The following is a 57671-nucleotide window of genomic DNA, read 5'->3' as shown; positions in this document are numbered from 1 at the left end:
ATAGTTCCCAGCGGCGCAGGATATCGGCATAATCGCTGGGCGGAGTGCCCACGGCCCAGCGCTTGATGTCCTGATTGATCGGCACGTTCCCGAAGCGGGTCACCAGGAACGAGATGAATGTCAGGGCCGAGGCGGTCGCCGCGACCCATCGCGGCCAACCCTTCGACCGCACCGCCAGGACCAGCGTGCTCAGCACGGCCAGACCCATCAGTGACTGCATCACCGGGCCGTTGACCCGCATGAGCGCGGTATGGAAGGTGAACCGAACATCAAGGGGCACTTCGCGAAACGCGTACAGCACGTTCACCGCGCCGTATCCGAAGGCCCCGGCCAGCAGACCGGGGAACAGCAGTGCCGCGGCCCGGACGGATTTCGACAACATAGGAACTCCCCTCACAATATCGCAACACCGAGTTGCGATAGACTCAGTGTGCCCGCCCGCCGTCAATATCGCAACAAGGAGTTGCAATGAGTGCTGCCGCGCCCCTCGGACGAGGACCGAAAGTCCGCGCCGCCGTACTCGCCGCCGCCGTCGACGAATTGAGCGAGCACGGATACGCCGCGTTCACCGTCGACAACGTGGCCCAGCGCACCGGAGTGCACAAGACCACCATCTATCGGCGCTGGTCCGATCGGGACGCCCTGATCGCCGACGCACTGGCCGACAGCGTCGCCGCGGAAATCCCCGTCCCCGATACCGGTTCGATCGACGACGATCTGAATACGTTGGCGCGCAGCCTGGTTGCCTGGATCAGCAGCCCATCGGGCCGCGCGGTCCTCTCGGTCATGGTGGCCGACACCGCGGGGCAGCCGTCACCACCTGTCTCGGCCCGGCATGTCTTCCGCGACCGCATCCGCACAGCGCTGCCGGTGGTGACACGTGCGATCGAGCGCGGTGAACTCCCCCCGGGTACCGACCCCGCCGAGTTGATCAAAACGCTGGTGGCGCCCATCTATTTCCGGGTGCTGATCACCGGCGAGACAGTGGACGATCGCACCGCCGCGGCCGCGGCGGCCGTCGCCGTCACAGCGGCACGCGCCGGTCTGTTCACCTGAGCGCGCAAACGACAAGGGCCGGTATCGCGGAATTCGCGATACCGGCCCCGCCCGGATCAACCGTGATTACGCCCCGCCCGGATCAACCGTGATTACTTGGCGGTCTCCCGCTTGGGCAGCTTCCAGCCCGGGCGCGGGAAGTGGCAGGTATAGCCCTCGGGGTAGCGCAGCAGGTAGTCCTGATGCTCGGGCTCGGCCTCCCAGAAGGTGCTGGCCGGGGTCACCTCGGTGACCACCTTGCCGGGCCACAGGCCCGAGGCGTCGACGTCGGCGATGGTGTCCAGTGCGACCTGCTTCTGCTCGTCGTCGAGGTAGAAGATGGCGGAGCGGTAGCTGTCGCCGATGTCATTGCCCTGGCGGTTCTTGGTGGTCGGGTCGTGGATCTGGAAGAGGAATTCCAGCAGGGCGCGGTAGTCGGTCCGCTCGGGGTCGTAGACGATCTCCACGGCCTCCGCATGTCCGGGATGGTTGCGGTAGGTGGGGTTGTCGTTGCGGCCGCCGGTGTAGCCGACGCGGGTGGAGAGCACTCCGGGTTGCCTGCGGATCAGATCCTCCATGCCCCAGAAGCATCCGCCCGCCAGAATCGCCTTGCGCGTGTCGGTCACGCCTCCTCCTTCGTGAAGAGAGTCTTGTACTGCCCGTACCCTTCGGCCTCGAGATCATCGAGGTGGATGAAGCGCAGGGCCGCCGAGTTGATGCAGTATCGCAGTCCGCCCCGATCGCGCGGTCCGTCGGTGAATACATGTCCGAGATGGCTGTCACCGTGGGCGGAGCGCACCTCTGTGCGAATCATCAGATGACTGATATCGCGCTTCTCGAACACATTCGACTTCTCGATCGGCTTGGTGAAACTGGGCCACCCCGATCCGGACTCGAACTTGTCCGTCGAGGCGAACAGCGGCTCACCCGAGACGACATCGACGTAGATTCCGGGCTCGTGGTTGTCCCAGTACTCGCCGGTGAACGCCCGCTCAGTCCCGTTCTCCTGCGTGACGTGGTACTGCTCGGGTGAGAGCGCCGCCACCGCCGCCGGATTCCGGTTGTATTCCTGTGTCACATGACCTCCTCAGTTCGGCCACACGTACAACCGGTGGCCCGGGCCGGAAGTTCCCACCCCCGGCCGGGCGTCACACTTCGTTCATAAAACGCCGCGTTCATAAAATGCCGCGTTCATAAAATGCCGCGTTCATTATTCGCCGTGCGGGCGGCGAGTGGCTACCTCCGCTGGTGGCGGCGGAGCTGGGTGGCGGCGATCGAGGCGATCAGCGACACCGCGGCGATGGTCGCGAAGGCGAATTGATATCCGGAGACCGGCGACCACGCGGATGCCGTTGCGCGGGAGAGGATTACGGCTACCGCCGCCACGCCCACCGCGCCGCCGACGCGTTGCAGGATATTGACGAAGGCGGCGGCGTCGGCGAGTTGGTCCGGGCGCACCGCGGCGTAGGCGGCCGAGACCAAGGGCATTCCCGCCAGCGCGGTGGCGACACCGGCCGCGAACAGGAGTAGCTGTACCAGAACGGGATTCGCGTCGGCCGCGAGGAAGGCGAACGGTAGCAGGGTCAGGGCCACGGCCAGGTTGCCGAAGATGGCGATCAGACCACCGCCGAAGCGATCGGCCAGGCGGCCACCCAGCGGGAGGGTGATGACACCGCCCGCACCGAAGGCGATCAGGCGCACGCCGGTCTCGACCAGGCCCGCACCATGCAGGACCTGGAAGTACAGCGGCAGCAGGACCATGACGCCGAACATCGATGCTCCGGCGAAGAAGCTGGCGGTGTTGGCGGCGGCGAAGACCCTATTGGTGAACATGCGCACGTCCAGGAGTGGCCGGGTGCTCGAGACGGTTCGGGCGACGAAGCCGACCAGGGCTACCAGGCCGAGGACCACCGGAAGCCAGACGGAAAGAGAAGTGGCGGAGCCGGTTTCGCCGATCTCGGACAGGCCGTAGACGACCGCGGAGACGCCGCCGCCCGCCAGGATCAGGCCGAGGAAGTCCAGCGATTGGGTTGGCGCACCGGGCTTCAGCGGCAGGTAGCGCAGACCGAGGGCAAAACCTATGAGGCCCAACGGGATATTGATCAGGAACAGCCACTGCCAGCTCCAATGCGCCAGCATGAGACCGCCGATGGTCGGGCCGATGGCGGGTGCGCCGACCACGGCGATACCGACCACGCCCATGACCCGACCCATGCGCTTCGGTCCGGCGGCCTGGCCGAGGATGGTTTGACCGGCGGGAATCATGACTCCGGCGGCCAGGCCCTGTAGCACGCGCAGGGCGATGAGCCAGCCCGCGGATCCGGCCAGGGCGCAGAGGCCCGAGGTGATGGTGAAGGCGAGCATGGCGCCGAGCCATAGTCGTCCGACACCGAGCCTGCGGCCGAGCCAGCCGCAGACGGTGAGCGAAACACCAAGGGCCAGCAGGTATCCGCTGGCCACCCATTGAATGGTGGCGAGCGAGGCGTGCAGGTCCGCGCCGATGGTGTGCAGCCCGATATTCACCAGTGAGGTGTCGAGCATGCCCATGATCGCGCCGAAGACGACGACACCGGCGGTGCGCCAGACATGCGCGGGGATCTTGTCCGAATCAGGGGTATCGGGCGGGCGAGAGGTTGTGGGGGCGGTGATATCCGGGCGCGTCTGCGGCATCGGACGACTCCTTCGAATGTGCTTGAGCTTCCCAATTGCAGACTTTAACAATGATTGAGCAACTCAACAATAGATATAATCCACGGGTGACCGAGAGCCGCGAGTACCACCCCAAGGGCCTGCTCCGCTATCCGACCTACGCGCTCGGCAAGCTGCACAAGGCCATGCACGCCGAACTGGGGACCTCGCTACGCGAGCACTGGGTGCTCACCTACCTCTCGGAGTTCAGCGAGATCACCCAGCAGGAGATGGCCGACGCGCTGGGCATCGATCGCAGTGAAGTGGTGCGGCTGGTCGACAGCCTGGAGAAAGCGGGCCTGGTCACCCGCACCCGCGATCCCGAGGACCGGCGCAAATACCGCTTGGCCATCACCAACGCGGGCCGCAAACTGCGCGATGAGACCAACGCCCAGATCGCCGTCGCCACCGATGCCCTGCTGTTCCGGCTCACCCCGGCCGAACGCGCTACGCTGCACCGGCTTTCACTCAAGGCGCTCGGTTACGACGTGAACGAGCTCTGAGCTCGCGCCCACGACCTGCCCGCATGCGCGCCCGATGGTTCCCCCGGGCGACTACCGTGGGCAGGTGCCTTCTCGACCACGACTACCGCGACTACCGCAGCTCACGCCTCCCCTGGACGCGCATCGCGGCTATTCGCAGCACGAGATTCTCGCCGAGCTGCGCCGGCTGATCCTGGAGGGCAATCTGCCGCCGGGCACCGGCATGCCGCTGGGTGAACTGGCGCGGCAGTTCGACGTGAGCGCCATCCCGGTGCGCGAATCCCTGCAAACCCTGATCGGTGAGGGTCTGGTCGAGCATCGGCCGAATCTCGGCTATCAGGTGACGCTGCTGACCGCCGAGGAGCTGCGCGAGCTGTATGTGGTCCGCGAGAGTCTGGAGGCGGCCGCGCTGGCCGCGGCCGTCCCGCGCGCGACCGCAGCGGATCATGGGCTGGCGCGCGAGACCCATGCCCGGCTCGAGCGCGCCATTCTCACCGAGAACGCGCTCGCCTATCACCGCGAGACCCGCAATTTCCATCTCGCCCTGGTGCGCCCGTCGGGGATGCCGCGCGTGGTGCACATGCTCGAGTACGCCTGGAATATCACCGAACCGGTGCAGCCGATGGTGCACGCCAGCACCGCCGATCGCGTGGTGCTGCACGCCGATCACAGCAAGCAGCTCGCGGCCTTCCTGGCTCGCGACGCGGACGCACTGTTACTGGCCACCGGAGCGCACCATGAGCGCTTGAACGGAGTACTGTCACGACTGCCCACCGATACCGGACTTTTTGCCGAATCAGCAGGTCAGAAAGATATATAGTTCCGGCAATATCCGGGCAACACCGGCTCGATAGCGTCGCGCACACCCTTGTTCCCGAAGGTCGGGACCCGATGAGATCGGATGTGCGACATGCCCGAAACCGTTGCGCCGCCGTCCACGAGTGCGCCCACCGACGCGCCGCACTCGGCAGCGACCAACGAGCCGCACGCGGCAGCGACCGACAAGCCGCACGCGGCAGCGACCGACGCGCCGGACTACGACCCCCGGCTGGTCAATGAAGACCTCGCCCCGCTGAAGAAGCAGACCTGGGGCACGTACAACATCTTCGCGTTCTGGATGTCCGATGTGCACAGCGTCGGCGGCTATGTCACCGCGGGCAGCCTCTTCGCGCTCGGTCTGCACAGCTGGCAGGTGCTGATCGCGCTGGTCGTCGGCATCACCATCGTGTACGGGCTGTGCAATCTGGTGGCCAAGCCCAGTCAGGTGACGGGCGTGCCGTATCCGGTCATGTGCCGCAGCGCCTTCGGCGTGCTGGGCGCGAATGTGCCCGCCATTATTCGCGGTCTGATCGCGGTGGCCTGGTACGGGATTCAGACCTTCCTGGCCTCGGCGGCCCTGGATGTGGTGCTGATCAAGCTGTTTCCGGGCCTCGCGCCGTACGCGGTGGTCGGTGACTACGGGTTCCTGGGCCTGTCCGCGCTGGGCTGGGCGTCCTATCTGATCCTGTGGGTGCTGCAAGCCTGCGTGTTCTGGCGCGGTATGGAGTCGATTCGCAAGTTCATCGACTTCTGCGGCCCGGCCGTCTACGTGGTCATGTTCGTGCTGTGCGGTTATCTGATCTGGAAAGCCGGTTGGAGCGGTATCGACCTGAACCTGGGTAGGCAGACGCTGTCCGGCTGGTCGTCGGTGCCGGTCATGCTCGGCGCGATCGCGCTCGTGGTCTCCTACTTCTCCGGTCCGATGCTGAACTTCGGTGACTTCTCCCGCTACGGCAAATCCTTCGCCGCGGTGCAGAAGGGCAATCTGCTCGGGCTGCCGGTGAACTTCCTGGTCTTCTCGCTGCTGGTCGTGGTGACCGCATCGCTGACCATTCCGGTGTACGGCGAGCTGATCACCGATCCGGTGGCGACCGTGGCGCGGATCGACAACACCTTCGCCATCGTGCTGGGTGCGCTGACCTTCACCATCGCCACCATCGGCATCAATATCGTCGCCAACTTCATCTCCCCCGCCTTCGACTTCTCGAATGTGAATCCGCAGAAGATCAGCTGGCGGATGGGCGGCATGATCGCGGCGGTCGGCTCGATCGTCATCACGCCGTGGAATCTGTACAACAATCCCGATGTCATCCACTACACGCTGGAGACCCTGGGCGCGTTCATCGGCCCGCTGTTCGGTGTGCTGATCGCCGACTACTACCTGGTGCGCAAGCAGCGGGTCGTCGTGGATGATCTGTTCACCATGTCCGAGCGTGGAACCTATTGGTACCGAAGGGGATACAACCCCGCGGCCATCATCGCCACCATCCTCGGCGCGGTCTTCGCGGTAATCCCGGTGCTGACCTCCGGCAAGATCACCGGTATGTACACCGCCGCGCAGTACAGCTGGTTCATCGGCTGCGGTCTCGCCTTGGCCGGCTACTACCTGCTGGCCACCCGCGGACCGCTGCGCCTACCCGCCCCCGTATTCGAAACTCGGTGAAATCCATGCGAATTCGAGTAATCAATCCCAATACCACGGCCGCCATGACGGAGTTGGCGGCCGAGGCCGCGCGCGCGGTCGCCGCGCCCGGGACCATTATCGAGGGCATCACCCCGGCCATGGGCCCGGCCTCGATCGAAAGTCATTACGACGAGGCGCTTTCCATTCCGGGGCTGCTCGCGGAGATCGTGCGCGGTGAGGCCGAGGGCGTGGACGGATACGTCATCGCCTGTTTCGGCGATCCCGGCCTGGACGCCGCGCGCGAGCTGGCGCGCGGTCCGGTGATCGGTATCGCCGAGGCCGCCATGCAGGCCGCCAGCCATCTGGGGCGCGGCTTCAGCGTGGTCACCACGCTGGCCCGCACCGGTGGCCGGGCCGCCGAATTGGCCGAGCGCTACGGTATGGAACGGTTCTGCGCGGGCATCCACGCCTGTGAGATTCCGGTGCTCGAACTCGAGGATCCCAAGGCGCGCACCGTCATCGCCGATGCCTGCCGGGAGGCCGTGCACACCGACAACTCCGATGCCATTGTGCTCGGCTGCGCGGGTATGGCGGATCTGTGCGAATACCTGACCCGCGAGGTCGGAGTGCCGGTGGTCGACGGTGTCGCCGCCGCCACCCTCACCGTGCAGTCCCTGGTCACCATGGGGCTGCGCAAATCCGGTCGCGGTGAGTACGCCGCACCGCTGCCCAAGCAGTACACCGGCCTGCTGGCCGGATTCTCCCTCGATAGTCAGGAGGCGCGTAAGTGACCCTGCCCTCGTACGTACTGGGCGATATCGAAGGCCGCTTGCGGTCGGTCGATTCGGAACTGGCGCAACGATATCCGGGTGATCGGGCGGGTCAGCCCATTCACACCGTGTATGTGAGCGCGGCCGATGCCACGCCGGAACTGCCGAAGGAGTGGGGCGCGAACGCCATCGAATTGGCCGGGAAGCACAGCGATGTGCTCACCGAGCTGGCCGGCGAGGAGGCGCTGACGCGGACGCTGAACGCCTTGCGCTGGCGGCCCGTTCAGGATCTGCGCCTGGATTTCGAGGACGGTTACGGCACCCGCGGTGACGAGGTGGAGGATCGCGACGCACTGCACGCGGGTGCGGTACTGGCGGCGCTGCCCGCCGAGGTGGTCTCGCGCGGCATTCGCATGAAGGGGCTCACCACCCTCGAATGGGAGCGCGCGGTAAGGACTTTGGAGAAGGTGCTGGAAGGCGCGAGCGGCGTGCCGGACGGTTTCGTCTTCACGATTCCCAAGATCCGCTCGGCCGATCAGGCCGAAGCGGCCGTACTGCTTTGCCAGGCAATCGAATCCGCGCACGGGCTACCCGAGGGTGCGCTGAAGTTCGAGCTCCAGATCGAGAGCCCGCAGGCCGTGATCGCCGCCGACGGCACCGCCACCGTCGCGCAGGCCATTCACCGCTCTGCCGGGCGCTGCACCGGATTGCACTACGGCACTTACGATTACAGCGCCGCCTGTGGAATCGCCCCGCAGTTCCAGTCCCTGGAGCATCCGGTCGCCGATCACGCCAAGGCCGTGATGCAGGCCGCCGCCGCCCAGACCGGCGTCTGGGTCTGCGACGGCTCCACCCAGGTGCTGCCCATCGGCACCGATGCCGAGGTGCGCACCGCCCTGGCCCGCCACTACCGCCTGGTCACCCGCTCGCTCGAGCGCGGCTACTACCAGGGCTGGGATATGGGCGCGGGCCATCTGGCCACCCGCTGGCTGGCCACCTTCGCCTTCTACCGCACCGCTCTCGGGGTGGCCGCGCCGCGCATCGGCCGCTACCTGGATCGACAGGGTGGCGCGGTGGTCGACGAACCCGCCACCGCTCAAGCTCTTGCGACCGTCGTGCTACGCGGATTGGATTGCGGCGCTTTCGGTCCCGACGAGGTGACGGCCCTGGTCCCGGCCGCGACCGTCACCGTGCTTCATCAGTTGCGAGAAAGGAAGATGCCGTCCCTATGACCGCTGATACGACTGATTTCACGCTGCTTCCCGATCTGGCCGTGCGCTCGCTGGGAGGGGCGGTGATCTGGGCCAATGACGAATCCTTCGCGGAGCGGGAGAATCTCATCCGACCGGAGGAGTCCACCTACCGGCCCGCCACTTTCGGGCATAAGGGCCAGGTGTACGACGGGTGGGAGACCCGGCGACGGCGCGGGGATATCGGGGCCGCACCCGAAAGTGATGACTGCGATACCGCGATCGTCCGGCTCGGTGTACCCGGGGTGATCCACGGCGTCGTGGTGGACACCGCCTGGTTCAAGGGCAACTATCCGCCCGAGGTTTCAGTGGAAGCCATTGCGGTGCAGGGATATCCGTCTGCCGAGGAGATCGCCGAGCGGGATGGCTGGACCACCATTGTGGCGCGGGCCGCGGTGAACGGGGACAGCCGCAATCCGTTCCCGGTGGACTCCAAGCGCCGGTTCACCCATGTGCGACTGCGCATGTTCCCGGACGGCGGCGTGGCGCGTTTGCGCGTGCACGGTATCGCCAAACCCGAACTGCGCTGGCTGGATTCGGGTCCGTTCGATCTGGCCGCACTGGAGAACGGCGGTCTGGTGGCGGATTGCTCGAACCGCTTCTACTCCCATCCCGAACAGATCCTGCTGCCCGGCCGGGCGCGCTCCATGGGCGACGGCTGGGAGACCGCGCGTCGGCGCGATAAGGACAATGACTGGGTCCTGGTGCAATTGGCGGGTGAGGGCGTGCTCGCCATGGCCGAGATCGACACCTCGTACTTCCTGTTCAACAGTCCGGGCGCGACCGCGCTGACCGGTATTCGCGCGGACGGCTCCGAGGTGGAGTTGTTGCCGCGCACGGTGATTCGTCCCGATACCCGGCATCGCTTCGCCATCGACTCGAATGAGGCGGTGGTGCGGGTGCGCCTGGACGCCTTCCCCGATGGTGGCCTGGCACGGCTGCGCCTGTTCGGCACGCTCACCGAGGCAGCCCGGGCGGAGATGGCCGCCGAACGGGAAGGTGAACTCGCATGAGCGATTTCGATCTGAACTACCCCCGGGACATGGTCGGCTACGGCCCCAATCCCCCGCATCCGCAGTGGCCGGGTCGGGCCAATATCGCGGTGAACTTCGTCCTCAATTACGAGGAGGGCGGGGAGAACACTGTGCTGGACGGAGATGCGGGGTCGGAGACGTTCCTGTCGGATATCGTTCCGGCGCAGTCGTTCCCGGACCGGCACCTGTCCATGGAGACCATCTACGAGTACGGCTCACGCGCCGGACTCTGGCGGGTGCTGCGGCTGTTCGAACAGCGCGATATCCCGCTGACCATCTTCGGTGTGGCGCGCGCCCTGGAGCGCAATCCGGAGGCCGTCGCGGCCTTCAAGCGCCTGGGCCACGAAATCGCCTGTCACGGTCTGCGCTGGATCTCCTACCAGGAGGTCGATGCGAAGATCGAGCGTGAACACATGGAAGAGGCGGTAAACATCATTACCCGCCTCTTCGGCGAACCGCCGCGTGGCTGGTACACCGGGCGGGACTCACCCCGAACCCGCGAACTTGTCGTCGAACACGGCGGATTCGCGTACGACTCGGACTCCTACGCCGATGACCTGCCGTACTGGGTGAAGGTGGGCGAGCATGACCAGCTGGTCGTGCCGTACACCCTGGAGACCAATGACATGCGGTTCTCCTCCCCCGCCGGTTTCGCCAACGGTGAGGAGTTCTTCTCGTACCTGCGCGACGCCTTCGACATCCTCTACGCCGAGGGTGAGGCCGGAGCCCCGAAGATGCTGTCGGTGGGCCTGCACTGCCGCATTGTCGGAAAGCCCGCCCGCGCGAAGTCGCTGGAGCGATTCCTGGACTATGTGCAGTCGCATGAGAAGGTGTGGCTGACCCGTCGCATCGATATCGCGGACCACTGGCGCAAGGTCCATCCGCCGCGGTAGGCCGAAGTGCAGCCGCCGCAGTAGCCCCTGCCGCCTTCCGTCATCCCGAGCCCGGCACCTCGCCCGTCATCCCGGCATGCTTTTGGCCGGGATCCACCTGACAGTTGTGGATCCCGGCCAAAAGGCGCGCCGGGATGACGGGGCGGGCAGCGGCCGACGGGTCAGGGCTGCTGAGCGGTGCGCTCCCCGCGCTCCAATTCCACTGCCCGGCGCATGACTTCGCGCGCACGGGTCCTATCACCGGCGTAGTCGTAGGCGCGCGCGGCGCGATAGTTGGTGCGCCAGTTGTCCGGATCGGCTTCCCACTCCGTCTTCACCCGCTCGAAGAGCTGATCGGCCGCTGCGCGTTCCAGGCGTCCGGACGGACGGCGCGGCAGATCCGAGGTGTCCAACTCCAACCCCTCGGCGTGAATCCGCTTGGCCAGATGCTGATGCGCGAAGGCCGCGCGAACACTGGAGGCGACCACCCAGACGCCGAGCAACGGGAGCACCAGCACGCCGACGCCGAGGATCGCGGCCGGAATCGAACCCGAGGCGATCAGGCTGACCGCGATACGCCCCAGCAGCAGGAAGTAGAAACCGAGCACCAGCACCAGGGCCGCGATGAACGCGACCCGCTTGCCGACCTCCCGGCTGTTGTTCTCCGGCGCGGTCACAGGTCCAGCAGGGCGTCGATGCCCACGGTCAGACCGGGGCGATGCGGGGTCTTACGGGTACCGAGCAGCACGCCGGGCACGAACGAGGTCCGGTCCATGGAGTCGTGCCGAATGGTGAGGGTCTCGCCCTGAGTGCCGAACAGCACCTCCTGATGCGCGACCAGTCCGGCCAGGCGCACCGAGTGCACGCGCACGCCGTCCACATCCGCGCCGCGCGCGCCCTCGAGCTCCTGCGAGGTGGCGTCCGGGCTGCGGCCCACGCCCGCCTTCTCCCGCGCGGCGGCGATCATGCTCGCCGTGCGGAACGCGGTGCCGGACGGCGCGTCGGCCTTGTTCGGGTGGTGCAATTCGATGACCTCGACCGAATCGAACCAGCGCGCGGCCTGTTCGGCGAAGCGCATGCTCAGCACCGCGCCGATGGCGAAGTTGGGTGCGATGAGAACGCCGACCTCGGGCTCGGCGGCCAGCCAGCCGCGCACCCGGTCGAGCCGCTCGGCATCGAAGCCGGTGGTGCCGACCACGGCGTGAATGCCATTGGCCACCAGCCACTCCAGATTCGGCATCACCACATCGGGGTGGGTGAAGTCGATGACGACCTCGGTGCCCGCGGCGGTGAAGGTCTCCAGCGCGTCATCCTTGTCGACCTGGGCGACGAGCTCCAGATCGGCGGCTGCCTCGACCCCGGCGCAGATCGCCTGTCCGACCTTGCCGCGCGCTCCGAGCACACCCACCCGGATCCGGTTCGTGGTCACCACGTCTCCTCACATGCCTCGCCTGCTCACAAAAAGTCCGGCTTGAGCCTATCGGGTCGCCGATCAGACCTGTGGAACCCCCGTTACGGTGCAGCGATGGCAACTGTTCAGTTCACGGTCAACTGGTGGTTGTATCGAGTCGGTAGGCATCGCCTGTGAGAATTCGCCGTAGTACCCCCAGCGCGCTCGTCGCCGTCGCCGTCTGCGCTGCGACCCTGGCCGCCTGCTCGTCCTCCGACGCCGGTGCCGACTTCACCGCGACCAAGGACCAGCCACTGGTCATCTCCCTCGACGACTTCCTGGCCAAGACCGGCGGGACGGCGGCGGTGGGCATCGCGGACCCGCAGCACGGCACCATCACCCGCCGCGTCGACGGTTCGGTGGTCTACACGCCCGCCGCGGGCTACACCGGTTCGGACAGCATCACCGTCACCACCACCGATGCGGTGAAGTTGTACACCACCGATATCAAGCCGCTGGGCGACTTCGGTGGAGTCACGGTGCAGGGCAGCGGATTCGGTTCGGCCTTCGCGCCGGTGCCCGGCTCCAAGGACGAGTTCTACGGGCTCACCGACCGCGGCCCGAATGTGGACGGTAAGGGTAAGAACGAGAAGATCGTCGCGGTACCGGATTTCACGCCTTCCATCGCCAAGTTCAAGATGGTCGGCACCCGCGCGGTGGTGGAATCCACCATCCCGCTGAAGAATCCGGTGGGCCAGCCGTTCAACGGCCTGGTCGACACCTCGGCCACCACCGGTGAGACCATCAAGGATCTCGCGGGAAAGGTGCTGCCGCCCACCGATCACGGTATCGACAGTGAGGGTCTGGTCGCCCTGCCCGACGGCAGCTTCTGGGTCTCCGACGAATACGGCCCGTTCCTGGTGCATTTCGATGCCAAGGGCAATGAGCTGGAGCGGCTGGCGCCGGGACGCGGTCTGCCCAAGGAGCTTTCACTGCGCACCGCCAATCAGGGTATGGAGGGGCTGACCGTCACCCCCGACGGCAACACCCTGGTCGGCATCGTGCAGTCCGCGTTGAAGGAGCCCGGAGTCGCCTCCGCGCGTGAGGTTCCCATGACGCGCATCGTCACCGTGGACCTGAAGACGCGGGCGGTCAAGGAGTTCATCTACCCCCTGGAGAACCCGAAGAAGAAGCTCGCGGTCTCCGAGATCACCGCGCTGAGCGCCACCACCTTCGTGGTCGACGAACGCGATGGCAACAAGGCTCCCAAGGCCGATAAGAAGCTGTGGACCATCGATATCGGCAATGCCACCGATGTCGGGCCGCGGTCCGAAGTCGCCGGTGCGCAGTACGACCCGGACCGGGGCCTGCTGATCGACGGTAAGCCGATCGAGGTCTATGTCGGCACCGTGAGCACCGCCGACGGCGTGGCCGCGTTGCGGAAGGCGGGTATCACCGCCGTCGCCAAGAAGTCGAGCCTGGACCTCGGCGGGCTGGTCGACGGCCTGAACGCCGACGGAAAGTTCTTCGGCCACGACAAGATCGAAGGTGTGGCCACCACCGACGGCGGTAAGACGCTCTACATCTCCAATGACAGCGACTTCGGTCTCGATGGCTCCACCGGCGACGCGCCGCCGTTCGGGCTCGCGGCCAAGACCCTGCCGAATGGTGTGCAGGACAGCGGTGAGGTGCTGATGGTGGACACCACCAAGCTGCCCGCGAAGACGCAGACCAAGACGATCAACCTGACCGTCAAGTAGGCACCGCCGTTTCGAAAGACCGCGCCCGCCACGGAAATCCGGGGCGGGCGCGTTGGTCTCGAACCGAGATACGGTGCGGCTCAGTCGAAGACGACCACCTGACGCAGCGCATGCCCCGCGGCGAGCTCATCCATTCCGGAATTGATGTCCTCGAGCTTGATATGCGAGGAGACCAATCGCTCGACCGGCAGCTTGCCCTCGCGCCACAGGCGCACGAACTCCGGAATATCCCGGGACGGCACGGCCGATCCGAGATAGCTGCCGATGATGGAGCGGCCCTGCGCGACCAGCCCCAAAGGCGAGACGCTGGCCATGGCATCGGGTGCGGGCAGGCCGACCGTCACCGTGGTGCCGCCGACCGCGGTCGCGGCCACCGCGGTCTCGAAGGCGCGCACGTTGCCCGCGGCCTCGATCACCACTTCGGCCTGAATACCCTGCTCGGCCAACTCCGCCGGGGTGTAGGACGCGGTCGCGCCCAACTCCATGGCGGCCTGCAACTTCTCCGGCACGGTGTCGACGGCGATCACATCGCGGCCGGTGCCCTCGCGCAGCGCCGCCGCCACCAGTACCGCGGCCATACCGACCCCGCCGAGCCCGACCACCATAATGCGATCGGCCGGTCCGGGCTTCGCCGAATTCAACAGTGCCCCACCGCCGGTCAGCACCGCGCAGCCGAGTACGGCCGCCACCTCCGGCGGCACATCGTCATCCACCGGAACCACCGAATGCCGATCCACCACCGCGTGCGTGGCGAACGCGGAGACGCCCAGGTGATGGTGCACCGGCTCACCGTCGCGCAGCAGTCGCCGTCCGCCGTTCATGAGTTCACCGGAGTTGTTCGCCATACTGCCCGGCAGACAGGGGGTGCGGCCCTCGGTCGCGCAGCCCGCGCATTCACCGCAGCGCGGCAGGAAGGTCATGACCACGCGCTGTCCGACCGCGAGATCGCTCTCCCCCGGGCCGATGGCCTCCACTCGTCCGGCGGCCTCATGCCCGAGCAGCATGGGTACCGGTCGCACCCGATTCCCGTCCACCACCGACAGATCCGAGTGGCACAGGCCGGCCGCCTCGATCTTCACCAGTAGTTCGCCGGGGCCGGGTTCACCCAGGTCGAGTTCGCTCACCACGATGGGTTTCGACTCGGCGAAGGGCGGCTGCGCCCCGATTCGTTCCAGTACAGCTCCACGAATCCTCATGCGCCCGACGCTACTCCAACACCCCGTAACGGACCGACTTACCACCTTCCCAGACAGTTGGAAATCTGGTTCGATGAAGAGCGGATAGGAGCACATATGCCAAGCACCGCAATGACCACAGGCAACCGCGCGCTCAACCAACTGGTGACCGGATTCTTCGGAAACGTCGCCCGGGCCTATGACACCAAGGCCCTGCAGCAGGCCGTGTACCGTCCGCCGCAGGATCAGGTGGTGGCCGAGCTGCGCGCCGCCGGATCCCGCCGCATCGCCGATATCGGCTGCGGCACCGGCATTCTCACCACCCGGATCGCCGAGGAGCTGCGGCCCGAGGTGGTGTACGGGGTGGACGCCTCCACCGGCATGCTGGCCCAGGCCCGCGCCCGCTGCGCGGATGTGCACTGGCGGCACTCGGCCGCCGAACATCTGCCGCTCGGCGACGGCGAATTGGATGCGGTGGTCTCCACCAGCGCCTTCCACTTCTTCGACCATCCGGTGGCGCTGCGCGAATTTCATCGCGTCCTGGTCCCCGGTGGTCTGGTCGCCATCGCCACCATGCACCCGTCGGCCCCCACCGCCCGCCCTATTCAGCGCCTGACCCGCAGCCCGCTCTTCCCCGCGCACGCACCGTCGCCGCGCGAGACCCGAAAGCTACTGGAGGATGCCGGTTTCAAGGTGATGGACCAGCGCAAGATCGCCCGGCCCATCCCCGCCTGGCTGGTTCCGGACGTCATTACCGTCGGCCGCCGCGGGTAATCCGGACGTATGTCATGGCGCGGGCGGCACCCCGCGTTCGGTCTGCGCCACTACCCGCGTACTCAGGTGCCGGGTTTGTCGCTGCCACGGAAGCAGACCGTCATCTGACGCTTGTCCCAGACGACCCAGACCGCGCCCTGGCCGTCACGAGGGCAGGCCGAGCCGTCGGTGGAGTTCTCGAAGACCGCGGTGGCCTTGACTATGTGATCGCCGGGGGTATCGCAGTCGACCTTGGCCGGTTCGTCCATATGGGCGGTGTCGTAGCAGAATCCGACGCGCCAATCGAAGGCCAGGCACAGGTGGTAGAGCTGCTTGCCCGCGTGATCCTTGCGGGTGGTCTCGAGTTTGTAGAGCGGGCCGGTGCAGGGATCCGGACTGTTCTGCAGCACACGGTAATTCGCGTCGACGGTATTGCAGTCGGCGGGGGCGGGGCTGCCGGGTTTCCAGGTCGGACTGCCGTCCGGATCGGTGGCGGCCTCCATCGGAACCTCCACGCAGTCACCGGGTTTGAGCTGCTGCATCGGATCGGGGACGGCGGGTTTCGGATTGGCGGTGCTGGTCGGAATGCCCGCGTCGACCAGGCCCGGTGAGGTGGGTTGGGCGCTGCCGATGATGGTGTCGCCCGCGATGGCCGAGGTGAGCGGGATGGCCGCCGAAGCCATTGCGAGCCAGCCGAAGAGGCCGAGGGTCACCGTCAGGACTGTCAGCCAGCGTTTGCCGCGGGCGGTCGGGTCCCAGGAGCGCTTCGCCTCGCGTTCGAAGGCTATTGCGAAGAAGCCGGTTACGGCTGCTGCCAGCAGCAATGCCGCGGCTCGGCCCCCATCTGCCCAGTCAACGCCCAGCGTCCCCACCACAATCCCCTAGATCGGTACCGCCGCAAACTATCGCACGCCAGGATACGAGGGCAATCCGACAAATCGGTGAATGAGGCGGAGGGTGGATCCCGGCCGAAACACGCCGGGATGACGGAGGGGCTCCGGCCAGGGTGGACGGCGGATGTCAGGTGGTGGGTTCGGCCGGGGTTTCCGCGGGGATCGGGGGCCATTGTTCGGGGCGGATATTCGCGGGTTTGGCGGCCGAGCTGCCCTGCCAGTCGAAGTGGACGCCGACCCAGGCTTTGGGGCGTTCGAAGGAGATTTCGCGGGCGTCGAAGGCCACCCGGCGGAAGTTGATGTCGCCGAAGAAGTCTCCGCCGTTGAAGGTGATCAGGCGACCGCCGAGAACCGCGTCGGCGAAGGAGACCTTGCCGTGGTACTCGGCGCGGGCGAAGGTGACCTCCTCGGTGCGGCCGGAGCGCCAGCGGGTGGCGGTGCCGAGCTGCGCGCAGTCGAACGCCGTCATCTCGGCGTAGAACCGAGCGGCGGTGAAAACCACTCGCGCACCCGAGAATTCGGCTCCGGTGAAGGTCACCCGAGCACCGTCGAAGACCGTGCGCTCGAAGGCGGTGAGCTCGGCGGTGAATTTCGCATTGGCGAAGCCGCTGCGCTCACCGGCGAAGGTGGTGCGGCTGAACTCGGTTCGCGCACCACCGAATACGGCATTGTCGAAGTTCACCGGTCCACCGAAGGTGGCGTCGGCGAAGGTGGTTCCGGAGGTGTCGCGCTCATAGCGCGCCGCTCGGGTGTGCGTGAACCGCACATGTTCGAAGGAGGTGCTGCCGCCCCGGAACATGGCCCCGCGGAAGGTGACTCGCTTGCCGAGGAAGGACGCGCCCTCGAAGGTGGTGTCCCGGCCGCCGGTGAACGAGGCATTGGTGAAGCGGGTACTGCGGCCCGCGAAGATCGCGTACCGGAAGTCGGCATTCTCGAAGACGGCGTCGGAGAAGTCGAAATCGCAAGCGGACCAGGAGACTTCGGCCGAGCGCCGGAGCCGCTCGGTGATCACCCGGACGATGGTCTCGCGCACCTGCCGGTCATTCTGCCGATAGTGGTAGACGCGCTCCACCCCGGTCCCGGCATCCTCTATGCGCTGGGACTTCGACACCAGATGACTGGCGCCCTCATCAGGCGCGTACGGCAGTCGCAGATATCCGCAGAGCACATCCACGCACTGTTGCCGTCGCCCGCGCGCGGAGAACTCATCGGCCACCCCGGCCATGGCGTACACACCCGCGATGCGCACCGCCACATCGGAATTGCCGAGCTGCGAGGCCGCCGCACCGAATACCTCCGCGAACCGCCCGCGCTCGGAGTCACGTTGCCGCCGATACGCCACCACCAGCGCCACCGCCGCACCGACTCCGGCGGTAATACCGAGTGCGATCTTGGTCAGATCCAGCTGATTCGGCGTCTCCGCCCGCGCGCCCAGCGCCAGCCACAACATCCACCAGGTGAACGCGCCGACGGCCACGCCGCCGACCACCGCGATCAACACCGACAGCAACAGTGCCGATCGATGAACTGTCCGGTTCAGCATCCCGCCGAACCTCCCCCACCGTCGCATAGCGGAAGGATAACGATCACACCCGGCCGACGCGCGGGGTGTGCGGATTCCCACTCCCCGCCAAGGGGTTTCAGCCGATACCAAGGCCCGCCCGACTACCCGCCGGACGGGCCCCGAAGTGCTTTTTCACGAGTGCGAATCAGGACGCCCGACGCCGCAGGCCCAGCCCGGCGGCGGTGAGGCAGGCCAGCGATACCGCGACCACGAACCACGGGAAGACGGTGGTCAGGCCCCAGGTGGTGGCGGCCCATCCGGCGACCACGGTCGGCAGTGCCATAGCGGTGTAGGCGAGCAGGTAGTAGGCCGACATGGTTTCGCCGCGCTTATGTTGCGGCACAACCTGGGACAGGTGGCGCAGCGAACCGCCGAAGCCGAGTCCGAAGGTCGCGCCGAGCACGAAACCGGCCGCCAGCACCAGGGCCCAATTGTGGGTGGCCAGCGCCGGAATGGTCAGCAGCAGGGCGATCGCCATCCCGATATCGCCGATGATCGCCGCGCGCCGAGCCGGAATCTCGGTGGCGAAGTACTGCGCGCCCGCACCGGCCAGAGCGGTCGAGGCCACCACCGCGCCACCGAACACCAGATTGTGGATACCGGTCTTGGCCGAGGCCAGCGACGGGTACAGCGACAGCAGCACGCCCAACACCGACCAGGCCGCCATCACACCGAGTGCGGAGAACCAGAAATCACTCCGAATCTCCTGCGGCACAGCGGGCCTGGTGATGGTGATCCGCCCCGCGGTGCGCGCGGTGTGCGGTTCGTTCAGCGCGATGACGCCCGCGCCGATGGCGAGGCAGGCCAGCGTGATCACCACGTACGGGGTGCGCAGCGGATGCGGTGCGTACTGCGCCAGTAGCGCGGAACCCAGAATCGCCACGGCCATACCGACATTGAAGGCGACACCGGACAGCTGCCCGGAGCGCGCGCCGTCCTTGGGTCGCATATCCAGCAGCGCCGCCGCACCGGCCACCACGGTCGCGCCGACGGCGATACCGTGCAGCGCCCGCGCCAGCAGCAGCATGGCCACATTGTCGGCGAAGAGGAACACCACCAGGCCCAGGATCATGATGCCGAAAGCGCCCAGCAGCACCGGCTTTCGTCCCACCACATCGGAGATGCGGCCCGAGACCAGTACCGCGACCAGAGCCGCGACCGCGTAGACGGCGAAGACGAAGGTGGTCGTCAGCGGCGAGAAGTGCCACGCCTGCTGATACATGCCGTACAGCGGGGCGGGTGCCCCCGAGACTCCGAGCGCTACACCGCTGGCGGCGAGCACGAGCGCGTATGCCCACTTCTGGCTGCCCTGCTCGGCTCGAGTCGCAACCGTCACTGTCGCCGCCATCGAACCCTCCATCAGGTAAGTTTGATAATTATCGAACCTGACGCTACTCCAGGTTCGATAATCGTCAAACCACTTATCGAGTGAGGTAGCTCATGACCGACACCGACACGCCGCTCCCCGCCGTGCTGCCCGTGGCCCCGCTGGCCACCGTCCTCGGCGCGCTCCAGGACCCGGTCCGCCTGGAGATGCTGCGCCGACTCGGCAATGCCGGAACACCGCTGCGCTGCAGCGCGCTCTACGACGTGATCAGCAAGTCGACCGCCGCGCATCACTTCAAGATCCTGCGCGAGGCCGGGCTGACCGAACGCCTCACCGTGGAGGGCCAGACCTGTCAGCGACTGCGCAGCGAAGAGGTGGATTCCGCCCTGCCCGGACTGCTGGACGCGGTCCTCGGCGCGGCGAATCGGGTAACCGAGTGACCGGGGCCCGCACGGTGCGATAACGTCGATCAATGCGCATTCGTGCGGCCACGACCGACGACCTCCCGACCATGCAAGACATCGAGGATGCCACCGGGGAACCCTTCCGGACCATCGGCATGATCGAGATCGCCGATGACGAAGCCCCCTCACTGGAACAATTGGACGAACATCGGCGCGCCGGGCGGGCATGGGTCGCCGTCGACGACAGCGACACCCCGATCGCCTACCTCATCAGCGAGGAGGTCGACGGCACCGAGCACATCGAGCAGGTCTCGGTGCATCCGAACGCCGGCCGGCGGGGCATCGGACGCCAGCTCATCGAGACCGCGGCCGAACACGCACGCCGACAAGGGCTCTCGGCGCTGACACTCACCACGTTCACCGAAGTACCGTGGAACGCACCGTATTACGCCCGCATCGGCTTCCATGTCGTCGACGACGATGAGCTCACCCCGGGACTGCGCAAGATCCGGGCGCGCGAGGCCGAACACGGGCTGGACCGCTGGCCCCGCACCGTCATGCGGCGCGAACTCTAGCGACTACCAGCAGGCTTGCACCCGGGCCAGCTCCCGCAGCTCACCGAGCATGCGCGGATCGTCACCGGTGGCGTCCGCGCACGCGTCGATGGCGGCCACCCGCACTCGAATATCGGGGTGCTCGTACAGAATCCGGCGGACCCGGTCCAGGCGCGTGCCCCGCGAAACCCAGACCAGCAGCTCCGCCGCCCGCGCTTGCAGGACGCCGAACGGCTCGGGCTGCCGAGTCGATCCGCCGGATTCTCCCTCCCGCACCTCCGGCGACGGGAGGGACGCGGCCTCCAGCCACACGAAGCGTTCCAAGGCCGCACGCAGGAGCTCCGCGATTCTCTCGCGCTCCGCCGGGCCGCTCGATCGGGACATGGTGTCTCCTTTCGAACCGAATCACCTTGTCCTTGCAGCCTGCCCGCGGACCGACAGCACGGCACGAGTAGTGCACCACTCGGATTCCGCCGACCGGATCAGCACCCACTCCCCCGCGCCTACGTAGCCGCCACCATGCAATTACCTTCCACCCCAGCGAGGTTCGGAAGACCACGATCTTTCGGAGTGCGAACCTCGTCTACCCACCGCAGGACACAATCCAGAAGCGGGAGTGGCCGCATGGAACCGCGCACCTCTCGATCGAGCTATCACACCCCGCCTCGTTGCCGCACACCCCGTATACGGGGTGTGCGGGTATCACAAGGGGTGCGATAGCTTCGGAGCCCGGGGTTCTCGCCGGGCTCAGCGCAGGATGCCGGCCCTGGTCGCTTCGTTGATCCAGGAAGGGAATTCGGTGAGGATGCGGTCGTAGAGCTCCGGGTCGGTGATCTGGTCTATATCGTCCACGGCGAAGAAGCCGACATTGTCCACGCGGCGGCCGGACATGGTGTCCAGGCGCTCCAGCACGCCGTAGCCGGAGCGGGTGCCCAGGCCCACGAATTGCCAGAAGATGGGTTCCTCCACGGCGGCTCGGAGCTCCTGTTCGATTTCGCGGTTCTTGTAGACGCCGCCGTCGGAGAAGAACAGGACCAGGGTGGGCATGGCCTGGGGCTCGGCGCGCACGTAGTTGCGTACCTCGGCTATGACCTTCTGCTCCTCGTTCTGAATGCCGACCGCGCGCATATCGACCTGACCCGGTTGCCGCGCGTCGCGGGCGCGTCTGCGACCGCCGAAGAGGGAGAGTTGACCGCAGCGCACATGCAGTGAAATCCACTGCGGCATATCGGCAACGGTGAGATCGGGCAGGCGCGCGGGATTGGTGGCGAAGGTCCACGCCTGCATCGCGCCATTGTCGTCCAGCTGCGCAGCGACCGCGGCCATCCGCTCCACCACGCGGTGCACCAGCTGTTTCGCGTACAGCGGGGTCATCGATCCCGAGGCGTCCAGCACCAGGATCACGCGCGCGTTCAAATGCGACACACCATGTTTGGCCAGACTGACCGCGACCTGCTCCTTGCGCAGCGACAACCGCTTGCGCATATCGATCGGCAACTGCTCCTCCCCCTTGGTCAGCCGAATCGCAGGCTGGCTGGCCGGTTGCACAGGCTGACGCGGCACGGGCGGAGGTGTATGCGAGGCGGGTTGCGGCGCAGGCGGATACGCGGGGGCTTGCGAAGCGGGTTGCGGTGCGTAAGGCGCGGCCGCGGGCTGGGCGGGCGCGTCATCCACGGTGATACCGAAATCCGTTGCCAATCCGGCCAATCCACTCGACCAGCCCTGTCCCACCGCGCGGAACTTCCAGGCTCCGGCGCGGCGGTACAGTTCCCCGCACAGCATGGCCGTCTCGGGTCCGGCGGCGATATCGAAGCGCGCGATCTCGATATCGGTCGCGGCATCCACCACCCGCAGATGCAGCCCGGGCACCTGCCCGAATGTCCCGCCATCGGCCGAGGCGCATATCGCGATCCGCTCGATATCCGCCTGCACCCCGGCCAAATTCACCTCCAGCGTGTCGAAATCCCCGCGTTTCCCGAGGTGCCGCACCGCCCCGCTGGGATGCCCGGGCTGGTTGTAGAAGACGAAATCCACATCGGAGCGCACCCGCCCCGCCACGGTCAGCAAAAGCGCGGAGGCATCGACCGCGGGCACCCCGGGTCCGCCCGTCCAGGCGAGTACGGCACGCACGGCATTGGCGGCAACGGGCACATTGGCCCCTTTACTGAGATTCGTCACCCCAGCCAGTCTGCCGCAATTCCGCGATCGCGACACCGGCTCGCAGCGTCTACGCTTTCTAGATGACAATCGCCGGCAACTCCGTTGCCAGCACCCGCGATCGGATAGTGGTCGCCGCCTACGGTCTCATCACTCGCCGCGGCGTGCGCGGGTTGAGTCTGGGCGACATCGCCACCGCCGCGGGCACCACCGAATCCGAGCTGCGGCAACACTTCCCCACCATCGACCCGCTGGTGCTCGCGGTGCTCGAACGCCGTGAGCGCGTCTGGACCTTCGGGCTCATCGAGGAGCAATCCCGCTGCCGCGGAACCACCCCCGAAGAACAACTGCTCGCCATCTTCGACGTCTTCGAAGAATGGTTCACCGCACCTGATTTCGATGCCTGCACCTTCATCAATGTGCTACTGGAGATGGGGGCCGAGCACCCGCTGGGCCGCGCGGGCATCGAACATCTGCAGCGCATCCGCAATATCGTCCGAGTCCGCGCCGAGCGGGCCGGACTCTCCGACGCCGAGGATTTCGCCCGCTCCCTGCACATACTCATGAAGGGTTCCGTAATCGCCGCCGCCGAAGGCGACTCGAACGCCGCCCGCCGCGCCAAACGCATGGCCGAAGCCCTGATCGAAGCCCACCGCGAGCGGCCGGACGACAACCGCTGACCGCACGCGGACGGGTCCGAAGGCTCAGTCGACGAGGCGGCGAACCACCGCGGGAAGGTCCCGGGTGCGGCGGTACGGGCCCGCTACCGAGACGGCGGTGGGGCGGGACAGCAGCTGGGTGGCGATGCGGGAGACCTCGTCGGTGGTGACTTCGTCTATGCGGGCGAGGGTTTCGGAGACGCTGCGGTGATTGCCGTAGCTGAGTTCGCTGCGGCCGATGCGGTTCATGCGGGAGCCGGAGTCCTCCAGTCCGAGCACGAGGCCGCCGCGCAGCGAACCCTTTGCGCGCGCACATTCGGCGTCGGTGATGCCGTCCGCCGCAACCTCTTCCAGCACACCGCGCGCCAGACTCGCCACCTTGCCGAGGTTTTCGGGCTGGCAGCCGATATAGACCGAGAAGGCTCCGGTGTCGGCGAAGGTGTCGACGCTGGAGTAGACCGAGTAGGCCAGGCCGCGTTCCTCCCGAATGCGCTGGAACAGACGGGAACTCAGGCCGCCACCCAGCACGGTATTGAGTACCGAGAGCGGCCAGCGCTTCTCGCCCTCGTGGCGCCCGAAGGCACGGGTGCCGAAGACCAGATGCGCCTGCTCGCTCTCGCGGAACATGCGGACCAGTTCGGGCTCACTGCGCGGACGGAACTTGCCCTCGCGACGCGGTGCGGGTTCGCGAATCGGATCGAGGCGATTGGCGAAGGCGCGATGCACCAGTTCGACGGTGTGCTCATGCTCGATATTGCCCGCGACGGCCACGACCATCCGGTCCGGGCGGTAGCGCCGCTGATGGAACGAGCGCAGCTTGGACGCACCCATGGTCTCGATGCTCTCGACACTGCCGATCACCGGACGGCCGATCGGATGATCACCGAACAGCGCGGTCAGGAAGGCGTCACCGACCATATCCTCGGGATCGTCATCGCGCATGTAGATCTCCTCGAGCACGACCTGACGCTCGATATCGACATCCTCGGCGCGGCACAGACCGTTCAGCACCACATCCGAGACCAGGTCCACCGCCATGGGCAGATCCTCGTCGAGCACATGCGCGTAGTAGCAGGTCTGCTCCTTGGCGGTGAACGCGTTCAGTTCGCCGCCGACGGCATCCATGGCCTGCGCGATATCCAGGGCGGAGCGGGTCGGCGTGGCCTTGAAGAGCAGATGCTCCAGGAAGTGCGCGGCGCCCGCGACCGAGGAGCTCTCATCGCGTGAGCCGACGCCGACCCATACGCCGATGGAGGCGGAGCGGACCCCGGGCACATGTTCGGTGACCACGCGTAGCCCGCCGGGCAGCACGGTCTTGCGCACGCCGGTATCGGCATATGGCGCTTCGGATGTGGAGAGAACCAGTGCAGAACTCTTAGCCGACAGTGGAGTGTCCTTCTTCCGACCCATGCTTCCCAACCCGCAGCGCGATAAAACAGGAAAAACCGATGGCCCCCAGCTCCGTTATCGGAGCAAGGGGGCCACCGCACTTTACGTCAGACGTACGACAATCACTCGGCCGCGACGGTCTCGGCGACCGCTGCGTCCGCGTTGTCCGAATCCTCGTCGACCGGGACAAGGGAGATCTTGCCGCGGTTGTCGATATCGGCGATCTCGACGCGGATCTTGTCGCCGACGTTCACCACGTCCTCGACCTTCGCCACGCGCTTGCCATTGCCCAGCTTGGAGATGTGCACCAGGCCGTCACGGCCCGGCAGCAGCGAGACGAACGCGCCGAAGGCGGTGGTCTTGACGACCGTGCCCAGGAAGCGCTCGCCGACCTTCGGCAGCTGCGGGTTCGCGATGGCGTTGATCTGATCGATCGCCGCCTGCGCCGCGGGGCCATTGGTCGCACCGACGTAGACGGTGCCGTCATCTTCGATCGAGATGTTGGCGCCGGTCTCCTCGGTGATCTGGTTGATCACCTTGCCCTTGGGTCCGATGACCTCGCCGATCTTGTCGACCGGGATCTTGATGGCGGTGACGCGCGGGGCGTACGGGCTCATCTCGTCCGGGATGTTGATGGCCTCGGCCATGACATCCAGGATGGTCATACGGGCATCGCGAGCCTGGTTCAGCGCACCGGCCAGGACCTGCGACGGGATACCGTCGAGCTTGGTGTCCAGCTGCAGCGCGGTCACGAACTCGGGGGTACCGGCGACCTTGAAGTCCATATCGCCGAAGGCATCCTCGGCGCCCAGGATGTCGGTCAGCGCGACGTAGCGGACCTCGTCCTCACCCTTGTCGTTCTTGATGGTGTCGGACACCAGGCCCATGGCGATACCGGCGACGGGGGCCTTGAGCGGCACACCGGCGTTCAGCAGCGACAGGGTCGAGGCGCAGACCGAGCCCATCGAGGTGGAACCGTTGGAGCCCAACGCTTCCGAGACCTGACGGATGGCGTACGGGAACTCTTCCTGCGACGGCAGCACCGGCATCAGCGCGCGCTCGGCGAGGGCGCCGTGGCCGATCTCGCGACGCTTGGGCGAGCCCACGCGACCGGTCTCACCGGTGGAGTACGGCGGGAAGTTGTAGTGGTGCATGTAGCGCTTGGAGGTCTCCGGGCCGAGCGAGTCGACCTGCTGCGCCATCTTCACCATATCGAGGGTGGTGACACCCATGATCTGGGTCTCGCCGCGCTCGAACAGCGCCGAACCGTGGGCGCGCGGGACGACCGCGACCTCGGCCGAAAGGGCGCGGATATCGGCCAGACCGCGACCGTCGATCCGGAAGCCGTCGGACAGAATGCGCTGGCGCACAAGCTTCTTGGTGACCGAGCGGAAGGCCGCGCCGATCTCCTTCTCGCGACCCTCGAAGGTCTCGGCCAGGCTGGAGAGCACGGCGAGCTTGATCTCGTCGGTGCGCTCCTCGCGCTCCTGCTTGCCCGCGATGGAGAGCGCCTCGTTCAGCTCCTCCTTGGCGGTGCCGAGCACGGCCTCGAACACATCGGACTGGTACGGCAGGAAGACCGGGAACTCGGCGGTCTCCTTGGCGGACAGCGCGGCGAGGTCGGCCTGTGCCTTGCAGAGGCGGGCGATGAACGGCTTGGCGGCCTCGAGGCCCTGTGCCACAACGGTTTCGGTGGGCGCGGTGCCACCGTCGGCGATGAGCGCGAGCACATTGTCGGTGGCCTCGGCCTCGACCATCATGATCGCGACGTCACCCTCGACCACACGGCCCGCGACGACCATGTCGAACACGGCGCCCTCGAGCTGCTCGACGGTCGGGAACGCGACCCACTGGTCACCGATCAGGGCGACGCGCACGCCGCCGACCGGACCCGAGAAGGGCAGGCCCGCAAGCTGAGTCGAGGCCGAAGCGGCATTGATGGCCACCACGTCGTACAGATCCTTGGGATCGAGCGACATGACGGTCACGACGACCTGGATCTCATTGCGCAGACCGTCGACGAAGGACGGGCGCAGCGGCCGGTCGATCAGACGGCAGGTCAGGATCGCGTCGGTGGAGGGGCGACCCTCGCGACGGAAGAACGAGCCGGGGATACGACCCGCGGCGTACATACGCTCTTCGACATCGACCGTCAGCGGGAAGAAGTCGAACTGGTCCTTGGGGTGCTTACCGGCGGTGGTCGCCGACAGCAGCATGGTCTCGTCGTCCAGGTAGGCGACGACCGACCCGGCGGCCTGCTTGGCCAGACGCCCGGTCTCGAAACGGATGGTGCGGGTGCCGTAGGCGCCGTTGTCGATCAGCGCGACGGACTCGAATACGCCGGGCTCGACCTCGGCGGCGGAACTGCTCACGGTTTGGGTCATTCTCTTCTCTCAACCTCTCGTCTTCGCCGGATACCAGCGCCGCGGATGGGCACCGCTACGCGATCCGGCTGTGTTGTCCCCTTGGCAGGGGTGAGCCGTACCCGGCACGGGCGCTCGCGGACCCTCCTGGCCCGCACGCGCACACCCGGCCATCTCCCCTTGGAGGCGGCGACGCGGAGGCGGTCATCGATCGAAGCCCTCCGGCAGCGCGATACTTCTACCTCTTGCTGCGCCCCGAAAAGCCACTACCGAAGACCGACGCCACGCGACGGATGCATACGGCTCATGTTGGCGTGCGTACGGCATCGTTCACCGGATGCACGAAAGGCCAACGAGGAGATTCTATGCCTCCCCGCTGGCCGGTTCGTCAACTACCCAGGCAGCTGTGTTGTGTCGCGAAAATTAGCGACGCAGGCCCAGACGCTCGATCAGCGAACGGTAACGCTCGATGTCGTTGGCCTGGAGGTACTTCGACAGACGGCGACGACGGCCGATCAGCGCAAGCAGACCGTGGCGCGTGTGGTGGTCGTGCTTGTGCACCTTCAGGTGCTCGGTCAGATCGGAAATCCGCTTGGACAGCATCGCGATCTGAGCCTCCGGAGAACCGGTGTCAGTCGGGTGCAGGCCGTACTCGGCCAGAATGGCCTTCTTCTGCTCGGTGGTCAGCGCCACAGAATCACTCCTGAGTTTCCAGTCCGCGCGAAGAGTCCCGGGCGAACCCGGTCGGGCGCTACCGCGGACCGCAGCAAACCCAGCGACCCAGGGTACCGGACCGCTGACCTGGACCGTTAATCGGCCCTATTCGACGGACTGGGAGTCGAGCGTCTGCGCGGTGAGCACCTTGCGGGCCTGATCCACATCGCGGCCGATGGCCTCGATCAGTTCCTCGATCGACTCGAATTTGCGCATACCGCGCAGCTGTTCGACGAAGTCCACGGCCACATGCTTGTCGTAGAGATCGCCGTCGAAATCGAGGATATGCGGCTCGACCGTGCGGGAGCGCCCATCCTCGAAGGTCGGATTGGTGCCGACCGAGATGGCGGCCATCCGCCGAGTCCGCGCCGGATCGTCCAGAACGGTGAACCATCCGGCGTACACGCCGTCGGCGGGGATCGCGCCGCGCGGCACCGGTGCCACATTCGCGGTCGGGAAGCCGAGTCCGCGACCACGGCCGTCACCGTGCACGACCACGCCCTCGACCCGATGCGGGCGGCCCAGCGCCTCGGCGGCCGCGGCCACATCACCCGAGGCGAGGCAGGCGCGCACGAAGGTCGAGGAGAAGGTCACCGCATGTTCGCCGAGCAGCTGCACGCCGTCGACATCGAAGCCGAAGCGCAGGCCCAGTTCCCGCATGGTGTCCACGGTGCCCGCGGCCTGCTTGCCGAAGGTGAAGTTGTCGCCGACCACGACCTCGGAGACGTGCAGTTTGTGCACCAGCAGCTCTTCGACGTACTGCTCGGGGGTCAGCTTCATGAAGTCCTTGGTGAACGGCATGACGAGGAAGACGTCGATGCCGAGCTCCTCGGCCAGCTCCGCGCGGCGGTGCAGGGTGGACAGCTGCGCCGGATGCGAACCGGGGCGCACCACCTCGAGGGGGTGCGGGTCGAAGGTCATGAGTACCGACGGAACACCCCGCACCGCAGCGGATTTCACCGCACGGCTGATGAGCTGGGCGTGACCGCGGTGCACGCCGTCGAACACCCCGATCGTGAGCACACACCGGCCCCACTCTGCGGGCATCTCATCGAGACTTCGCCATCTCTGCACACCGGAAGCCTACGCAAAGCGCGTCACAGACAATATTCGGCCGTACCGATCTCGCACGGACGAAGCATGCTCGTCATCGCCCGTTCACCGGTTCGGCACCGGCCCCGACCACGCCCGTTCGTGTCGTGTTCGTCGTGGTCTACCAGCAGGCGCGCCGATGTGTGAAACCGTCGCGGCTGTGCCTAAGCTCGGTTACGTGCCCGGAAAACGAGACATCGCCACGCGCCGCGAGCTGGCCGATCCGTCCGAACCCACCGGTACCTCCACCGCCGTCGCGACCAGTGTCGCCCCGGTGCTGTCCTCGGTCGCGCAGGACTATCTGAAGGTGATCTGGACCGCGCAGGAATGGTCGCAGGAGAAGGTGTCGACCAAACTGCTCGCCGAACGAATCGGGGTATCCGCGTCGACGGTCTCCGAAGCGGTTCGCAAACTCGCCGATCAGGGTTTGGTGGAGCATGCCCGGTACGGGGCCATCACCCTCACCGAGGATGGTCGCCGCGCCGCGATCGCCATGGTGCGACGGCATCGACTCATCGAAACCTTCCTCGTCAATGAGCTCGGCTACGGCTGGGACGAGGTGCACGATGAGGCCGAGGTGCTCGAGCACGCGGTCTCCGAAACGCTCATGGAGCGGATAGACGCCAAACTCGGCCACCCGGACCGGGATCCGCACGGTGATCCGATTCCCTCGGTCGACGGTGCGGTGCCCACCCCGCCGGCCCGGCAGCTGAGCGATTTCGGCGATGGAGAGCTCGGGCGCGTCGCACGTATCTCCGATTCGGATCCGGCGATGCTGCGCTACTTCGATTCGCTCGGCATCGCCCTCGATACCCCCATCGCGGTGGTGGAGCGGCGGGACTTCGCCGGAACCATCGCGGTGCGCGTGGATGAGCGGACCATCGACCTCGGCAGTATTGCGGCCGAGGCCATTTGGCTCACCCACGAAAACAGTTGAGCACCACACCACCTCGTCATCCCGGCGCGTTTTTGACCGGGATCCACCGAATCAGCCGGACCACCTCGAGTGTGGATCCCGGCCAAGCATGCCGGGATGACGGGGCCGCGTCACACCAGCCGGTGACCGCCGTCGACGTGCAACACCGTCCCGGTGACGAAGGGGTTGCGCAGTAGCGAAAGTGCCGCCTGCGCAATGTCTTCCGGCAAGCCGAGGTGACCGACCGGTAGCCGCTCGGCCATGGCCCGGAGGCGCTCATCCTTGTCGTCCCAGGTCATTCGGTCCCAAATGCCGGTGCGCACCCAACCGGGTGAGACGACATTGACCCGGGTCGGGCCGAGTTCCACCGCGAGGGCGCGGGCCAAGCCCTCGAGTGCGGCGTTCACCGTGGCCACCATCGCTCCGCCGACCGCGGGGCGATAGGCGGCGATGCCCGAGGTGAAGGTGAGCGAACCGCCGGGAGTGATGTTCGCGTGCTTGGCCAGCAGCATGGAGCCGATCAGCTTGGTCTCGATGAAGCCGCGACCGTTGGGGAAGTCGAAATCCTTTATGGGGCCGTAGGTTCCGGTGGTGTCACCGGCGGTGGTCAGCACATGGTCGACCGTGCCGACGGTGTCGAAGACGCGGCGGACCTGTTCCTCGTCGCCGATATCGGCGGCGATGGCGTTCAGTTTGCCGTCGCCGAGTTCGCGGACCGCGTCGGCGAGACGCTCGGATGAGCGGCCCACGATGGTGACCTCGGCTCCGGCCGCCAGCAGTGCGTCCGCGATGGCCAGGCCCATTCCGGAGCCGCCGCCCACCACCACTGCCCGGCCGATCTCCTGTTCGAATCCCTTGTGTGTCATGCCTTTCAGCAAACCGGCGGCCCGAGTGAGCGTCCATGTCGCAGCCCTGAATCCGACTTAGCGGCGGGCTAACACCGCCGGTTACGGCACGAATCTGATTCCGCTGGAGAGTGCTTCGGCGACGGTGTGCAGGGCCGAATTGCGGGCGGCGGGACGCCAGGCGGCCACATAGGTGACCACCACGGGGCGCGGTTGCAGTGGCCGCCATACCAATCCGGGGGCGGAGGCGGTGCGCGCCGAGCCCACGCCGATGGCAGCGGGGCGCATCGGCAGTAGCGAGAGCATCTGCGCGTGACTCATGGCGCTGTCACTGAGGGCAACGGCCGCACCGCGTTCGCGCAATTGCGCGAGGACCGAATCGTGTAACTCGGGCGCGGCATCGCGGGCGAACATGATCAATTCCTGATCGCGCAACTGCGCCGGTTCGATGGTGTCGTGCGCGGCCAGGGGATGCTCGCGGGACATGACAATGCCCAACTCCTCCTCCGCGATGGCGGTGCTGGTGAGATGGTCCGGCAGCCGAATCGGCATGCGCAGCACCGCGAGATCGACATCCTCGCGATCGAGCAGGCGGACCTGATCGGCGCTGGGGCCACCGGTCAGCACCACGCGCGCGCCGGGCTGACGCGCCTTCAACAGCGCTTCAATGCGTGCGGGTAGCCAGGTCGGCGCGCCGTTCACCACGCCGAGCCGGAAGACCGAGCGCTCGGGATTGGCGACCATACGCGTCTCCCGGAGCGCGACCTCCGCGGCCTCCAGCACCCCGCGCGCGGTCTTGAGCAAAACCTCACCGGCAGCGGTCAATTCGACGCCCTGTGAGCCGCGGAGCAGCAGCGGGCCGCCGACCTCGCGTTCGATGGCGCGAATCTGCTGACTCAGGGTGGGGGTGGAGATGAACAAACGCTCCGCGGCCCGGCGGAAGTGCAATTCTTCCGCTACCGCCACGAAGTACCGCAACTGCCGCAATTCCACCACCAGTGCACTGTAGGCCGCTCAGGTGTCGGTCAGGGTGGCACCGGATTTCCGGTGGGCTGAACAGTCCCGAACGATCGAACCGTATTGCCGCCGCGCTCGAGTCGCGCCGGCAGGTCCGACCGGAGCTCAGTTCGCGCCCAGCGGGGCAGTCTCGGTAGCGCGGGTGCGCTGGTCCTGTATCGCGGCGAGCCAGAAGTACACCGGCGGGAGCACGACTTCGATGGCGGTCAGCACCAGTTGGAACCAGTGCGGCCAGCCGTACACCGCGATGGATATGAATCGGCCGACCGCGCCGAGCGCGAAGATTCCAGCCAGCCAGCGCACAGCGGTCGTATCGACGGGGTCGCGCCGCGCGGCCCACAGCCAGACCAGGCCGTAGCCCAGGAAGATCGCGCCGAAGAACCGACTCTGGCTGTCCGCGGTGGCTCCCGCCGAGCCCATATCCGGAATGCCGTCGATACCGAGCGCCATATGGAATACGCCGATCGCGACGCAGGCGTAGCCCATCAGCAGACTCAGCCATTTGAGTGCTGCGGTCATTCGTTCCTCCCGAGTGGAGTTGAGTCGCAAAGGTTCCCGCTTAGTTGACGCGCGTCTACTAAGCCAGGCTAGAACGCTAGTAGACATGCGTCAACTAAGCTGATTCGGTGACCCGCCGCCGCCTGCCCCCCGACGAACGCCGGAGCCAGCTCATCGACACCGCCGCGCAACTGTTCGCCACGCACGACTATCCCGCCGTGCACATGGAGGACGTCGCCGCGGCGGCCGGAGTCTCACGCGCCCTGCTCTACCGGCACTTCCCCGGTAAGCCCGAACTCTTCGCCGCCGTCTATCGGCAGGCCGCCGAACAACTGCTGGTCGATACCCATTTCGACCCCGAGCAGCCCTTCGCGGACCAGATCGCCGCGGGGCTCGACGTGCATTTCGATTATTTCGAGGCCAATGCCAAGACGGTGGTGGTGGCGAATCGGCTGCTGTCGGCCGATCCCACCATCCAGGGCATCATCACCGGAGAACTCTCGGCCCTGCGCGAACGCGTACTCGACACTCTCGGACTCGAAGGCCGACAGCGCCAACTCTTCTCGACCGTCCTGATGAGCTGGCTGACCTTCGTGCGAGTGCTGGTCGTCGATTGGCTCGAAAACCCGGCCTGTCCGCGGCCGGTACTGCGGGAGGTGTGCGTGGGAGCGCTGACGGGCGCGCTCGCCCCGCTGCAATCCGCTACGGCCGGTTAGAGATTCGCGGGGCGGACGACCAGCACCGAGGAGGCGCGCTTACCGCTCTCCTTCAGCAGGGCGATGGCCCGGCCGGTGGAATCGACCGCGGCATAGACGCCTTGGATACCGGCGGGGTCCAGCCAGCGGCCGTTGCGGAGGTCGTCGGCCTCTTTGTCGGTGATATCGCGGATGGCGAAGGCGGTGCGGACGGCCTCATCGATATCGAGGCTCAGCAGCGGGTCACCGGCCTCCGCCGAGACGGCGAGGGTTTCCAGGGTGCGGGCGTGTTCGAGGGTGAAGGGGCCGACGCGGGTACGGCGCAGAGCGGTGAGATGGCCTCCCACACCGAGCTTTTCGCCGAGATCGCGCGCCAGAGCGCGAATATAGGTGCCGGACGAGCATTCGACCTCCACGTCCAGGTCGACGAATTGCGCTGTGCCGGTGTCGATATCGCGGCGGGCCAGGATATCGAAGCGGCTGACGGTGACGGGGCGGGCGGCCAGCTGCACATCCTCACCCGCGCGAGCCCGGGCGTAGGCGCGCTCACCGTTGATCTTGATAGCGCTGACCGTGGCGGGAACCTGCTGGATATCGCCGGTCAATTCCGCTACGCCGGAGGCGATTTCGGCATCGGTGACATGCGCGGCGGAGGTGGTGGCGGTGACCTCACCCTCGGCGTCATCGGTGATGGTGGACTGCCCGAGGCGAATGGTGGCCGTATACGCCTTGGTGGTCAGGATGAGCTGGCCGAGCAGTTTGGTGGCCCGCTCGACACCCAGCACGAGCACGCCGGTCGCCATCGGGTCCAGGGTGCCCGCGTGACCGACCTTCTTGGTACGCAACAGACCCCGACTCTTTGCGACCACATCGTGACTGGTCCAGCCCTGGCCCTTGTCGACGATCAGCAGCCCGCCGAGGGCACCGACCACGGGTGTGCGCTTCTCGCCCATCAGCCCTCCACAATCGCGGTCAGAATGAGTCCGTCGGAGATCAGCCAGCGGCCGTCGAAGCTCGTCAGCGCGGCGCCGCCGTCGGTGGTGTGGCCCGGAATCAGCAGTTCGGTATGGAAGGTGCCCGCACCGGTCCCGGCCGACTCCTCGTCGACGGTGAAGGTGATATGCGCGTCCTCGAAGCCGAGCCAGCGGCCGGTGAGCGGCCGCCAGGTCTTGTAGGTAGCCTCCTTGGCGCAGAACAGCAGTCGATCCAGGTGCAGTGCGGTGCCCGGGAGAACCGTTGTGAGCCACTGCCTTTCGGGTGCGAGGCTGACTGAATCGAGCACGCCATCGGGAAGCGCGGCATGCGGCTCGGCATCGATACCGATGGACCGGAAGCGCAGCTTATGCCCGAGTACCGCGGCCTTGTAGCCGTCGCAGTGGGTGAGGCTGCCGACAATCCCGCGCGGCCAGACCGGCCCGCCGTCCTCGGCCTTACCGATCGCGACGGCGGGTTCGCCGAGCTGCTCCAGCGCCTGTCGGGCGCAGTAGCGCGCGCCGATGAAATCGCGGCGGCGCTTCTCCACCGCCCGAGTGATCAGGTGTTCCTCACCGGGATGCGGCTTCAGTCCCTCCGGATACGCCACCATTTCGGCGGCGGCGACCCCGGGGGGAAGGATTCTGCCGAGAATGCGCGCCGACTCCGTCGCCGCGACTGCCCGCTCTTCGATGACCGCCTCCTGATCGCACCACCACTTGCAGTGATCGAGCCTACCGGCCGAGATGAGAGGACCTCGATCGCGGCGGGGTGGATCCCGGCCACGAACATGCCGGGATGACGAAGGGAACCGATGCCGGGATGCGGGAAGTCCACGCCGGATCACGAGGGCGGCCGCACCAGGATCACGAGGGTGGCCGCGCACCAGAATCACGAGGCCAGCCACGCACCAGAATCACGAGGGTGGCCACGCACCAGAATCACGAGGGTGGCCACGCACCAGAATCACGAGGGTGGCCACGCACCAGAATCACGAGGGTGGCCGCGCACGGGGATGACGAGGGTGGCACGGGCGGGCGGTTTACTCGAATCGGACGGTGGCGATCATGGCGCGGGCCAGGGTCTCGGGATCGGACCCGGGGTTCAGCGGTGACTGTTCGAGTGCGCCCTCGCGCCAGAGCACCGCGAAGCCGTGCACCAGCGACCAGGCGGCGAGTTGGGTTGCGTGCCGGTCCTTTTCGCTCGCGTCGGGTCGGGTCGCCGCGACGCCGGAACGCAGGGCCGCGCCGGATCGACTGCGCGCCTGGACAAGTCGCGAATCGTCGGGATTGATCAGATCGCGCCGGTACATCACATCGAAGTGGCCCGGGTGATTCAGCGCGAAACGGATGTAAGCGATTGCGGCGGCGTGGAAGTCGCCCGCGGCGGCGTCCATCTCCGCGGCGAGCAGGTCGAAGCCCTCGATCGCGAGGGCGGTGAGCAGCCCGGCGCGGTCACCGAAGTGGTGCGCGGGGGCCGCGTGTGAGACCTCGGCGCGGCGGGCCAGGCCGCGCAGGGAGATCGCGTCGACGCCGTCCGCGGCGATCTGTTCGGCCGCGGCAGCGAGGATGGTGGCCCGCAGATCGCCGTGGTGGTAGCTGCTCTTCGCCATGGGCCAATCATGGCCTGCAATCTAGCCATTGACAAGTTTCCCGGTCAGCCCTAATCTTTCCACTGTCAAGATTGAACGAACGCAGGAGAACGCCATGGCCCCGCTGATCGCACTCGCCGTTGTCACCGGACTCACCCGCCTCATCGGCTGGCTCGTCGGCCCGGACTGGCTCGACTCCTGGCCGCACACCACGGCCCTCGGCTTGGCCGTCATGTTCGCTCTCACCGCCGGGGCGCATTTCATACAGCCCAAGCGCGGCGAACTCATCGCCATGGTGCCGCCCGCTTTCCCCAACGCGGCGGCCATGGTCACCCTCACCGGCGTCCTGGAAACGGCGGGCGCACTGGGACTGTTGATCCCGCCCTTCCCCCGGGCGGCGGCGATCTGCCTGTTCCTGCTGCTGCTCATCATGTTTCCGGCGAATGTGCGTGCCGCCAAACAGGACATCGGCGTGCAGACCATGCCGCTGCCGCTGCGCACGGTCGTGCAGGTGATCTTCCTCGGCGCGTGCGCCGTGGTCGCCTTCGGCTGAATCAGCCTGCGGCAGTGCGGATCCGGGCCAGAGGTAGATCCGATGTCAGTGGTGAATCGGGCCGTCCGTCTCCTCGAGCGGGCGGCCCGAACCGCGTCCGGCCTCGGCGATCACCTGCGCCGCAATGGAAACCGCGGTCTCATCCGGGGTCGAGGCGTTCAGATCCAAGCCGAGCGGACTGCGCAGTCGCCGCAGCTGTTCCGAGCCGACACCGGCGGCGACGAGGCGCTCCAGGCGCTCCGCGTGCGTGCGGCGCGAACCCATCGCTCCGACGAAACCGATCTTCTCGATACTCAACGCCTCGGCGAGCATGGGCACATCGAATTTGCTGTCATGGGTGAGTACGCATACCACCGTGCGATTGTCGACCCGGCCGCCCGCGTGCTCGGCACGCAGATAGCGATGCGGCCAATCCACCACCACCTCGTGCGCGGCGGGGAATCGCAGTGCGGTGGCGAAGGTTTCGCGCGCGTCGACCACCGTGACGCGATAGCCGAGCTGTGCGCCGAGTCGACTCAGCGCACGCACGAAATCATTGGCTCCGGCGAGGATCATGCGCGCGGGCGAGCCGAAACTCTGGACGAACGATCGCGCCGGGAATGCGCTGTCCGCGCATTCGTCGGACCCGATGGTCCCGGTGCGCCCCGCGCGAGCCATAGTCAGCGCGTCCCGGCTGACGACCGCAGACCGGCCGAGCCTGCCACCGCGCTGGGCAGCGCTCCCGCCCTCGGCATCGACGGCCCGCGCATCGGGCCCCGCGCCCGGCCGAACAATCTGCCATCGCGGCTGGCCGTCCAGAGTCGTCACCAGTGAGACCGACCGCCCGGCGCGAATCTCCCGATCCAATATCTCCAGCTCCGCGAGACGGCTCGAATCGATCCGCTCGATCTGGATTTCCATCTCGCCACCACACGTCAGGCCGATGGCGACACCGTCCGGATCTACGATGCCGAATCGCTCCAGCACCGCCTCACCATCGGCAAGCACCGCGGCCGCCGATTCCACCACCGCGCTTTCCACGCAACCGCCGGACAGCGATCCGATGACCTCACCCGACCCGGTCACCACCATGGCCGCCCCGATCTCACGCGGCCCGGCCCCGGTCACCGCGACCACCCGGGCCAGCGCCACCGGGCCCTCCCGGACCCGGTCGATCAGCTGAGGCAGGACATCGCGCATACCTCCATCATCGCCGTATCGGCCCCGGCGCGCATACGTGCGTACGCGATGGCAACCTCAGCGCAACATGCGCGCCGCAGGACGAACCCGACAGCCAACGGACACGGCACAGCGGTCCGGACGGGCTAGGCCAATCCGCGACGGCGCTGGGCTTCCTCGCGCATCTTCAGCGCAGCCGCCTGCATCTCGGGCGTGATCTTGAAGTGCCCACCCCACTCGTTCAGCGTGTCGCCGTAGTCCGGCGTCGGCAGGATCTGCCGCAGCAGCTGTTCGGGCAATCCGCGGCGCTGCCACTCCCTCGGGTAACCGAGTGAAACCTCTTCGAAGCGGACACCGTCGTGGTAGGTGGTGCGCGGAATGTGCAAGTGCCCGTAGACCGAGCAGACCACGTTGTAGGTGGTGTGCCAGTCTGCGGTGAGATCGGTACCGCACCACAGCGCGAACTCCGGATACCAGAGCATGTCGGTGATCTCGCGCAGCAGCGGGAAGTGGTTGATCAGCACCACAGGGGTGTCGGCGGGCAACGCGTCGAGCCGGCGCTGGGTGTACTGCACGCGGGCGTGACACCAGGCATCGCGGGTCACGTACGGCTCGGCGGAGAGCAGGAACTCGTCGGTGGCGACCACATTGCGCTCGCGCGCCAACGCCAGTCCGGCCGCCTTGGTGGTGGTCCCCGCGGGCAGCCAGGAGTAGTCGTAGAGCAGGAACATCGGCACCAGCGTCACCGCACCGCCGTACGCCTCCGAGCCCGCACCGGTCCACACCGGAAAGGGATCCTCCGGGGTCAGCACATCCAGATCCCGGCAGATCGACACCAGATAGTCGTATCGCCCCGCCCCGTGCATCTGCACGGGATCCTTTGCGGTAGTCCACAATTCATGATTCCCGGGCACCCAGATCACCTTGGCGAACTGCTTCTTCAACGTCTCCAGGGCCCACCGGAAATCATCGGTCTTCTCCCCCACGTCCCCGGCGAGAATCAGCCAATCCTCCGGCGAATCCGCCCGGATAGCCTCCACCACGGGCTTATTGCCCTGATGACCGACGTGAATGTCGCTCACCGCCACAAGTTTCGGAATCACCCAGCTCCGCCTTCCAGTCATGACCAGCCCTCGCAGCAACCGCGCCGGCCCCCATCAGATTCCCACGGCGGCCACCGACCCCCGGCAGGCCCCTCCCGAATCACACCGCCAGCCCCCCGCGCGGGGATCGGACCAGCCCGGAGTCCCCCGGAGCTCGACCGGAAAGCCCCAACGCGACCTACCCCCGTCCTCCCGGCCCGCCGCACCCTTGTCATCCCGGCGCGACCCAACCCGTCATCCCGGCGCGTTCTTGGCCGGGATCCATCGCAACCTGTTGCAGCACAGCCCGTGTGGATCCCGGCCCAAAGCATGCCGGGATGACGAGGCACAACAAGTGCCGGGATGACGAGGGCGCAGTCAGTGGTTCAGGTGGATTCGCGCTGCCGGGGCGAAACCGGCTGCGACCGTGAGGGTTCCGGAGGGGTCGCGGCGACAGGAGGCTACGGCGAGGTGGCAGGGCCGGGGCAGGTCGACGGGGAGTTTGGCGCCGCCGTCGATTTGGTAGCGGGTGTTGGTGACCTTCCACTTGCGGGCGACTTCCGGATCGTCCGGTGTGGTGGGCGGGGCGTCGGCACGGGCGACCATCATCACCTCGGTAATGCCCACCGGCCAGGTGAAGGTGAGCAGGCCCGCGCGTTCGGCCAGGGCCGTCACGGTGGGCATTCCGCCGGGGGTGTGGTCCTCGACCGCCGCACCGGCGGTGCTCGGCGGTTCCCGGCCGTCCGAGCGGGTCACGTCGGAGACCCTGCCGGAGACCGAAGCCACGACGCCGTAGACGGGTACCGCGCCCGTTCCGGCCGCGCCATCCTCGAGGGCCGTGCCGCGGGTGCGGCCCACCACCCGCCAGGAGCCGTCGGGTTGTAAACGGGTGACGCGGTATTCGACCTGTTCGGTCGGCGAGGCCGACCAGGCGATGACCACGGTGCCGTCCGGTTTGCGGGTGGCGGTGACCTGGCCGGGCGCTTCCACCGGGAGCTCGCCGAGGGCGGCGAGGGTTCCGGCGTGGTCGGCGCAGACCTCGAAAACCGCTCGGAGCGCGCGCATTCGAGCCGCGGCGGGAGCGGGCGGGGCGGCCGCGAACATACGGTCGGCCTCGGCGAGAGCCGAACGTGCCTGAATCAGTAGCTGTTCCAGCGTGAGCCCGCGGCCATCCGGATTCGGTACATCGGCGGCGGAGCGCTCCAGATACTCGAGGTGCTCCAGGGCCTCCATATACCGCCGACCCGCGCATCCGGCCGTGGCACCGCGCCAGTGGACGGCGGCTTCGGCCAGCACCCGCTCCACGAGTTCGGCGATCGGCCGCACCGAGGTCGCCCCGGCACCGTCGCCACCGGCGATCCGCTGCGCCTCGGTCACATGCTCTCGGGCCGCATAGGGATGTCCGGCACGCAACGCGGCCCGCGCCGCTTTCAACGGCTCCTCCCACGCCCGCACCGGCGGCGGAGGTGGGAGCGGCGGCACGCGCCGATACGCCGAGCCGTCACCGGCTGCCCCGGAATTCCCAGTGCCCGAGGATGATCCGGCGTGCGCACCACCGGAAGCGCCGCCGTGCCCCGCACCCGACGACGAGCCCGCCCCGGCCGCGTATCCGGAATCGGCGGATGAACTCCGCTGCCGCGAGGTATCCGCGTCGCGCGTGCCGGTCGACCGCGAACTCGCAGCGGAATCTCTGTTCGGCCGGGCGAAGGAAATGGGTGACGTACCCGAAACTGATTGATCTGAACCAGAATTGGCGGGCAGGTCTTTGCCCTCCACGGTGGTGCCGAGTTCGGCGGCGAGCGACAGGATCACCCGCTCGGCGGCGGCGCGGTCGAGGCCCGCGGCAATGGCTTCGCCCACCAGGAACTCGTAATCACCTGCGACCAGGCTGTCTTCGACCAGGACCGCGGCGCGGACCTGGGGGCGGAGCAGATCGGTGGCGTCGTCGATGATCGCCCGCAGGTAATCGTCCACCGCACCGGATTCGAGCAGGTCGCTGACGTGGACCAGGAGTTCGTCGAGCACTACCCGTACTCGGCCGGGCGGCAGCTCGCGCGTGCGAGCGCGCAAAGCCTCTGCACGCAAATGGATTTCACCGGTTTGGTGGGCCTTGGTGAAATCCAGACCGAGTAGCGCCAGCAGGGTCGGGACCGGATCTCCGGGGAGCAGGCGATCGTATTCGGCGAGCAGCTTGCGAATCTGTTGCCGCCGTTGCGCACTCACGCCGGAGGGCGGTGGGGTCACGGGGGCCGCCGCCTCGTCGAGTATGCGATGCCGCCGCAACCGCGCGCGCACCTCGGCGGCGTCGAGCCCGCTCATCTTGCCGATATCTTCCAGCCCGGCCACCTTGCCGGCCGGAATTCCGCCGTGCCGCTGGACAAGTCGCTCGATGGCGGTGTCGATCATCTCGTACCGTTCGGAGTCGCGCCGCTCGCGCAGCTGCTCCACGCGCTCGGCCTCCACCCGCCGTGACGAGGCGTTCAGCAGCGGCGTGCAGAGCCGATCATGCCCGTCCACCAGCAGTCCGGCCAGCACCCGGTACTTCGGATGATCGCGCTGCTTCTGCCAGAAACCCCACACCTCGTCCACGCGCGCCCGCACCTCGGCGTCGCTCAGTGTGCGCGCCTCATCGAGCGGAATGTCGTACAGCTCGAACGCATCCGACACCTCGATACCGCCGCGGCGTTCCACGGCGGCGAGCACTCGCTTGCGATAGTCGTTCGGGTCGAAGGCGTGCATGGCTCTGGTTCTATACGGCGCGGCGGCGGGTGCGCTGCAGCTGATCCAATTCGCGGGCCACATCGGCCTGCGACAGCGTGGCCCCGGTCTGCACCGAAAGGGCAAGGGGCATACGCGCATCCACGTGATAGGCGGTCACGTGCAGCACTCCGTCGAAGCCCATCTCGAAGGTGACCTGGACTTCACTGCCCGCCGGATAGCCGGGCGGAATATCCTTGATTCGCCCCTCCACCAGGACTTTCGAATCGTCCGGCCGGGTCGAGGCGGCCTGTCCCTGCTGCTCGACGATGGTCAGCTCGATCTGATCCTGATCGGCGCGCACGGTGCCGTAGGAGCGCCGCACCCGAATGGGCAGCGTTTGATTGCGATGCACGAGCCAGCTCGCCGCCAGCCCGTTGTAGCTGTCCAGGGCGAGCACCCCGAAGCCACGCGACACCACGGTGTCGACCTGGATCTCCAGCATGCGGCGGACCAGGCCGACCGGCTGCCCGAAGGAGGCGGCGACCCGGCTCAGCGACTGTTCCAGCTCGTGTGGATCGGCATCGTGCAGCTCCGCGCCATCGCGCAGACGGCCGCGAGTCATCAGATCGGCGACCACGAGCCGCTCCATCTCCAACTTCTCGCCGTACAGCGCGGCGCCGCGCGCGACCGAGAGATCCGGGTCGCGCAGCTCGCCGACCAGACCCAGCTCACGCTGCAATTCCCGCGCCACCATCGGCATTCGCGAGGATCCGCCGACCAGCAGCACCCGATCCACCTGATGCACCCCGCGCTGCCCGGCCGCGGCCAGGCACGCCTTGGTGAGGTCCAGGGTGCGGCGCATGAGCGAGGCCGTCATGGCCTCCATCTCGGTGCGGGTCAGCGTGATGACCGCGCGCGCACCATCGTGTGCGATAAGTACTTCGGTCTGCTCGGCCTCGCTCAGCTCGCATTTGGCGCGCTCGGCGGCCAGCACCAGCATCTGCGATCCGGCCGAATCGTCCAGTGGGTCTTCGGCATCGGGATTCGCGGCACAGAACTGCTGGGACAGGTGCAGGGCGATGCGCTCGTCCCAGTCGGCCCCGCCGAGCTGATGATCGCCCTCGACCGCGAGCACCGAGATGCGCCGGTCGGACAATTCGATGACGGTGGCATCGAAGGTGCCGCCGCCGAGGTCGTAGACGAGCACGGTCTCGCGACCGCCGTTCTTACCGATATCGACACTGCCGTCCAGGCGGCCGAAACCATAGGACAGGGCCGCGGCGATCGGCTCGGAGAGCACGCCCGCGACATCGAACCCGGCGTAGGTACCGGCCTGGATGGTGGCCCGCCGCTCCTCGTCACCGAAGTAGGCGGGCACGGTGATGACCACGCGCTGCACGGTGCCGCCGCCCCCGAACTCGGCATCGGCGGCCAGACTCTTGAGGATCAGCGAGGAGACCGCGGGGGCGGACCAGGTCTGCCCGTGCGCCATGAAGCGCCAATCGGCATCTCCCATGCGCCGTTTGACCAGCGCGCACACATGCTCGGGATCCAGTCGCGCCTGTCGTCGCGCACCCTCACCCACCACATGGTCATTGGCCGAGGCGAACAGCACCACCGACGGTACCGTCGGCTCCCCGTTCATACCGATCAAGATTTCCGGGCGACCATCCGCATCGATACGCGCGATCGCGGAATTCGTTGTGCCCAGGTCGATGCCGAAGACCCCCATGGCGGCGATCGTAGCAGCCATGACCGACCGTGGGGATTAAGGTTCGGGCATGACCGAACCCGCCGCAGCGACCGGGAACCCTGACACCGCAACCGAACCCGATGGGGACGGCGGCGGCGCGAATCTCAGCGAACGTATCGACGATCTGACCCGGGTGATCGCGCGGCAGGCGGCAACTCTCGAGCGCCTGGCCGATGACGCCAGGGCGCGGGACCGGCGCGAGCGCGCGGGCGCGGATGTGCCGCTGGTCGTGGAGCTTTTCGCGGTATTCGGCGATGCGCTGTCCCTGGCGGCCACCGCCGGTTCCGAGACCGAGCGAACGGCGTTCGAAACCTTCGCGAATCGGGTGGAGCGATTACTGGTGGGTCGCGGCGGGCAGGTGGTGCGCCCGACTCCGGATGTCGCGTTCGACGCCCTCACCATGGAGGCCGCCGACACCCGCGCCACCGCCGATCCGGCCGCCGATCGCACCGTCGCGGAGGTGCTGCAGCCCGGCCTCACCATCGCCGATCGTTCGGTGCGGCCCGCGAAGGTGATTGTCCGCCGGTATCGCGATCCGGAAAGCTGATCCCGGCCCTTTATCCAAAAGCCCCCTGCGGTTAAGCACACATGCTTAACCTCTGGGGTATGACAGGCACCCATGCCCGGATGATCGATGTCGGACAACCCATGACCCGGTTCGCCCGGGGCTGGCACTGTCTCGGCCTGGCGGAGAGTTTCCGGGACGGGGAACCGCACTCGGTCGAGGCGTTCGGCACCAAATTGGTGATCTGGTCCGATAGCAAGGGCGCACTGCACGCGCTCGACGGGTACTGCCGTCATATGGGCGCGGATCTGTCCTATGGCAGCGTCAAGGACGACAATATCGCCTGCCCCTTCCATGATTGGCGCTGGCGCGGTGACGGGCGTTGTACCGCAATCCCTTACGCTCGGCGGGTACCACCGCTGGCCAAGACCCGCTCCTGGATCACCTGTGAGGAGAACGGGCAGTTCTTCGTCTGGAACGATCCCGAGGGCAATCCGCCGCCGCCCGAGGTCGCCATTCCGCATATCGACGGGATAGGTACCGAGCAGTGGAGTGACTGGAGCTGGAATTCACTGCTGATCGAGGGTGCGCACTGCCGCGAAATCATCGACAACAACGTGGATATGGCGCACTTCTTCTATATTCACTACGCCTATCCGGTGTTCTTCAAGAATGTGTTCGAAGGACATGTGGCCACGCAGTTCCTGCATTCCAAGGGGCGGCCGGATGTGCACACCTCCTCGAACTACAACACCGAGATGCAGCTGTTGCGTTCGGAGGCTTCGTATTTCGGGCCGTCGTACATGATCAACTACCTGCACAACGACTTCGGTGAGCGGACCGTCGAGGTGGTGCTGATCAACTGCCACTATCCCGTCACGCACAATTCGTTCATGCTGCAGTGGGGGGTGAGCGTACAGGCCATCGAGGGGCTGCCGCCCGCCAAATCACAGTCGCTGGCAAAGGCTTTCGGTAAGAGCTTCGGCGTCGGATTCCTGCAGGATGTCGAGATCTGGAAGCATAAGACCCGCATCGACAATCCACTGCTCACCCAGGAGGACGGGCCGGTGTATCAGCATCGGCGCTGGTACGAGCAGTTCTACGTGGATGTCGCCGATATCAAACCGGAGATGACGGCGCGCTTCGAATTCGAGGTCGACACCACGCACGCCAATGAGAATTGGGAGGCCGAGGTCGCCGAGAATCTGGCCAAGCGCGCGGCGGAGAACGCCTAGGCCAGTCGCGCCGGCACATCCGCGCCGACGCGCGCCCACTTACCGGAGAGCGCACGCCAGGACACCGCGACCAGTCGCAGCAGCATGAACGCGACCAGCCCGGTCCAGATTCCGGCGATGCCCCAGTCATACACCAGCGATAGCCAGATGGCGGGCAGGAAACCGAGCAGCGCCGAGCCGAGCGTGGCATTGCGCAGGAAAGCGGCATCACCCGCGCCGAGCAGGACACCGTCGAGGGCGAACACCACACCCGCGATCGGAATGATGCCGACGAAGAACCACCACACCACATGCGTTCGGTCCAGCACCGACGGGTCGGTGGTGAACAGCTGCGGTATCACCGCATACCCGGCCGCGAAGATCACCGCCAGCACCACCGCGAACACTGTCGACCAGCCGGTGATGCGCCGCGCCAAACCCTGTGCGCCCCGGGCATTCCCGGCCCCCAGCGCCGCACCGACCAAGGTTTGCGCGGCAATGGCGAGCGAATCCAGGGTCAGGGCAAGAAAACTCCATAGCTGCAAGACCAGCTGATGTGCCGCCACCGAGGCCGCTCCGAACCGCGAGGCCACCGCCGCGGCCGAGACGAAGCACGCCTGGAAGGCCAGACTCCGCGCGATGAGATCCCGCCCGAGTACCAACTGCGCCTTCATAATCGCGATATGTGGGGCCAGCGGCACCCGTGAGCGCACCAGCGCCCAGACGAACAGTGCGGCCATCACCACCTGCCCCACCACGTTCGCCACCGCGGACCCCTCCAGCTCCAACCGCGGCGCACCCAGCAGCCCGTGCACCAGCACCGGGCACAGAATCCCCGAAACCACCAGCCCCGCAACGACATACACCAGCGGCCGACGTGTCTGCTGCACCCCGCGCAGCCATCCGTTCCCCGCCATGGACAGCAGGATCAACGGCACCCCGAACAGCGCGATGCGCAGCCACGACTCCGCCCGCGGCGCGATCTCATCCCCGCCCGCGATAGCCCGCGTCACCGGCCCCGCGAACACCTGCAGCACAACGACAATCGCCACCCCCACCCCGACGGCGATCCAACTGGCCTGCACCCCCTCACCGATCGCGCCCCGCTCATCCCCCGCCCCATGCCGCCGCGCGGCCCGCGCCGTCGTGCCATAACTCAGGAACGTCAACTGCGAACTGACCTGCGCCAGAATCAACCCGCCCACCGCGAGACCCGCCAGCGCCAGCGCACCGAGCCGCCCCACCACGGCCATATCGAACAGCAGATAGATGGGCTCGGCGACCAGCACCCCCAGCGTCGGAATCGCGATTCCGAGAATCCGCCGCGGCCCCGCCTGCACCGCCGCCGACCCCACCTCGCTCTCCACCATACGATCACCATCCCACAACCCCCCGACATCTTCGAGGAGCCCGGGAGTCAGCCGGTGAGCGCGGCTTCGAAGGTCGGCCAGGAGCGGTGCAGGTCCTGCTGCCAATACCCCCAGGAGTGGGTTCCGGTCGGTCTGAGGTCGAAGGTGGCCGGGATGTCGAGCTGACGGAAGCGCTCCTGTAATGCCCTGGTGCACATGTTCATCACCGCCTCCAGGGGTGCGCCGAAGAGCAGTTGCCAGGTCAGGTGCAGCGGATCGCCGTGGCCCGGTGTATCCAGGGGTCCGGGGACGCCGGTGCCGGCGGAGACGTAGATCGCGGTGCCGCGCAACCGATCCGCGTGCAGGTACGCGTCGTTCGCCGCCCAGCGCGCATCACCGGCCGGACCCCACATATTGAAGGCGTTACCGCGCCAGCGGGCCACCACCGCCGTGACGAACGCCTGGCCCTGCGGATCGCTGGTCCGCACACAGCCGCTGTAGGACCCGATGGCTCGATACAGTCCCGGTGCGGCCAGAGCCAGTTGGAATACCGAGGTTCCGGCCATCGAGATGCCCGCTATCGCATTGGACCCGCTGCCGTGCAGCGCCGCATCGACGATCGGCGGGAGTTCGCCGGTGAGAAAGGTGGTCCAGCGCGGCCGGCCGAGCATCGGGTCGTCGAACTCCCAATCGGTGAAGTAGCTGCCCGCACCGCCGACCGGGATCACCACATTGACCTGCTTATGGCGGAAGAACTCCGCGATATCGGTCTCATCGTCCCAGTTGCCGTCGATACCGCCGTTGGCACCGTTGAGCAGATAGAGGGTGGGTGCCGGTGCGCTCGGATCCGCGGCGCGCAGTACGCGACTGCGGATGACGGTATTCATCGCGGCGGAGTAGACGAAGACGTCCTCGACACGATCCCGCACCTGTTCGATGCGGTCCAAGCGGGCGGCCCCGGCCGCTGCGGACGGCTCGGCCCGACCGGTCGCCGCGGTCAGGGCACCCAGCACCAGCACCAGCGCCAGGCCCACCGCGGCGGCGCGCTGCCCGAACCGCGGTCCCGGCGTCGCGCCCCGGCGGCGGGACTGGGACGTTGCCGACCGGTATCGCACTGTGCGCCAAGTCGATTCGGGATCGAATGACGATCTCACCGCACCAGGTCCGCCAGCGTCCGTGTGCTCCCCATGGGCGGCCGGTCGGCCAGCGATACCGTGCCGGTGGTGCGCCGCCAGGAGGCGCCCTCGGGGCGGTAACTCGCCAGGGCGACACCGGAGTCGCAGATGCCGAGGCGGTCCAGCAGGGTGGCGATGACCTGACGGCTCATATCGGCCAGCTCATGAGTGGGGCGGTTGCGGTGTCTGCGGGTGCCGAGGTCGACCTGCGCGATGGCCGATGCGCCGTGGCGCTGCCAGGCGTCGACCAGGATGCCTATCTCCACCCCGTATCCGGGAGCGAAAGGGATGCCGGTCAGCAGATTTCGGGTGGCGGCGTACTCACCGCCCAGCGGTTGCAGCACCTCACCGAGTTCGGGTGCGAGCGCGGTGAGCAGCGGGCGCGCCACCAACTGGGTGACTCGGCCGCCGCCATCGGCATCGCCCGCCGGGTCCAGCTCCAGTGGACGGCGGTAGTAGCCCTTCACCAGTTCGATTCCGTCCCGCAGCAGCAGCGGAGCCAGCAACGCGGGGACGAATCGCGGGCTCGGGGTGAGCAGATCCGAATCCACGAAGACGATGAGATCGCCGGTGGTCACCGCGAGCGAACGCCACAGCACCTCACCCTTGCCGGAGCGGGGCTCGATATCCGGCAGGGCCTGTTCGCGGGTGAATACCGCTGTGGCACCCGAGCATTCGGCAATCCGCACGGTGTCGTCCGCCGATCCGGAGTCGACCACCACGAGCTCGTCCACCAGCGTGCCCACCAGTGGCCGAATCGATGCGAGCACCCCGCCGATGGTCGCCTGCTCATTCAGGGCGGGCAGCACCACCGATACCGTGCGCCCGGCCTTGTGCTCGATCAACTCCGGCAGCGACCAGTCCCGGTGGAACCAGGTGATATCGGCCAAGCCTTTCCAGTGGATCATCGAGTAGTCCCTTCACCCGAGTCGAGAACGGTGGTGCGCCACCGCGGCCAGATCTCCTGCCACGGACGACGCGGATGGTCACAGCGCCACAGCACGACATGCCTTGTGATGCCGGGGAATCCGAGGGGTGAATCCAGTCGGTCCACCACGCGTACGTCCGAGAATGTTTGGCGCAGTATCGATTCCGCTCCACTCGAACCTATATAGAGCACCGTGGTCGCGGACTGCGAGGGTGAACCGAAGTAGGCGTACCCGCGATTCGCGCTGTACACCGGCGGTAGCTCCGGTGCGTGTCCGTCGAGAGCCGCCGCCTGCCAGTAGGTCTGAGTGATCACCACGGTGTGCGCACGGGCGGGCGGAGTCAGCTCATCCGCCTGCGCGGCCACGGCGGCATACAGCTCATCCCACCCGGATACACCGAAAAGTCGCATCCGAGTGGATAATTCACGCTGAGTATCGGTGGCGTCGTGCAGCGCCGACTGCGGCAGCGGCAGTACCAGAACCACCGCGAGCGCCAGGCCCGCCGAGACGCCCGCCGTCAACCGGACACCCCGCCACCACCGCCGAGGTTCCCCCTCGGTCCACCACACCGCACCCGCCGCCAGCAGTACCGGAAACAGGCCCGCCGCATAGTAGGGACGCGAGTCGGTGGCCACCACGAACACCACCTGCACCAGCGCGGCGATCGCGACGAATCGGTACGGACGCAATGCCGATGACCGCAGCAATGCCCACACCCCCGAACCGGCGAGCAGAGTCCCGAGCATCCCGAGCAGCAATGCCACCTGTATCGGCAGCCCCGCAACCCCACCGGTCGCCGCCCGCTGCTCCTGTGCGATCACCGAAGCCATTGCCAACTGGGGCCAACCGTGACTCGCCTGCCAGCACAACCCCGGTACCACGGACAGCCCGACGACCACGAGCGCCGCCCACGACACCGGCCGCCGGAACAGCGCGCGCGGCCCGAAGATCAGGACTCCGATCGCGATTCCCACGGCGAGCACCGGCAGCAGCAGTTTCACCTGCAGGTCCACCGCGGCCACGACCGCGACGGCGAGCAACAGTCGATTATCACGAATTCTGTTCCAGCGCACCAGAATCCACGCCAGCGCGGCCGTGAGCGTGGCATCCACCGCAAAGGTGGACAGCGTCGCCGAGGCGGTGATCAGAAATGGAGTCGTGGCGAATCCGAGTGCCGCCAACCGTTGCGCGGCCCGCCCACCCCCGAACTCCCGCGCCACCCCCGCGCACACCCAGATCGCGCCGATTCCGCACGCGATGGCCGGAATCCGCAGCACGACAACCGAACCCGGTGCGAGCCACTCCGCGGTCCGAGCCATCAGCGGAACCAACGGCCCCTGATCGACGTATCCGGCAGCCAGCCGTCGCCCGGCCGACAGGAAGTACAGTTCATCGCCGAAATACCCGTACCGCCCGGCGCGCAGGCCCAGCACCACCGCCGCCGCCAGCGCGATGGCACCGACACCTCGAATATCCCAGGGCGGCAACCCCACCGCCGCCCGTCTCGGCTCGGTGGCTCGCTCCACGGCCGGGTGCGGGTCGGCCGATACCGAGCCCGCCCGGCCATCCGCCGCCCGTTCATCCAGTGAGGACCGGGCCATCGCGTTCGCCGCCACCGCATCGGGCAGGGGCCGGGCGCTCACGTGCGCCGCCGAGGTAGCGCGAGGGTGAGCACGGCCAGGAGCAGCGACACTCCGGCCATGAGCCACAGCACCGTGGTGATCGCGGAAACATAGTCTCGCGCCGCGGCTTTCGCGAAGAACACGGTCCCGAGCACCGCGACCCCGAGCGCACTTCCCACCTGCTGCACCGTCGGCACAATGCCCGAAGCCGATCCGGTGGCGCGCTCGACCACCCCGGCCAGCATCACCGAGGGCAGCGGTCCGGCGAACCATCCCATTCCCGCTCCCGCCGCGAAGACCGACCAGGCCAGTTCGCGAATGTCCGAGGCGGCTCCGGAGGCGTGCACCGTGCTCGCGATCGCCCCCAACGCGACCGCGAATACCGTCACCCCTACGGTCAGGGCCCGAGATCCCCACAACGACACCAGAATCGGTGCGGACAACGCGCCCAGCACCGCCCCCACCGCGAACGGCACCATGACCATCCCGGTCCGTGCGGCCGACCATCCCAACCCGGACTGCGCCGCTACCGATACCGTGAACAGCAGGGCCGTGAACACCCCGTAGAACGCCGCCGTAAGCACCGAACCAATCGCAAATGCCCTGTCCGCGAACAGTTCCAGCCGCACCAACGGTTCATCGCCGTGCGCCGCCCGCCGCCGCTGCGCCCGCACGAACAAGACCAGCACCGGTACGGACAGCACCGCTGACACGATCATGATCGGCGGCCACCCCAGCGCACGACCCTCGGTCAGCGGATATACCAGCAACCCCAAACCCAGCGCCGACAGCACCGCCCCCGCGAAGTCGAGCCGCCGCATCAGCGTCAACCACCGCGAACCGGATCCCCTCGATACACCGAGGGCCGCCGAATCCGCGACGACGACCGAGTTCGCCCGGGCCGATGCGTGATTCCCCGACTGCCCAGACGATAGGCCGGGCCCGGCGGCCACGTCCGCCCCTCGCATACGGGCATACCTTCTCACCAGCGCGACCGCACCGGCCGCGACGGGAAGGTTGACCAGAAAGATCGCGCGCCAGCCCCATCCCAGCGGGCTGGCGTCGACCAGCGCTCCGCCGAGCAGCGGGCCGAGCATGCCCGCCAGTGCCGCCGTGGCACCGTAGATGCCGAAGACGGTCGCGTGCAGTCCTTCCGGGAACGCGCCCGCGATGATCGCGATGGTCTGCGCGGAGATCAGGGCGGCCGCCACTCCCGCCGCCGCACGCGCGAGTATCAGTTCGTTCGCGCCGGAGGACGTTCCGCACCACACCGAAGCACCGGCGAAGGCGACCAGCGCCGCCATGAAAACGGTATGCCTGCCCAGCAGATCACCGATTCCGGCGGCGGCCGGCAGGGTGCAGGCGAAAGCCAGGCCGTACCCGCTCACTATCAGCAGTTCGGCCGCACCGTCCGCGTGCAGATCGCGGGCCAGGGCGGGCATGGCGGTGTGCACGATGGTCAGGTCCAGCATCTGCATGAACACCGCTGTCAGGCACGCCGCCAGCGCGATCCACGCGCCCGGCGCGGTGGCCGGGCGGGTGGTATGGCCGGAGATCCCGGACGTCATGAGAGCGCCGGAACTCGGGCCGCGTAGTCGCCATCGGCCACGACCGCGTTGATGATCGCGGTCAGGGTCCGCACGTATCGCACCACCGATGCGTGCGCCTGCGGTGTATCCGGGAACAGCAGGGACAGCGTGGTCACGTCATGGAAGCGGTTGACCCACAGGAACACCTCCCCCGAGCTGGTCTCGCTGCCGTAGAGCCCGCCCTTGATGGCGTCGAACATGTCCGCGCCGTCCATCTTTCGGACGTCGACATAGGACACCATCGGTGCGGTGAAGCCCGGCCGCGCCCGGATGCCGAGGTCGGGCGTGACCAGTTCCAGGACGCGATGCAGGGAGACATCCGTGAGATCCTTGGCCCGCTCCGCCGCCTGCTGCGCGGCCGCCACCACGGCGGTGAAACAGTTCTCCGCATCTACCTGGAACTCCACCGGAATCAGGTTGGTGTACCAGCCCACCGAACCCATCTCCCCCGGCAGGAAACGGGTATTGGCGGGCGTGAAGCCGAAATACCTTTCCCGCCCGGCCAATTCGAGCTCGGCGAGGCCGATCGCCGCGAACAAGCCACCCAGGAAGCGTCCGCCGTGCGCGGTGCAGACCTGCTCGAAGCGCAGCATTTCGTCCTCGCTCAGCAGCGTCCGGGTGAGCTGTGCGCCCTGTGCGTATCCGCCCGCGCCCAGCTCCAGCGGGAATCGCGGCACATCACCGTCATTGCGGCGCAACAGATCCAGCCACTGCCACACCGCGGCGGACTCCAGGCCGAGTTGCTCGTTGATGAGATTCTCCCGGGCGCAATAGCCGATGTGGCCGTCGACCTCCGGCAGCTCCACCGCGCCGCCGGACAGTTCACCGCCGTAGAGCAGCAGCAGGTCGACACAGGAAATCGCCTGTGCCACACCGTCGGTATGCAGATGATCCACGGCCGCGTACACCGTGAACGATCCGGGACGCTCGATGACGCCGAAGGAGAAGCAATCCCATTCGAAAGGCCCGGGCGTCTCGGCCCGCACCCGCTCGCGCAGGGCGTCCAGATCGTCGAACTCCCCGTAACCGGTAGCGGTCACCTCGATATCCGCCGGATCCGCCACATGACGCACGATCCGCCCGTCCGGTTCCAAGGCGAACCAGCTGCGGAAGGTGTCATGCCGCCGCAGAAACGCGTTCAAGGCGGCGGTCATGGCCCGATGATCGGGCACCCCCGGAATATCGAACGAAATCATGCATATTCGCGAAACGCGCAATCCCACACGGGAATTGCGATGCGTCGCGCGCAGATAGGCCCGCTGTTGATACGACGGTCCGACATCGTGCGCGGGCGCCCGCCGCACCGCCGCCCGCGCGGCGGGGGACGCCGTCCAGGTGGTGAGCCTGCCGGGCTCGGGATGCCAGTCGCCGAAGAGGCCGAATGCGACCATGAATTGACCTCGATTCCTACCGCTCGCTGAATCAGGTTTACGAGTGAACGGCACGCACCCACCGCCTGACCAGCACCGCAGCGAAAGTCTGTGACGATTCCCAAGCCGGACCGCCCGCGCCCGGACGGTCTCCCAAAGTGTCGCGATACGCATTGTCCGGCTATCGCTTTCGACCTAACGTCACCACCCGACCGTCCCACTCGAGGCAATCGGAGGTCCCGGGTGAAAGCAGCCGGACCGTTTCTGTCGTTCGTCCTGGCCCTCGCACTGCCCTGCCTGTGCGTCGCGATTCCGGCCCGCGCCGAGCCCATCGCACCGGACGCGGCGCTGGCGGCCGCGCGGCCCGCACCGGACGGATCGCAGCTGATCGCGGCCACCGAAGCCGCGGACGGTCTCCTCGATATGCGGGTGCACTCGACCGCCATGAACGCCGATATCGACCTGAAAGTGCTTCGCGCACCGGATGATTCGATGCCCGCGCCGGTCCTGTACCTGTTGAACGGCGCGGGCGGTGGTTCGGATGCCAGCAGTTGGCCCGAGCAGACCGATATCGTCGACTTCTTCCACGATAAGCAGGTCACCCTCGTCAACCCGCTCGGCGGCAACGGCAGCTATTTCACCGATTGGCAGCGCGATGATCCCCTGCTCGGCCGGGTGCGCTGGAGCACCTTTCTCACCGAGGAGCTACCGCCCATCATCGACTCGGCGCTCAATGGCAACGGCGCGAACGCTATCGCCGGTATCTCCATGGCCGGAACCTCGGTCTTCCAACTCGCCCTCGACGCACCCGGGCTGTATCGGGCCATCGGTTCGTACAGCGGCTGCGCTCGCACCAGCGATCCCCTCGGCCGCGTCTTCGTCGATGCGGTGGTGCTGCGCTGGCATGGCGACCCCGCGAATATGTGGGGCCCACCCGATGATCCGGCCTGGCCCGCCAAGGACCCCTATCTGCACGCCGACCGCCTGCGCGGCACCGCGATCTACGTCTCCTCCGGCACCGGCGTACCCGGCCCGCAGGACACGCTCGACGGCACCGGGATTCACGGCAATGCCGCCAAACTGCTCGCCCAACTCGCCAGCGGCGGTTTCCTGGAGGCGATAACCGATCAGTGCGCCCGCTCCCTGCGCGATCGCCTCCAAATCCTGGACATACCAGCCACTTTCAACCTCCGCCCGAATGGCACGCACTCCTGGGGCTACTGGCAGCAGGATCTGCACGACTCCTGGCCGCTGTTCGAACAGGCCCTGCGGGGCTGACGCGGCGGTCCGCTCGAGGCAGGCTGGGGACATGATCACTCTCGACACCGACATCACCGCGGTCACCGTGTACCCGGACCGGGCGCGAGTCACCAGATCCGGTAAGGCGAGTCTGCCCGCGGGTGAACACCGGATCCGCGTCGCACCGCTACCGCTGGGGCTGCTACGCGATTCGGTCCGCGTCGCCGGACAGGGTGAGGTGACCGTACTCGGCGTCGATCTCGGCACCGAGCGGCAGGCGGAGGTCACCGACGAACAGGTCGCGGCACTCGAGGCACGCATCCGGGAACTGGAGGCCGCCCTCAGCGCCCTCGCCGATGCCGACCGCGCTGCCGATGCCCGAATCGTCTTCCTGGAGCGACTCGCCCGCCGATCCGCCGAGACCCTCGCCAAGGCCGACGGCGAGCGCATCACCACCTTCGTCGACGATCTCGAAACACAGTACGACACCGTCCACACCGCACGCCGGGAACGAGAACAGTTGCGGCAGGAGCACGTTCGCGAACAGCAGGCGATCCAGCGCCGCCTCGGCGACCTGCGCGGCAAGAACCGCAACGACTCCCAGAGCGCGACCATCACCGTCGAAGCCGCCCAGCCGGTCACCGTCGACTTCGACATCACCTACGTCGTACCGGGCGCGAGCTGGAGCAGCAGCTACGACCTGCGCCTCGCCGATGCCGGATTGACGCTGCGCTGGTTCGGTCTGGTCCGCCAGAGCACCGGTGAGGACTGGCCCGAATGCCGCCTGCAACTCTCCACGGCCCGCCCGGCACAGGCCCTGGACGTGCCGGAATTGGAGGCGTGGTTCATCTCCGGCACCGCGCCGGAGCCACCGATGCCGATGCGCCGCATGCGAGCGAGCTCCGCATATGCCGGTGGTCCGCCCCCGGCTCCGAGCGCGGCCGCACCTGGCGGACTCCCACCGGTACCGGTGCGCGAATCCGTCGCCGCGGTCGAACACGGCGCCACCGCCGCGACCTACACACCCAAGCGCGGCGTCGCCGTCCCCTCCGACGGCAGCCAACACCGCACCGTGGTCACCGCCCTCGACCTCGAGGCCGATCTGGACTACGTGACCGCACCGGTGCAGGCTCTCGAGGCCGTGTTGCGCGCCACCGCCCGCAACACCTCCGAACACACCCTGCCGCCGGGTCGCGCGGCTCTGTTCCACGAATCCGAATTCGTCGGCGCCACCGACCTGGAGACCTGGGCGCCCGGCGAGGAGCGCGAACTCGCGCTCGGCGTCGACGACCGCATCCGGGTCGAACGAGAATTGTTGCGGCGCAACGCGACCAAGGCCACGCTCGGCTCGGCCCGGCGCACCGAGGTCGAATACGCCATCACCATCGGCAATCACACCGCCCACCCGGCCACGATCACCGTCCTGGACCGACTCCCGGTCTCGCGCGAGGCCACCATCACGGTCCGCGAGACGCTCACCAAACCCCAACCCGCGGAACGGGATGAACTCGGCATCCTCACCTGGAAAGCCGCACTGGAGCCGCAGGCCCAGACCACCATCACCTTCGGCTACCGCGTGGAAGCGCCCAAGGGCGTGACCATCTACGGCCTCCCCGACTAGCGGAATTCGCCTATCGGTTGAGCTCGGCCTTCAGCGTCTCGACGAGCTGGGCCGGGCTTCCGGCGGTGGAATAGCCTGCGGCATAACGATGTCCGCCACCACCGAGCGCGATCGCCACCCGGGCCACGTCCACACCCGGCGACCCATCGGCGCAGTCATGGGAGCGCAGCGAAACCGTCCACTGATCGGTCCTGCCGCGAGCCTCTTTGAATACGGCCGCGACCTGAGCTTCGGAGGTCGTGCGAACCAGGTCGACAATGCTCTCGACCTCCTCCGAGCGCACCCCCGCGGTGTCCTCCCGGCGCACGAATACGTAGACCAGCCCCGCCCCGGCGGCGGCCTCGGCATCGAGCTCGGCCGAGGCCAGCACGCGCGACAGCATCGGCAGCCACGCGAACGGGTGGGTGTCCATGAGGGTTCGGGTGATTCCCGCGCCGTCGATCCCCGTCGCCAGCAGTCGCTCGGCGAGCGCGTGTGAACCGGGGCGAGCCCATTTGAACGAGCCGGTATCGGTGACCAATCCGGCGTAAAGACAATGCGCCACAGGACGATCGATGATCTCGCCCCAGGCATCGAGCACCCGCGCGACCATACCCGCGGTCGATTCGGCGGTGTCATCGACGATATTCACCTCGCCGAAGCGAGTATTGGAGCGGTGATGGTCCAGCACCATCGTGATGCGCGCACCGTCCAGCCGATCCTTCAGCGCCCCGAGCCGATCCGCGCTACCGCAGTCCACCGCGACCAGCACATCGACTTCGGTCCGCACCTGATCCGGTGGCACCAGCAATTCGGTACCGGGCAGCGAACGCATGGAGACGGGCAATTCGGCGGGTTCGGCGAAACAGACCTGCACCGGCACCCCGCGCCGACGTAGCACCTGCCCCAACGCCAGTCCGCTGCCGATGGTGTCCGCATCGGGCTGGATATGGCACAGCACCGTCACCGACCGTGCGGTGTCGAGTATCGACACCGCACGAGCCAGATCGACCGGTTCGGTCACCGGCGGTCTCCTCCCCGCGGTAAGACCGCAGGATCAGTCTTCGTCGTCGGTGTCGTCGTCGGCCTTGTAGGGGTCGACATCACCGGCGTAGTTGGCGTTCACCGCGACCTGGGCGACCCGAGCGTCGGCGGCGCGGGCGCGGGCCAGCAGCTCCTCCATCTCCTTCGCGGCGGTCGGAACGGTGTCGAGCTTGAACGACAGGATCGGCGTGAACTTCACGCCGGTGCCCGCGCCGACCTTGGAACGGAGAATGCCCTTGGCCTTCTCCAGACCCGCGGCCGCTTCGGTGTAATCGGGTTCGGTGTCCAGGGTTTCCCCCATCACCGTGTAATAAACGGTGGCTTCCCGCAGATCACCCGTCATCTTGGTATCGGTGATCGTCACGAAACGCAGCCGCGGATCCTTGATCTCGTACTCGATGGCCGTAGCCACGATCGAGGAGATCCGCTTGGCGAGTCGGCGTGCCCTGGCTTGATCCACCATGGCCGTGCCCTCCTCACTGGATAGATTCAGTCTTCGGGTCCGAAGACGCGGCGGCGTACCGCCAGCAACTGTAACTCCGGACGATTGGCGACATGCCGTTCACACTTGTCCAGCACCTCGGTCAGGTGATTCATGCCGTAGCCGACCATGGCCACGGCGATCATCGTCCGGCGATACCGGTCATGATCTCCGCCCTCGGTGACACTCACCTCGAACCGTTTCAGGTCGGCGATGATCGGACGGATGACGGAGCGCTTCTCCTTCAGTGAATGCACATCACCGAGGAGTATGTCGAACTCGAGCGCTCCAACAAACAGTTTTTCAGTCATGTAATGCGCACGCACTTACATCGAATGACCGACGCGCTCCACGGCGTGCGCACGAGCGCGTCGGGTTCTGTTGGTACACGACCCTGCCGGGTCGGGATCGCTCCCGACCCGGCAGGTCACCGTACTACTAGTCGCGCGGCTTCTCGCGGAGCTCGTACGCCTCCACGATGTCACCCTCGCGAATGTCGTTGTAGGTCAACGTCATACCGCATTCGTAGCCTTCACGAACCTCGGTGGCGTCATCCTTCTCGCGACGCAGCGACGCAATCGTCACCGTCTCCGCGACAACGACGTTGTCACGCAGCAGGCGCGCCTTGGCATTGCGCTTGACCGAGCCGGAGGTGACCCAGCAACCGGCGATATTGCCGAACTTGGAGGAGCGGAAGATCTGGCGGATTTCCGCCCGACCCAGCTCGACCTCTTCGTAGATCGGCTTGAGCAGACCCTTGAGGGCCTTCTCGATCTCGTCGATCGCCTGGTAGATGACCGAGTAGTAGCGAATGTCCACGCCTTCGCGGTTCGCCAGCTCGGTCGCCTTGCCCTCGGCACGGACGTTGAATCCGATGATGATCGCGTTCGAGGCCGACGCCAGGTTGACGTTGGTCTCGGTGACGCCACCGACACCGCGGTCGATGACGCGCAGACGCACCTCGTCGCCCACATCGATACCGAGCAGCGCCTCTTCGAGGGCCTCG

At 67.1% G+C, this 57671-nt stretch carries 56 protein-coding genes (2 of these 56 cut by a window edge); 20 read left to right on the top strand and 36 right to left on the bottom strand.

Annotation, left to right across the window (positions count from 1 at the left end):
• On the bottom strand, nt 1-382 hold the 5' portion of the coding sequence (locus tag OHB26_RS22635) for a DUF1772 domain-containing protein (protein WP_330179269.1). The gene continues 98 nt to the left of window position 1, outside the view; the window shows 382 of its 480 coding nt (coding positions 1-382); the start codon lies at nt 380-382; the stop codon falls past the left edge of the window.
• 86 nt (nt 383-468) lie between these two features.
• Between OHB26_RS22635 and OHB26_RS22630 the strand changes: the two genes are divergently transcribed.
• Nucleotides 469-1056, top strand: coding sequence for a TetR/AcrR family transcriptional regulator (locus tag OHB26_RS22630; protein WP_330179268.1), 588 nt, complete (start codon nt 469-471; stop codon nt 1054-1056).
• 92 nt (nt 1057-1148) lie between these two features.
• Here OHB26_RS22630 and msrA read toward each other — a convergent pair whose 3' ends face one another.
• From msrA to OHB26_RS22615, 3 genes are all read right to left on the bottom strand, one after another.
• On the bottom strand, nt 1149-1661 hold the full coding sequence (gene msrA, locus OHB26_RS22625; RefSeq protein WP_330179267.1) for a peptide-methionine (S)-S-oxide reductase MsrA: 513 nt from the start codon (nt 1659-1661) through the stop codon (nt 1149-1151).
• The gene (gene msrB, locus OHB26_RS22620) at nt 1658-2113 is read right to left on the bottom strand and encodes a peptide-methionine (R)-S-oxide reductase MsrB (RefSeq protein WP_330179266.1); all 456 of its coding nucleotides are present in this window, start codon (nt 2111-2113) and stop codon (nt 1658-1660) included. The genes msrA and msrB overlap by 4 nt, the downstream gene beginning before the upstream one ends.
• A gap of 158 nt (nt 2114-2271) precedes the next feature.
• Complete coding sequence (locus tag OHB26_RS22615) at nt 2272-3705, bottom strand: DHA2 family efflux MFS transporter permease subunit (RefSeq protein WP_330179265.1); 1434 nt, start codon at nt 3703-3705, stop codon at nt 2272-2274.
• A gap of 86 nt (nt 3706-3791) precedes the next feature.
• On the opposite strand from OHB26_RS22615, the gene OHB26_RS22610 reads away from it, so the two are divergent.
• From OHB26_RS22610 to puuE, 7 genes are all read left to right on the top strand, one after another.
• Complete coding sequence (locus tag OHB26_RS22610) at nt 3792-4226, top strand: MarR family winged helix-turn-helix transcriptional regulator (protein ID WP_330179264.1); 435 nt, start codon at nt 3792-3794, stop codon at nt 4224-4226.
• Between the two features lie 64 nt (nt 4227-4290).
• The gene (locus OHB26_RS22605; protein WP_442942702.1) at nt 4291-5025 is read left to right on the top strand and encodes a GntR family transcriptional regulator; all 735 of its coding nucleotides are present in this window, start codon (nt 4291-4293) and stop codon (nt 5023-5025) included.
• A gap of 90 nt (nt 5026-5115) precedes the next feature.
• Entirely contained in the window at nt 5116-6687 is a 1572-nt protein-coding gene (locus tag OHB26_RS22600) for an NCS1 family nucleobase:cation symporter-1 (protein ID WP_330179263.1), read from the top strand.
• 5 nt (nt 6688-6692) lie between these two features.
• Nucleotides 6693-7439, top strand: coding sequence for an aspartate/glutamate racemase family protein (locus OHB26_RS22595; RefSeq protein ID WP_330179262.1), 747 nt, complete (start codon nt 6693-6695; stop codon nt 7437-7439).
• Nucleotides 7436-8650, top strand: coding sequence for a DUF6986 family protein (locus OHB26_RS22590; RefSeq protein ID WP_330179261.1), 1215 nt, complete (start codon nt 7436-7438; stop codon nt 8648-8650). Before OHB26_RS22595 ends, OHB26_RS22590 begins: the two co-directional genes overlap by 4 nt.
• Nucleotides 8647-9681, top strand: coding sequence for an allantoicase (gene alc / locus OHB26_RS22585; RefSeq protein ID WP_330179260.1), 1035 nt, complete (start codon nt 8647-8649; stop codon nt 9679-9681). The genes OHB26_RS22590 and alc overlap by 4 nt, the downstream gene beginning before the upstream one ends.
• Entirely contained in the window at nt 9678-10595 is a 918-nt protein-coding gene (gene puuE / locus OHB26_RS22580; protein WP_330179259.1) for an allantoinase PuuE, read from the top strand. The genes alc and puuE overlap by 4 nt, the downstream gene beginning before the upstream one ends.
• A gap of 161 nt (nt 10596-10756) precedes the next feature.
• Here the strand turns inward: puuE and OHB26_RS22575 are convergent, their stop codons facing one another.
• Nucleotides 10757-11251 carry a hypothetical protein gene (locus OHB26_RS22575; protein WP_330179258.1) on the bottom strand — a complete coding sequence of 165 codons (495 nt, stop codon included), beginning with the start codon at nt 11249-11251 and terminating at the stop codon, nt 10757-10759.
• On the bottom strand, nt 11248-12003 hold the full coding sequence (gene dapB / locus OHB26_RS22570) for a 4-hydroxy-tetrahydrodipicolinate reductase (protein WP_330179257.1): 756 nt from the start codon (nt 12001-12003) through the stop codon (nt 11248-11250). The genes OHB26_RS22575 and dapB overlap by 4 nt, the downstream gene beginning before the upstream one ends.
• A 155-nt stretch (nt 12004-12158) precedes the next feature.
• On the opposite strand from dapB, the gene OHB26_RS22565 reads away from it, so the two are divergent.
• On the top strand, nt 12159-13724 hold the full coding sequence (locus OHB26_RS22565) for an esterase-like activity of phytase family protein (RefSeq protein ID WP_330179256.1): 1566 nt from the start codon (nt 12159-12161) through the stop codon (nt 13722-13724).
• A gap of 80 nt (nt 13725-13804) precedes the next feature.
• Here the strand turns inward: OHB26_RS22565 and OHB26_RS22560 are convergent, their stop codons facing one another.
• Complete coding sequence (locus OHB26_RS22560; RefSeq protein ID WP_330179255.1) at nt 13805-14920, bottom strand: alcohol dehydrogenase catalytic domain-containing protein; 1116 nt, start codon at nt 14918-14920, stop codon at nt 13805-13807.
• 96 nt (nt 14921-15016) lie between these two features.
• Between OHB26_RS22560 and OHB26_RS22555 the strand changes: the two genes are divergently transcribed.
• Complete coding sequence (locus OHB26_RS22555) at nt 15017-15673, top strand: class I SAM-dependent methyltransferase (RefSeq protein WP_442942701.1); 657 nt, start codon at nt 15017-15019, stop codon at nt 15671-15673.
• Between the two features lie 62 nt (nt 15674-15735).
• On the opposite strand, the gene OHB26_RS22550 is transcribed toward OHB26_RS22555, so the two are convergent.
• The 3 genes from OHB26_RS22550 to OHB26_RS22540 form a co-directional block, all read right to left on the bottom strand.
• Entirely contained in the window at nt 15736-16524 is a 789-nt protein-coding gene (locus tag OHB26_RS22550; protein ID WP_330179254.1) for a hypothetical protein, read from the bottom strand.
• 148 nt (nt 16525-16672) lie between these two features.
• Complete coding sequence (locus OHB26_RS22545) at nt 16673-18088, bottom strand: pentapeptide repeat-containing protein (RefSeq protein ID WP_330179253.1); 1416 nt, start codon at nt 18086-18088, stop codon at nt 16673-16675.
• 166 nt (nt 18089-18254) lie between these two features.
• Complete coding sequence (locus tag OHB26_RS22540) at nt 18255-19457, bottom strand: MFS transporter (RefSeq protein ID WP_330179252.1); 1203 nt, start codon at nt 19455-19457, stop codon at nt 18255-18257.
• Nucleotides 19458-19549: 92 nt separating this feature from the next.
• On the opposite strand from OHB26_RS22540, the gene OHB26_RS22535 reads away from it, so the two are divergent.
• A complete protein-coding gene (locus tag OHB26_RS22535) occupies nt 19550-19876 on the top strand; it encodes an ArsR/SmtB family transcription factor (RefSeq protein WP_330179251.1) in 327 nt (108 codons plus the stop codon).
• 32 nt (nt 19877-19908) lie between these two features.
• Entirely contained in the window at nt 19909-20415 is a 507-nt protein-coding gene (locus OHB26_RS22530; protein WP_330179250.1) for a GNAT family N-acetyltransferase, read from the top strand.
• Nucleotides 20416-20418: 3 nt separating this feature from the next.
• On the opposite strand, the gene OHB26_RS22525 is transcribed toward OHB26_RS22530, so the two are convergent.
• Nucleotides 20419-20778 carry a hypothetical protein gene (locus OHB26_RS22525; RefSeq protein ID WP_330179249.1) on the bottom strand — a complete coding sequence of 120 codons (360 nt, stop codon included), beginning with the start codon at nt 20776-20778 and terminating at the stop codon, nt 20419-20421.
• Between the two features lie 363 nt (nt 20779-21141).
• Nucleotides 21142-22572, bottom strand: coding sequence for a VWA domain-containing protein (locus OHB26_RS22520; RefSeq protein WP_330179248.1), 1431 nt, complete (start codon nt 22570-22572; stop codon nt 21142-21144).
• A 62-nt stretch (nt 22573-22634) separates the two neighbouring features.
• Here OHB26_RS22520 and OHB26_RS22515 point away from each other — a divergent pair, with 62 nt between their 5' ends.
• Nucleotides 22635-23231 carry a TetR/AcrR family transcriptional regulator gene (locus tag OHB26_RS22515; protein ID WP_330179247.1) on the top strand — a complete coding sequence of 199 codons (597 nt, stop codon included), beginning with the start codon at nt 22635-22637 and terminating at the stop codon, nt 23229-23231.
• Between the two features lie 24 nt (nt 23232-23255).
• Here OHB26_RS22515 and OHB26_RS22510 read toward each other — a convergent pair whose 3' ends face one another.
• The 4 genes from OHB26_RS22510 to OHB26_RS22495 all read right to left on the bottom strand — a co-directional run bounded on the left by OHB26_RS22510 (nt 23256) and on the right by OHB26_RS22495 (nt 28750).
• Nucleotides 23256-24620 (bottom strand): M16 family metallopeptidase, encoded by a 1365-nt coding sequence (locus OHB26_RS22510; RefSeq protein WP_330179246.1) that lies wholly within the window; start codon nt 24618-24620, stop codon nt 23256-23258.
• A 101-nt stretch (nt 24621-24721) separates the two neighbouring features.
• Nucleotides 24722-26983, bottom strand: coding sequence for a polyribonucleotide nucleotidyltransferase (locus OHB26_RS22505; protein WP_330179245.1), 2262 nt, complete (start codon nt 26981-26983; stop codon nt 24722-24724).
• A gap of 402 nt (nt 26984-27385) precedes the next feature.
• Nucleotides 27386-27655: a 30S ribosomal protein S15 gene (rpsO, locus tag OHB26_RS22500; protein ID WP_067574502.1), complete on the bottom strand. Its 270-nt coding sequence runs from the start codon at nt 27653-27655 to the stop codon at nt 27386-27388.
• Nucleotides 27656-27781: 126 nt separating this feature from the next.
• On the bottom strand, nt 27782-28750 hold the full coding sequence (locus OHB26_RS22495) for a bifunctional riboflavin kinase/FAD synthetase (RefSeq protein WP_330179244.1): 969 nt from the start codon (nt 28748-28750) through the stop codon (nt 27782-27784).
• A 178-nt stretch (nt 28751-28928) separates the two neighbouring features.
• Between OHB26_RS22495 and OHB26_RS22490 the strand changes: the two genes are divergently transcribed.
• Nucleotides 28929-29705, top strand: a complete 777-nt coding sequence (locus OHB26_RS22490; protein WP_442942700.1) for a metal-dependent transcriptional regulator — start codon at nt 28929-28931, stop codon at nt 29703-29705.
• Nucleotides 29706-29815: 110 nt separating this feature from the next.
• On the opposite strand, the gene OHB26_RS22485 is transcribed toward OHB26_RS22490, so the two are convergent.
• The 3 genes from OHB26_RS22485 to OHB26_RS22475 form a co-directional block, all read right to left on the bottom strand.
• Entirely contained in the window at nt 29816-30550 is a 735-nt protein-coding gene (locus OHB26_RS22485) for an SDR family oxidoreductase (RefSeq protein WP_330179242.1), read from the bottom strand.
• 81 nt (nt 30551-30631) lie between these two features.
• A complete protein-coding gene (locus OHB26_RS22480; RefSeq protein ID WP_330179241.1) occupies nt 30632-31525 on the bottom strand; it encodes a LysR substrate-binding domain-containing protein in 894 nt (297 codons plus the stop codon).
• A 126-nt stretch (nt 31526-31651) separates the two neighbouring features.
• Entirely contained in the window at nt 31652-32065 is a 414-nt protein-coding gene (locus OHB26_RS22475) for a DUF4345 domain-containing protein (RefSeq protein WP_330179240.1), read from the bottom strand.
• 107 nt (nt 32066-32172) lie between these two features.
• Here OHB26_RS22475 and OHB26_RS22470 point away from each other — a divergent pair, with 107 nt between their 5' ends.
• Nucleotides 32173-32760 (top strand): TetR/AcrR family transcriptional regulator, encoded by a 588-nt coding sequence (locus OHB26_RS22470; RefSeq protein ID WP_330179239.1) that lies wholly within the window; start codon nt 32173-32175, stop codon nt 32758-32760.
• Here OHB26_RS22470 and truB read toward each other — a convergent pair.
• From truB to OHB26_RS22455, 3 genes are all read right to left on the bottom strand, one after another.
• Complete coding sequence (gene truB, locus OHB26_RS22465; protein WP_330179238.1) at nt 32757-33692, bottom strand: tRNA pseudouridine(55) synthase TruB; 936 nt, start codon at nt 33690-33692, stop codon at nt 32757-32759. The two genes, OHB26_RS22470 and truB, sit on opposite strands and share 4 nt — an antisense overlap.
• Nucleotides 33692-34366, bottom strand: a complete 675-nt coding sequence (gene npt / locus OHB26_RS22460; RefSeq protein WP_330185747.1) for a 4'-phosphopantetheinyl transferase Npt — start codon at nt 34364-34366, stop codon at nt 33692-33694. The genes truB and npt overlap by 1 nt, the downstream gene beginning before the upstream one ends.
• A 387-nt stretch (nt 34367-34753) precedes the next feature.
• Nucleotides 34754-35323 (bottom strand): TetR/AcrR family transcriptional regulator, encoded by a 570-nt coding sequence (locus OHB26_RS22455; protein ID WP_330179237.1) that lies wholly within the window; start codon nt 35321-35323, stop codon nt 34754-34756.
• 94 nt (nt 35324-35417) lie between these two features.
• Between OHB26_RS22455 and OHB26_RS22450 the strand changes: the two genes are divergently transcribed.
• A complete protein-coding gene (locus OHB26_RS22450) occupies nt 35418-35855 on the top strand; it encodes a DoxX family protein (protein WP_330179236.1) in 438 nt (145 codons plus the stop codon).
• Nucleotides 35856-35900: 45 nt separating this feature from the next.
• On the opposite strand, the gene OHB26_RS22445 is transcribed toward OHB26_RS22450, so the two are convergent.
• From OHB26_RS22445 to OHB26_RS22430, 4 genes are all read right to left on the bottom strand, one after another.
• Nucleotides 35901-37034 carry an XdhC family protein gene (locus OHB26_RS22445; RefSeq protein WP_330179235.1) on the bottom strand — a complete coding sequence of 378 codons (1134 nt, stop codon included), beginning with the start codon at nt 37032-37034 and terminating at the stop codon, nt 35901-35903.
• A 125-nt stretch (nt 37035-37159) separates the two neighbouring features.
• Complete coding sequence (locus OHB26_RS22440) at nt 37160-38137, bottom strand: metallophosphoesterase family protein (protein WP_330179234.1); 978 nt, start codon at nt 38135-38137, stop codon at nt 37160-37162.
• 336 nt (nt 38138-38473) lie between these two features.
• Complete coding sequence (locus tag OHB26_RS22435; protein WP_330179233.1) at nt 38474-40834, bottom strand: Ig-like domain repeat protein; 2361 nt, start codon at nt 40832-40834, stop codon at nt 38474-38476.
• A gap of 10 nt (nt 40835-40844) precedes the next feature.
• A complete protein-coding gene (locus tag OHB26_RS22430; RefSeq protein ID WP_330185746.1) occupies nt 40845-42527 on the bottom strand; it encodes an Hsp70 family protein in 1683 nt (560 codons plus the stop codon).
• A 49-nt stretch (nt 42528-42576) separates the two neighbouring features.
• On the opposite strand from OHB26_RS22430, the gene grpE reads away from it, so the two are divergent.
• Complete coding sequence (gene grpE / locus OHB26_RS22425) at nt 42577-43095, top strand: nucleotide exchange factor GrpE (RefSeq protein ID WP_330179232.1); 519 nt, start codon at nt 42577-42579, stop codon at nt 43093-43095.
• Nucleotides 43096-43154: 59 nt separating this feature from the next.
• Nucleotides 43155-44288: a Rieske 2Fe-2S domain-containing protein gene (locus OHB26_RS22420; protein WP_330179231.1), complete on the top strand. Its 1134-nt coding sequence runs from the start codon at nt 43155-43157 to the stop codon at nt 44286-44288.
• Here OHB26_RS22420 and OHB26_RS22415 read toward each other — a convergent pair.
• The 6 genes from OHB26_RS22415 to OHB26_RS22390 all read right to left on the bottom strand — a co-directional run bounded on the left by OHB26_RS22415 (nt 44285) and on the right by OHB26_RS22390 (nt 52322).
• Nucleotides 44285-45637: an MATE family efflux transporter gene (locus OHB26_RS22415; RefSeq protein ID WP_330179230.1), complete on the bottom strand. Its 1353-nt coding sequence runs from the start codon at nt 45635-45637 to the stop codon at nt 44285-44287. The two genes, OHB26_RS22420 and OHB26_RS22415, sit on opposite strands and share 4 nt — an antisense overlap.
• Nucleotides 45638-45684: 47 nt before the next feature.
• Entirely contained in the window at nt 45685-46638 is a 954-nt protein-coding gene (locus OHB26_RS22410; RefSeq protein WP_442943034.1) for an alpha/beta hydrolase, read from the bottom strand.
• A gap of 128 nt (nt 46639-46766) precedes the next feature.
• On the bottom strand, nt 46767-47699 hold the full coding sequence (locus tag OHB26_RS22405; RefSeq protein ID WP_330179229.1) for a glucosyl-3-phosphoglycerate synthase: 933 nt from the start codon (nt 47697-47699) through the stop codon (nt 46767-46769).
• On the bottom strand, nt 47696-49363 hold the full coding sequence (locus tag OHB26_RS22400; RefSeq protein ID WP_330179228.1) for an ArnT family glycosyltransferase: 1668 nt from the start codon (nt 49361-49363) through the stop codon (nt 47696-47698). Before OHB26_RS22400 ends, OHB26_RS22405 begins: the two co-directional genes overlap by 4 nt.
• Nucleotides 49360-50910: an MFS transporter gene (locus tag OHB26_RS22395; RefSeq protein WP_330179227.1), complete on the bottom strand. Its 1551-nt coding sequence runs from the start codon at nt 50908-50910 to the stop codon at nt 49360-49362. Before OHB26_RS22395 ends, OHB26_RS22400 begins: the two co-directional genes overlap by 4 nt.
• On the bottom strand, nt 50907-52322 hold the full coding sequence (locus OHB26_RS22390; RefSeq protein ID WP_330179226.1) for a condensation domain-containing protein: 1416 nt from the start codon (nt 52320-52322) through the stop codon (nt 50907-50909). Before OHB26_RS22390 ends, OHB26_RS22395 begins: the two co-directional genes overlap by 4 nt.
• A 222-nt stretch (nt 52323-52544) precedes the next feature.
• Here OHB26_RS22390 and OHB26_RS22385 point away from each other — a divergent pair, with 222 nt between their 5' ends.
• Nucleotides 52545-53579 (top strand): alpha/beta hydrolase, encoded by a 1035-nt coding sequence (locus tag OHB26_RS22385; RefSeq protein ID WP_330179225.1) that lies wholly within the window; start codon nt 52545-52547, stop codon nt 53577-53579.
• Nucleotides 53580-53610: 31 nt separating this feature from the next.
• Entirely contained in the window at nt 53611-55161 is a 1551-nt protein-coding gene (locus tag OHB26_RS22380; protein WP_330179224.1) for a mucoidy inhibitor MuiA family protein, read from the top strand.
• A gap of 10 nt (nt 55162-55171) precedes the next feature.
• Here the strand turns inward: OHB26_RS22380 and OHB26_RS22375 are convergent, their stop codons facing one another.
• The 4 genes from OHB26_RS22375 to infB form a co-directional block, all read right to left on the bottom strand.
• Entirely contained in the window at nt 55172-56164 is a 993-nt protein-coding gene (locus tag OHB26_RS22375; protein WP_330179223.1) for a DHH family phosphoesterase, read from the bottom strand.
• Between the two features lie 33 nt (nt 56165-56197).
• Nucleotides 56198-56647 (bottom strand): 30S ribosome-binding factor RbfA, encoded by a 450-nt coding sequence (gene rbfA / locus OHB26_RS22370; RefSeq protein ID WP_330179222.1) that lies wholly within the window; start codon nt 56645-56647, stop codon nt 56198-56200.
• Nucleotides 56648-56673: 26 nt separating this feature from the next.
• Complete coding sequence (locus OHB26_RS22365) at nt 56674-56964, bottom strand: DUF503 domain-containing protein (RefSeq protein WP_330185744.1); 291 nt, start codon at nt 56962-56964, stop codon at nt 56674-56676.
• Between the two features lie 139 nt (nt 56965-57103).
• Nucleotides 57104-57671 carry the final stretch of a translation initiation factor IF-2 gene (infB, locus tag OHB26_RS22360; RefSeq protein ID WP_330179221.1) on the bottom strand. Its footprint extends 2543 nt past the window's final position, so only the last 568 of its 3111 coding nucleotides appear in the window; its start codon lies off the right edge, out of view — the gene reads right to left on this strand; its stop codon occupies nt 57104-57106.

Source organism: Nocardia sp. NBC_01503, from assembly GCF_036327755.1.
Classification (GTDB): domain Bacteria; phylum Actinomycetota; class Actinomycetes; order Mycobacteriales; family Mycobacteriaceae; genus Nocardia.
This window is presented reverse-complemented; position numbering and strand designations above follow the sequence as displayed.

What these genes read in the sequence shown, in the direction of transcription:
- OHB26_RS22535 (WP_330179251.1), top strand. Translation starts at nt 19,550, where the DNA reads ATGACCGACACCGACACGCCGCTCCCCGCCGTGCTGCCCGTGGCCCCG.
- OHB26_RS22445 (WP_330179235.1), bottom strand. Translation starts at nt 37,034, where the DNA reads ATGCGCGATGTCCTGCCTCAGCTGATCGACCGGGTCCGGGAGGGCCCG.
- puuE (WP_330179259.1), top strand. Translation starts at nt 9,678, where the DNA reads ATGAGCGATTTCGATCTGAACTACCCCCGGGACATGGTCGGCTACGGC.
- OHB26_RS22615 (WP_330179265.1), bottom strand. Translation starts at nt 3,705, where the DNA reads ATGCCGCAGACGCGCCCGGATATCACCGCCCCCACAACCTCTCGCCCG.
- OHB26_RS22475 (WP_330179240.1), bottom strand. Translation starts at nt 32,065, where the DNA reads ATGACCGCAGCACTCAAATGGCTGAGTCTGCTGATGGGCTACGCCTGC.
- rbfA (WP_330179222.1), bottom strand. Translation starts at nt 56,647, where the DNA reads ATGGTGGATCAAGCCAGGGCACGCCGACTCGCCAAGCGGATCTCCTCG.
- OHB26_RS22380 (WP_330179224.1), top strand. Translation starts at nt 53,611, where the DNA reads ATGATCACTCTCGACACCGACATCACCGCGGTCACCGTGTACCCGGAC.
- OHB26_RS22505 (WP_330179245.1), bottom strand. Translation starts at nt 26,983, where the DNA reads ATGACCCAAACCGTGAGCAGTTCCGCCGCCGAGGTCGAGCCCGGCGTA.
- OHB26_RS22560 (WP_330179255.1), bottom strand. Translation starts at nt 14,920, where the DNA reads ATGAGGATTCGTGGAGCTGTACTGGAACGAATCGGGGCGCAGCCGCCC.
- OHB26_RS22540 (WP_330179252.1), bottom strand. Translation starts at nt 19,457, where the DNA reads ATGGCGGCGACAGTGACGGTTGCGACTCGAGCCGAGCAGGGCAGCCAG.
- OHB26_RS22420 (WP_330179231.1), top strand. Translation starts at nt 43,155, where the DNA reads ATGACAGGCACCCATGCCCGGATGATCGATGTCGGACAACCCATGACC.
- OHB26_RS22450 (WP_330179236.1), top strand. Translation starts at nt 35,418, where the DNA reads ATGGCCCCGCTGATCGCACTCGCCGTTGTCACCGGACTCACCCGCCTC.
- OHB26_RS22545 (WP_330179253.1), bottom strand. Translation starts at nt 18,088, where the DNA reads ATGCTGAACCGGACAGTTCATCGATCGGCACTGTTGCTGTCGGTGTTG.
- OHB26_RS22630 (WP_330179268.1), top strand. Translation starts at nt 469, where the DNA reads ATGAGTGCTGCCGCGCCCCTCGGACGAGGACCGAAAGTCCGCGCCGCC.
- OHB26_RS22415 (WP_330179230.1), bottom strand. Translation starts at nt 45,637, where the DNA reads ATGGTGGAGAGCGAGGTGGGGTCGGCGGCGGTGCAGGCGGGGCCGCGG.
- OHB26_RS22440 (WP_330179234.1), bottom strand. Translation starts at nt 38,137, where the DNA reads ATGACTGGAAGGCGGAGCTGGGTGATTCCGAAACTTGTGGCGGTGAGC.
- OHB26_RS22530 (WP_330179250.1), top strand. Translation starts at nt 19,909, where the DNA reads ATGCGCATTCGTGCGGCCACGACCGACGACCTCCCGACCATGCAAGAC.
- OHB26_RS22600 (WP_330179263.1), top strand. Translation starts at nt 5,116, where the DNA reads ATGCCCGAAACCGTTGCGCCGCCGTCCACGAGTGCGCCCACCGACGCG.
- alc (WP_330179260.1), top strand. Translation starts at nt 8,647, where the DNA reads ATGACCGCTGATACGACTGATTTCACGCTGCTTCCCGATCTGGCCGTG.
- OHB26_RS22455 (WP_330179237.1), bottom strand. Translation starts at nt 35,323, where the DNA reads ATGGCGAAGAGCAGCTACCACCACGGCGATCTGCGGGCCACCATCCTC.
- truB (WP_330179238.1), bottom strand. Translation starts at nt 33,692, where the DNA reads ATGGGCGAGAAGCGCACACCCGTGGTCGGTGCCCTCGGCGGGCTGCTG.
- OHB26_RS22390 (WP_330179226.1), bottom strand. Translation starts at nt 52,322, where the DNA reads ATGGTCGCATTCGGCCTCTTCGGCGACTGGCATCCCGAGCCCGGCAGG.
- OHB26_RS22525 (WP_330179249.1), bottom strand. Translation starts at nt 20,778, where the DNA reads ATGTCCCGATCGAGCGGCCCGGCGGAGCGCGAGAGAATCGCGGAGCTC.
- OHB26_RS22485 (WP_330179242.1), bottom strand. Translation starts at nt 30,550, where the DNA reads ATGACACACAAGGGATTCGAACAGGAGATCGGCCGGGCAGTGGTGGTG.
- OHB26_RS22515 (WP_330179247.1), top strand. Translation starts at nt 22,635, where the DNA reads ATGACAATCGCCGGCAACTCCGTTGCCAGCACCCGCGATCGGATAGTG.
- OHB26_RS22395 (WP_330179227.1), bottom strand. Translation starts at nt 50,910, where the DNA reads ATGACGTCCGGGATCTCCGGCCATACCACCCGCCCGGCCACCGCGCCG.
- OHB26_RS22435 (WP_330179233.1), bottom strand. Translation starts at nt 40,834, where the DNA reads ATGCACGCCTTCGACCCGAACGACTATCGCAAGCGAGTGCTCGCCGCC.
- OHB26_RS22405 (WP_330179229.1), bottom strand. Translation starts at nt 47,699, where the DNA reads ATGATCCACTGGAAAGGCTTGGCCGATATCACCTGGTTCCACCGGGAC.
- OHB26_RS22595 (WP_330179262.1), top strand. Translation starts at nt 6,693, where the DNA reads ATGCGAATTCGAGTAATCAATCCCAATACCACGGCCGCCATGACGGAG.
- OHB26_RS22510 (WP_330179246.1), bottom strand. Translation starts at nt 24,620, where the DNA reads ATGGGTCGGAAGAAGGACACTCCACTGTCGGCTAAGAGTTCTGCACTG.
- grpE (WP_330179232.1), top strand. Translation starts at nt 42,577, where the DNA reads ATGACCGAACCCGCCGCAGCGACCGGGAACCCTGACACCGCAACCGAA.
- OHB26_RS22555 (WP_442942701.1), top strand. Translation starts at nt 15,017, where the DNA reads ATGCCAAGCACCGCAATGACCACAGGCAACCGCGCGCTCAACCAACTG.
- OHB26_RS22430 (WP_330185746.1), bottom strand. Translation starts at nt 42,527, where the DNA reads ATGGGGGTCTTCGGCATCGACCTGGGCACAACGAATTCCGCGATCGCG.